At 62.6% G+C, this 55,990-nt stretch carries 56 protein-coding genes and 1 tRNA gene (1 of these 57 cut by a window edge); 26 read left to right on the forward strand and 31 right to left on the reverse strand.

What is annotated here, in order from left to right; translation table 11 throughout:
* The first annotated feature begins 201 nt into the window (after positions 1-201).
* From NKJ37_RS11245 to NKJ37_RS11260, 4 genes are all read left to right on the forward strand, one after another.
* Positions 202-1,089, forward strand: a complete 888-nt coding sequence (locus tag NKJ37_RS11245; RefSeq protein ID WP_352773835.1) for a D-alanyl-D-alanine carboxypeptidase family protein — start codon at positions 202-204, stop codon at positions 1,087-1,089.
* A gap of 675 nt (positions 1,090-1,764) precedes the next feature.
* Positions 1,765-2,676, forward strand: a complete 912-nt coding sequence (locus tag NKJ37_RS11250; protein ID WP_352773836.1) for a DUF1003 domain-containing protein — start codon at positions 1,765-1,767, stop codon at positions 2,674-2,676.
* Positions 2,677-2,906: 230 nt separating this feature from the next.
* A tRNA-Arg gene (locus NKJ37_RS11255) sits at positions 2,907-2,983 on the forward strand.
* A gap of 127 nt (positions 2,984-3,110) precedes the next feature.
* Positions 3,111-3,863 (forward strand): DUF5131 family protein, encoded by a 753-nt coding sequence (locus NKJ37_RS11260; RefSeq protein ID WP_352773837.1) that lies wholly within the window; start codon positions 3,111-3,113, stop codon positions 3,861-3,863.
* Here the strand turns inward: NKJ37_RS11260 and tcmP are convergent.
* From tcmP to NKJ37_RS11280, 4 genes are all read right to left on the reverse strand, one after another.
* Complete coding sequence (tcmP, locus tag NKJ37_RS11265; RefSeq protein ID WP_352773838.1) at positions 3,820-4,743, reverse strand: three-Cys-motif partner protein TcmP; 924 nt, start codon at positions 4,741-4,743, stop codon at positions 3,820-3,822. The two genes, NKJ37_RS11260 and tcmP, sit on opposite strands and share 44 nt — an antisense overlap.
* A 148-nt stretch (positions 4,744-4,891) precedes the next feature.
* Positions 4,892-5,497, reverse strand: a complete 606-nt coding sequence (locus NKJ37_RS11270; protein WP_352773839.1) for a BRCT domain-containing protein — start codon at positions 5,495-5,497, stop codon at positions 4,892-4,894.
* A gap of 481 nt (positions 5,498-5,978) precedes the next feature.
* Positions 5,979-6,215, reverse strand: coding sequence for a hypothetical protein (locus tag NKJ37_RS11275; RefSeq protein WP_352773840.1), 237 nt, complete (start codon positions 6,213-6,215; stop codon positions 5,979-5,981).
* Between the two features lie 341 nt (positions 6,216-6,556).
* Positions 6,557-7,675: a LacI family DNA-binding transcriptional regulator gene (locus NKJ37_RS11280; protein WP_352773841.1), complete on the reverse strand. Its 1,119-nt coding sequence runs from the start codon at positions 7,673-7,675 to the stop codon at positions 6,557-6,559.
* Positions 7,676-8,234: 559 nt separating this feature from the next.
* Between NKJ37_RS11280 and NKJ37_RS11285 the strand changes: the two genes are divergently transcribed.
* From NKJ37_RS11285 to NKJ37_RS11300, 4 genes are all read left to right on the forward strand, one after another.
* Positions 8,235-9,197: a sugar-binding protein gene (locus NKJ37_RS11285; protein ID WP_023810675.1), complete on the forward strand. Its 963-nt coding sequence runs from the start codon at positions 8,235-8,237 to the stop codon at positions 9,195-9,197.
* Between the two features lie 115 nt (positions 9,198-9,312).
* Complete coding sequence (locus NKJ37_RS11290; protein WP_352773893.1) at positions 9,313-10,851, forward strand: sugar ABC transporter ATP-binding protein; 1,539 nt, start codon at positions 9,313-9,315, stop codon at positions 10,849-10,851.
* A 59-nt stretch (positions 10,852-10,910) separates the two neighbouring features.
* Entirely contained in the window at positions 10,911-11,906 is a 996-nt protein-coding gene (locus NKJ37_RS11295) for an ABC transporter permease (protein WP_352773842.1), read from the forward strand.
* 136 nt (positions 11,907-12,042) lie between these two features.
* On the forward strand, positions 12,043-12,942 hold the full coding sequence (locus NKJ37_RS11300; protein ID WP_031213037.1) for an aldose 1-epimerase: 900 nt from the start codon (positions 12,043-12,045) through the stop codon (positions 12,940-12,942).
* A 1-nt stretch (position 12,943) separates the two neighbouring features.
* On the opposite strand, the gene phnN is transcribed toward NKJ37_RS11300, so the two are convergent.
* From phnN to NKJ37_RS11345, 9 genes are all read right to left on the reverse strand, one after another.
* The gene (gene phnN, locus NKJ37_RS11305) at positions 12,944-13,573 is read right to left on the reverse strand and encodes a phosphonate metabolism protein/1,5-bisphosphokinase (PRPP-forming) PhnN (RefSeq protein WP_352773843.1); all 630 of its coding nucleotides are present in this window, start codon (positions 13,571-13,573) and stop codon (positions 12,944-12,946) included.
* Positions 13,570-14,709 (reverse strand): alpha-D-ribose 1-methylphosphonate 5-triphosphate diphosphatase, encoded by a 1,140-nt coding sequence (locus NKJ37_RS11310; RefSeq protein WP_352585694.1) that lies wholly within the window; start codon positions 14,707-14,709, stop codon positions 13,570-13,572. The genes phnN and NKJ37_RS11310 overlap by 4 nt, the downstream gene beginning before the upstream one ends.
* Before the next feature lie 13 nt (positions 14,710-14,722).
* Positions 14,723-15,430: a DUF1045 domain-containing protein gene (locus NKJ37_RS11315; RefSeq protein WP_352773844.1), complete on the reverse strand. Its 708-nt coding sequence runs from the start codon at positions 15,428-15,430 to the stop codon at positions 14,723-14,725.
* A gap of 153 nt (positions 15,431-15,583) precedes the next feature.
* On the reverse strand, positions 15,584-16,396 hold the full coding sequence (iolB, locus tag NKJ37_RS11320) for a 5-deoxy-glucuronate isomerase (RefSeq protein WP_352440536.1): 813 nt from the start codon (positions 16,394-16,396) through the stop codon (positions 15,584-15,586).
* 210 nt (positions 16,397-16,606) lie between these two features.
* Complete coding sequence (locus tag NKJ37_RS11325; RefSeq protein ID WP_023810667.1) at positions 16,607-16,819, reverse strand: DUF3329 domain-containing protein; 213 nt, start codon at positions 16,817-16,819, stop codon at positions 16,607-16,609.
* 58 nt (positions 16,820-16,877) lie between these two features.
* Positions 16,878-17,795, reverse strand: a complete 918-nt coding sequence (iolE, locus tag NKJ37_RS11330; RefSeq protein ID WP_127330503.1) for a myo-inosose-2 dehydratase — start codon at positions 17,793-17,795, stop codon at positions 16,878-16,880.
* Positions 17,796-17,922: 127 nt separating this feature from the next.
* Complete coding sequence (iolD, locus tag NKJ37_RS11335) at positions 17,923-19,773, reverse strand: 3D-(3,5/4)-trihydroxycyclohexane-1,2-dione acylhydrolase (decyclizing) (protein WP_352611013.1); 1,851 nt, start codon at positions 19,771-19,773, stop codon at positions 17,923-17,925.
* Between the two features lie 33 nt (positions 19,774-19,806).
* Positions 19,807-21,741, reverse strand: a complete 1,935-nt coding sequence (locus NKJ37_RS11340) for a bifunctional 5-dehydro-2-deoxygluconokinase/5-dehydro-2-deoxyphosphogluconate aldolase (RefSeq protein ID WP_352773845.1) — start codon at positions 21,739-21,741, stop codon at positions 19,807-19,809.
* Positions 21,742-21,881: 140 nt separating this feature from the next.
* Complete coding sequence (locus NKJ37_RS11345; protein WP_032909097.1) at positions 21,882-22,727, reverse strand: MurR/RpiR family transcriptional regulator; 846 nt, start codon at positions 22,725-22,727, stop codon at positions 21,882-21,884.
* A 156-nt stretch (positions 22,728-22,883) separates the two neighbouring features.
* On the opposite strand from NKJ37_RS11345, the gene NKJ37_RS11350 reads away from it, so the two are divergent.
* Complete coding sequence (locus NKJ37_RS11350; RefSeq protein WP_352773846.1) at positions 22,884-23,993, forward strand: Gfo/Idh/MocA family protein; 1,110 nt, start codon at positions 22,884-22,886, stop codon at positions 23,991-23,993.
* Between the two features lie 214 nt (positions 23,994-24,207).
* Positions 24,208-24,951 carry a hypothetical protein gene (locus NKJ37_RS11355; RefSeq protein ID WP_352773847.1) on the forward strand — a complete coding sequence of 248 codons (744 nt, stop codon included), beginning with the start codon at positions 24,208-24,210 and terminating at the stop codon, positions 24,949-24,951.
* Between the two features lie 43 nt (positions 24,952-24,994).
* On the opposite strand, the gene NKJ37_RS11360 is transcribed toward NKJ37_RS11355, so the two are convergent.
* Positions 24,995-25,696, reverse strand: coding sequence for a helix-turn-helix transcriptional regulator (locus tag NKJ37_RS11360; RefSeq protein WP_352773848.1), 702 nt, complete (start codon positions 25,694-25,696; stop codon positions 24,995-24,997).
* Positions 25,697-25,825: 129 nt separating this feature from the next.
* Here NKJ37_RS11360 and NKJ37_RS11365 point away from each other — a divergent pair, with 129 nt between their 5' ends.
* Complete coding sequence (locus NKJ37_RS11365; protein ID WP_023810660.1) at positions 25,826-26,461, forward strand: LysE family translocator; 636 nt, start codon at positions 25,826-25,828, stop codon at positions 26,459-26,461.
* A gap of 264 nt (positions 26,462-26,725) precedes the next feature.
* On the opposite strand, the gene NKJ37_RS11370 is transcribed toward NKJ37_RS11365, so the two are convergent.
* From NKJ37_RS11370 to NKJ37_RS11400, 7 genes are all read right to left on the reverse strand, one after another.
* Complete coding sequence (locus NKJ37_RS11370; protein ID WP_352773849.1) at positions 26,726-27,817, reverse strand: 3-deoxy-7-phosphoheptulonate synthase; 1,092 nt, start codon at positions 27,815-27,817, stop codon at positions 26,726-26,728.
* A gap of 519 nt (positions 27,818-28,336) precedes the next feature.
* Entirely contained in the window at positions 28,337-29,131 is a 795-nt protein-coding gene (locus NKJ37_RS11375) for an SDR family oxidoreductase (RefSeq protein WP_352773850.1), read from the reverse strand.
* A gap of 32 nt (positions 29,132-29,163) precedes the next feature.
* Positions 29,164-30,159: an inositol 2-dehydrogenase gene (gene iolG, locus NKJ37_RS11380; RefSeq protein ID WP_352672875.1), complete on the reverse strand. Its 996-nt coding sequence runs from the start codon at positions 30,157-30,159 to the stop codon at positions 29,164-29,166.
* A gap of 112 nt (positions 30,160-30,271) precedes the next feature.
* Positions 30,272-31,039 carry an ATP-binding cassette domain-containing protein gene (locus tag NKJ37_RS11385; RefSeq protein WP_023810655.1) on the reverse strand — a complete coding sequence of 256 codons (768 nt, stop codon included), beginning with the start codon at positions 31,037-31,039 and terminating at the stop codon, positions 30,272-30,274.
* Positions 31,040-31,041: 2 nt separating this feature from the next.
* Positions 31,042-32,118 (reverse strand): ABC transporter permease, encoded by a 1,077-nt coding sequence (locus NKJ37_RS11390; RefSeq protein WP_352773851.1) that lies wholly within the window; start codon positions 32,116-32,118, stop codon positions 31,042-31,044.
* Between the two features lie 114 nt (positions 32,119-32,232).
* Positions 32,233-33,174 carry a sugar ABC transporter substrate-binding protein gene (locus NKJ37_RS11395; RefSeq protein ID WP_024502009.1) on the reverse strand — a complete coding sequence of 314 codons (942 nt, stop codon included), beginning with the start codon at positions 33,172-33,174 and terminating at the stop codon, positions 32,233-32,235.
* Between the two features lie 302 nt (positions 33,175-33,476).
* Positions 33,477-34,508 (reverse strand): LacI family DNA-binding transcriptional regulator, encoded by a 1,032-nt coding sequence (locus NKJ37_RS11400; protein ID WP_023810652.1) that lies wholly within the window; start codon positions 34,506-34,508, stop codon positions 33,477-33,479.
* Positions 34,509-34,677: 169 nt separating this feature from the next.
* Between NKJ37_RS11400 and NKJ37_RS11405 the strand changes: the two genes are divergently transcribed.
* From NKJ37_RS11405 to NKJ37_RS11415, 3 genes are all read left to right on the forward strand, one after another.
* Positions 34,678-35,769: a fatty acid desaturase family protein gene (locus NKJ37_RS11405; protein WP_352632011.1), complete on the forward strand. Its 1,092-nt coding sequence runs from the start codon at positions 34,678-34,680 to the stop codon at positions 35,767-35,769.
* Positions 35,770-35,865: 96 nt separating this feature from the next.
* Positions 35,866-36,180, forward strand: a complete 315-nt coding sequence (locus NKJ37_RS11410) for a Rieske (2Fe-2S) protein (protein ID WP_027161041.1) — start codon at positions 35,866-35,868, stop codon at positions 36,178-36,180.
* Complete coding sequence (locus NKJ37_RS11415; RefSeq protein WP_352773852.1) at positions 36,177-37,415, forward strand: NAD(P)/FAD-dependent oxidoreductase; 1,239 nt, start codon at positions 36,177-36,179, stop codon at positions 37,413-37,415. The genes NKJ37_RS11410 and NKJ37_RS11415 overlap by 4 nt, the downstream gene beginning before the upstream one ends.
* 285 nt (positions 37,416-37,700) lie before the next feature.
* Here the strand turns inward: NKJ37_RS11415 and NKJ37_RS11420 are convergent, their stop codons facing one another.
* The 6 genes from NKJ37_RS11420 to hslV all read right to left on the reverse strand — a co-directional run bounded on the left by NKJ37_RS11420 (position 37,701) and on the right by hslV (position 43,155).
* A complete protein-coding gene (locus NKJ37_RS11420) occupies positions 37,701-38,660 on the reverse strand; it encodes a DUF1402 family protein (RefSeq protein WP_352440525.1) in 960 nt (319 codons plus the stop codon).
* Positions 38,661-38,892: 232 nt separating this feature from the next.
* Positions 38,893-40,206 (reverse strand): ATP-dependent protease ATPase subunit HslU, encoded by a 1,314-nt coding sequence (gene hslU, locus NKJ37_RS11425; RefSeq protein ID WP_023810648.1) that lies wholly within the window; start codon positions 40,204-40,206, stop codon positions 38,893-38,895.
* 4 nt (positions 40,207-40,210) lie between these two features.
* Positions 40,211-40,810 carry a DUF2585 domain-containing protein gene (locus tag NKJ37_RS11430; RefSeq protein WP_352440524.1) on the reverse strand — a complete coding sequence of 200 codons (600 nt, stop codon included), beginning with the start codon at positions 40,808-40,810 and terminating at the stop codon, positions 40,211-40,213.
* A 52-nt stretch (positions 40,811-40,862) separates the two neighbouring features.
* Entirely contained in the window at positions 40,863-42,023 is a 1,161-nt protein-coding gene (locus NKJ37_RS11435; protein ID WP_352773853.1) for a hypothetical protein, read from the reverse strand.
* Positions 42,020-42,532, reverse strand: a complete 513-nt coding sequence (locus NKJ37_RS11440) for a GNAT family N-acetyltransferase (protein WP_023810645.1) — start codon at positions 42,530-42,532, stop codon at positions 42,020-42,022. The genes NKJ37_RS11435 and NKJ37_RS11440 overlap by 4 nt, the downstream gene beginning before the upstream one ends.
* A 71-nt stretch (positions 42,533-42,603) precedes the next feature.
* Positions 42,604-43,155 carry an ATP-dependent protease subunit HslV gene (hslV, locus tag NKJ37_RS11445; RefSeq protein WP_023810644.1) on the reverse strand — a complete coding sequence of 184 codons (552 nt, stop codon included), beginning with the start codon at positions 43,153-43,155 and terminating at the stop codon, positions 42,604-42,606.
* A gap of 242 nt (positions 43,156-43,397) precedes the next feature.
* Between hslV and hisB the strand changes: the two genes are divergently transcribed.
* The 9 genes from hisB (at position 43,398) to coaA (ending at position 49,241) form a co-directional block, all read left to right on the forward strand.
* A complete protein-coding gene (gene hisB / locus NKJ37_RS11450; RefSeq protein WP_128302722.1) occupies positions 43,398-43,997 on the forward strand; it encodes an imidazoleglycerol-phosphate dehydratase HisB in 600 nt (199 codons plus the stop codon).
* Positions 43,998-44,001: 4 nt separating this feature from the next.
* Complete coding sequence (locus tag NKJ37_RS11455) at positions 44,002-44,478, forward strand: DUF2628 domain-containing protein (RefSeq protein WP_352672849.1); 477 nt, start codon at positions 44,002-44,004, stop codon at positions 44,476-44,478.
* Between the two features lies 1 nt (position 44,479).
* Positions 44,480-45,130 carry an imidazole glycerol phosphate synthase subunit HisH gene (gene hisH, locus NKJ37_RS11460; protein ID WP_128302724.1) on the forward strand — a complete coding sequence of 217 codons (651 nt, stop codon included), beginning with the start codon at positions 44,480-44,482 and terminating at the stop codon, positions 45,128-45,130.
* Between the two features lie 65 nt (positions 45,131-45,195).
* Positions 45,196-45,486, forward strand: a complete 291-nt coding sequence (locus NKJ37_RS11465; protein WP_352773854.1) for a DUF1330 domain-containing protein — start codon at positions 45,196-45,198, stop codon at positions 45,484-45,486.
* Between the two features lie 4 nt (positions 45,487-45,490).
* Entirely contained in the window at positions 45,491-46,240 is a 750-nt protein-coding gene (gene hisA, locus NKJ37_RS11470; RefSeq protein WP_352773855.1) for a 1-(5-phosphoribosyl)-5-[(5-phosphoribosylamino)methylideneamino]imidazole-4-carboxamide isomerase, read from the forward strand.
* Complete coding sequence (locus NKJ37_RS11475; protein ID WP_352723394.1) at positions 46,237-47,073, forward strand: arginase family protein; 837 nt, start codon at positions 46,237-46,239, stop codon at positions 47,071-47,073. Before hisA ends, NKJ37_RS11475 begins: the two co-directional genes overlap by 4 nt.
* Positions 47,070-47,864 carry an imidazole glycerol phosphate synthase subunit HisF gene (hisF, locus tag NKJ37_RS11480; protein ID WP_352773894.1) on the forward strand — a complete coding sequence of 265 codons (795 nt, stop codon included), beginning with the start codon at positions 47,070-47,072 and terminating at the stop codon, positions 47,862-47,864. Before NKJ37_RS11475 ends, hisF begins: the two co-directional genes overlap by 4 nt.
* Before the next feature lie 70 nt (positions 47,865-47,934).
* A complete protein-coding gene (locus tag NKJ37_RS11485) occupies positions 47,935-48,258 on the forward strand; it encodes a phosphoribosyl-ATP diphosphatase (RefSeq protein ID WP_128302728.1) in 324 nt (107 codons plus the stop codon).
* A 23-nt stretch (positions 48,259-48,281) separates the two neighbouring features.
* Complete coding sequence (gene coaA / locus NKJ37_RS11490; RefSeq protein WP_027039969.1) at positions 48,282-49,241, forward strand: type I pantothenate kinase; 960 nt, start codon at positions 48,282-48,284, stop codon at positions 49,239-49,241.
* Here coaA and NKJ37_RS11495 read toward each other — a convergent pair.
* The 4 genes from NKJ37_RS11495 to NKJ37_RS11510 all read right to left on the reverse strand — a co-directional run bounded on the left by NKJ37_RS11495 (position 49,228) and on the right by NKJ37_RS11510 (position 52,750).
* Positions 49,228-49,857, reverse strand: coding sequence for an alpha-ketoglutarate-dependent dioxygenase AlkB family protein (locus tag NKJ37_RS11495; protein ID WP_023810636.1), 630 nt, complete (start codon positions 49,855-49,857; stop codon positions 49,228-49,230). The genes coaA and NKJ37_RS11495 overlap by 14 nt on opposite strands.
* Before the next feature lie 166 nt (positions 49,858-50,023).
* Positions 50,024-50,497 (reverse strand): peptidoglycan-binding protein LysM, encoded by a 474-nt coding sequence (lysM, locus tag NKJ37_RS11500; protein WP_128302729.1) that lies wholly within the window; start codon positions 50,495-50,497, stop codon positions 50,024-50,026.
* Positions 50,498-50,588: 91 nt separating this feature from the next.
* Positions 50,589-51,026 (reverse strand): alternative ribosome rescue aminoacyl-tRNA hydrolase ArfB, encoded by a 438-nt coding sequence (gene arfB / locus NKJ37_RS11505; RefSeq protein WP_352773856.1) that lies wholly within the window; start codon positions 51,024-51,026, stop codon positions 50,589-50,591.
* A 98-nt stretch (positions 51,027-51,124) separates the two neighbouring features.
* Positions 51,125-52,750, reverse strand: a complete 1,626-nt coding sequence (locus NKJ37_RS11510) for a phosphoenolpyruvate carboxykinase (protein WP_352773857.1) — start codon at positions 52,748-52,750, stop codon at positions 51,125-51,127.
* 343 nt (positions 52,751-53,093) lie between these two features.
* On the opposite strand from NKJ37_RS11510, the gene NKJ37_RS11515 reads away from it, so the two are divergent.
* The 3 genes in view from NKJ37_RS11515 to NKJ37_RS11525 are tightly spaced (at most 32 nt apart) and all read left to right on the forward strand, a layout consistent with a single transcriptional unit that may run on beyond the window.
* Positions 53,094-53,795: a response regulator transcription factor gene (locus NKJ37_RS11515; RefSeq protein ID WP_013528337.1), complete on the forward strand. Its 702-nt coding sequence runs from the start codon at positions 53,094-53,096 to the stop codon at positions 53,793-53,795.
* A 20-nt stretch (positions 53,796-53,815) separates the two neighbouring features.
* Positions 53,816-55,600, forward strand: coding sequence for a sensor histidine kinase (locus NKJ37_RS11520; protein WP_013528336.1), 1,785 nt, complete (start codon positions 53,816-53,818; stop codon positions 55,598-55,600).
* Positions 55,601-55,632: 32 nt separating this feature from the next.
* Positions 55,633-55,990 carry the 5' portion of an HPr kinase/phosphorylase gene (locus NKJ37_RS11525; protein WP_023810631.1) on the forward strand. The gene runs 89 nt beyond the window's last position, so 358 of the gene's 447 nt are visible here — the first part of the coding sequence; it begins with the start codon at positions 55,633-55,635; the stop codon falls past the right edge of the window.

A 55,990-nucleotide genomic window follows, 5' to 3' on the forward strand; every position in this document is an offset into this window, starting at 1 on the left:
GCACGCGATGCGCGCAACGAGTTCGTAATTGCAACTTGACACCCCAGATAGTCGCTCTCCCCCACTCCCGTGGGGGCGAGGAACCAGATCGATGCCCTCGACAATCCTGGGACTGTCGGCCATTAACCAAATGGACGCAACAGCCGCGTTACGCTAGCTTCGTCTCATCTCAGCAACAGCCGACCCAGAACAGTCCTGCCCTTGTCCAACCTGCGTCCCCTTCCGCTCATCCAGAGAGTTTTTGCGGCACTCGCCCTGCTGGTGCTGCTTGCCGGCTGCGCCACGACGCCGCCCGACAGCGTGCTGGCCGTGCCGGCGCCGGCGCAGAAATATGCCGCTATCGTCGTCGACGCCAGGACCGGCAAGCAGCTGTTCGAGGTCAGCTCGAGGGCGCAGCGCTACCCGGCCTCGCTGACCAAGATGATGACGCTGTATCTTTTGTTCGAGGCGCTGGAGTCCGGCCGCGTCAGCAAGCAGACGCAGATCCCGGTTTCGGACAACGCCGCCTCGCAGCCGTCGACCAAGATGCGCTTCCGGCGCGGCGAAAGCATCGACGTCGATTCGGCCATCCGCGCCATCGTCATCAAATCGGCCAACGACGTGGCGGTGGCGGTCGGCGAATATCTCGGCGGCTCGGAAGATCAGTTCGCCGCCATGATGACATCCAAAGCCCGCCAGCTCGGCATGACCAGCACCATTTTCCGCAACGCGTCGGGCCTGCCCGACGATGGCCAGATGACGACCGCGCGCGACATGGCGGTGCTCGGCATGGCGCTGCGTCAGCGCTTTCCCCAGCAGTTCCACTATTTCTCCGAAAGCGACTTCATGTTCCGCGGCCGGCTGGTGCGCGGCCACAACGACATGCTCGGCCGCGTGCGCGGCGTCGACGGCATCAAGACCGGCTACATCAGGGCCTCGGGCTTCAACATCGTCACCTCCTATAATGCCGACGGCCGCAATTTGATCGTCGTGGTGATGGGCGCCGACTCAGCCCGCCAGCGCAACGACCATGTCGAAGCGCTGATCCAGCGGAGCCTGTCGCCGACCATGGACGGCGCCAAGACCAGGCTGATGTTCGCCGAGCAGTAGTAGGCCGCGGCGCGATTCGCGTCTGGGCGCACGGTGACGGATAGGAATTTTTTCTTGACTCGGTGAGGGCAGCTACGCTACTATTTTGGGTATGGTGCTGAGTCGCGCCAATTGATCCACTGGAAACGTGACCCGCCCGCAAGGCGGGTTTTTTGTTGCCCGCCGCCGTGCAGAACCTTGTGCACGTTGGCGGGACAGCACCCCCCTCTGTCCTGCCGGGTGTTCGTCGCTCGGAAAGCCAAGCAATTGGCTTTCCGCCCGCTGCGCGGACCGCTCCTCAACCCCCGCAAGGGGGGAGATCAGCGGCTTCGGCGCTACGCTCACTCATGTGACGGTGGAAATTGGCGAAAGCCGGGATGACAGCCAATCTCCCTCCTTGCGGGGGAGATGTCCGGCAGGACAGAGGGGGGTGATTGGCGCTAACATCGGACAAGTTCTTCACCGCAAGCGACAGCTTATGGCATGGCCCTCCGGTCTTCGCTCCCGCTCCGCCCATGGATGACGAAGTTGGGCAATCTCGAACCTCGCCCTGAGCCTGCGAAGAGTGGACTGCCGGCAGCATCGAAGCCCATCGCCTCCTGCCCTCGATCAAAAACACTTGTAGTCCCACGAAATCCGTCGCGATGCTGGCGATGTTGCGGCATACGTCGCCCAGCACCACCAGGAGCCCGCACCATGAGCACCGTCCCCAAAACGCCCGAGCAACCGGCAGACAACCAGCACGACAGCGGCGGCGAATATTTCGAGGCGCCGATCATCGGTGAGCTTGAGGCCGATCCGGTGTCGGACGAGCACTTCGAGACGCCCGAAGTGCCGGACTCCGAACCCGCAGGCCCAGGCGCCCAACGCGGCAAACCGAAGAAAAAACCGTCGGCGATCTCAGGCCGCAAATTCCGCAAGCGCGATCTGGTGCGCATCGACACGCTGCGCCCGAGCCTCGCCGACCGCATCCGGTCGGACCATCCCGACCTGCCGGCCGGCGCCCGCATCAGCCGCGCCGAGCTCGGCCGCTACCGCATGCGCTACATGGAGGAGCTGCTGCAGCAGGAGCACGGCGAATTCTCCGAGCTCGACCGCCAGGTGGTCGAATCGATCGCCAGGCAGGACACGATTTCCGAAAACTCGGAAGAAGAGTTCGAGGAGCACCGCACCTTTGCCGACCGCGTCTCCGACAACATGGCGGCCTTCGGCGGCAGCTGGTGGTTCCTGATCTCGTTTGGCAGCGTGCTGCTGGTGTGGATCGGCATCAACCTGATCGCCGGCATGAGCAGCGCCTTCGATCCCTACCCCTTCATCCTGCTCAACCTGCTGCTCTCCTGCATCGCCGCCATCCAGGCGCCGATCATCATGATGAGCCAGAGGCGGCAGGAGTCCAAGGACCGCCTGCGCTCCTTCAACGACTACCGCGTCAACCTCAAGGCCGAGCTCGAAGTGCGCCATCTGCACGAAAAGCTCGACTACCTCATCTCGCGCCAATGGACACGCCTGGCCGAAATGCAGCAGATGCAGCTGGACGCGATGCACGAGCTGACCGGCGCGAAGAAGCCGAAACGTGCGGTGCGCCGGCGGCGGACGGTGCAGGGGTGAGGCGGGGTGAGTAGTGGTCCGCGCAGCGGACAAATAGCCAATTGCTTGGCTTTTCGAACTACGAACGCCCTGAGCCTGCGAAGAGCTGGATGGGTCGTAGCCCAGACGCACCGAGCCAAGTCGCCGCGCCAATCTCCAATTGCCCGTTGAAGCTCGCCCCGGCTTCCGCTAAGAAGCCGTGACTTGCCGGTTCACCGGCTGGTTCGTTTTCCGGATCGTCGATCCTGAGAGCACCCGTAGCTCAGCTGGATAGAGCGCTGCCCTCCGAAGGCAGAGGTCACAGGTTCGAATCCTGTCGGGTGCGCCAATAATCAAAGAGTTACCGGTTATTCGCGGCGCATTGGCAGGCGATCCCACATTCGCGTCCCACATAGAGCCCATAACGAAGTATTCAGGACCATTGATTAACCATTCTCATTGAGGAGAATCGCCCAATGGCAGAGACATCAATCGAATGGACTGATGCGACCTGGAACCCGGTTGCAGGCTGTACCATCCTGACCGCTGGCTGCACCAATTGCTACGCGATGCGCATGGCCGCTCGGCTCGAGGCGATGGGCTTGGAGAAATACCAAGGCCTGACGCGCAAGACCGGGGGCCGCGCCAAGTGGACGGGCAAGGTGACGACGGACCCGAAATCTCTTGCGACGCCGACGACTTGGAAGAAATCTCGCCGGGTCTTCGTCAACTCGATGTCCGACCTTTTTCATATAGACGTGCCTGCCGATTTTATCCGACAGGTCTGGACGGTAATGTCAGAAACGCCGAGGCATACCTATCAGATTCTCACGAAGCGACCGGAGCGAATGGCGGAAGTTCTGACGCGCGGAGATTTTCCGGTGCTGTCGAACGTCTGGCTTGGCACAAGCGTCGAGGACAAACGCGTTCTCGATCGATTGGACGAGTTGCGCAAGGTGCCGGCGGCCATCAGGTTTGTTTCGCTCGAACCTCTAATCGGGTCGGTGGCGGGCGCTGATCTGACCAATATTGATTGGGCGATCATCGGCGGCGAGTCTGGGCCGGGCTCGCGCTACATGGACCCCCTTTGGGTCGATGAAATCGAAACTATGTGTCGGCGTTCTGGCACGGCCTTTTTCTTCAAGCAGTGGGGCGGTCGCAACAAGAAGGCGACTGGCCGCACGCTCAACGGCCGGACCTATGACGAGATGCCGAGCCTGTCGATTTGAGAATGTCAGCCCCGAAAGACTTGGCGAGCTTGATCGCTCGTTCAGAGGGATTCGATATCGCGCAGAAGAGCGAGAAACGCTGAGGCTTTTCAAGAACCGGAAGGGGATAAGGGTCCAAGACCTCAGCAAAGATCGTCTTGAGCCGCAGCCTCACATACTGCTCCAGCCCGCCGACGTCAGCGCTGCGTTGGAGCGTTTCGGAGTCATCAAGATAGCCAAGCAGATCCACAGTCGGCGGCGCCTTCACCTTCGAATAGAGTTCGCCTTTCCATTCGTCAGTCCCCAGCATGCGAGTTATGGCCGCTTCTTTGATCGCGTCGATCTTCGACATGTCCCTGGCGGCCTGTCGATACAGGCCAGCCAAAGGAAAGAGATACCAGACATCGATCGCCTTGGTGGCAGCGATCTTCTTCAGCGTCTCCCACTCGACCTCCATGCCATAGGGATCGAGGAACATCACAGCTCTGGTTTTCTTCCAGCCGTCCCACTCGATTTCACCCTGTATCAGACTATTCGCATCACCCTGCAAAACTGAAATGTCGCGATGAGAGTTTGCGGCCTTTAGGCCCTCCAGCGCTGCCACGTGTTTACGGCGCGTGTCCATGAAAACCAGGCGGTCGAACGGTGGGGTGATATCGATCGCAATTTGCGCCGAACCTCGGCGCTGCTCGACTTGCTCTGGAGCGGGCTCTTCCAACAGGTCGCCTGCCCGAGCTTTCACCCGAACAGTACGTCTACCTGTGCCGGCAAATGCGTCGATGTACCAAACGTGGTCGCACCAATTGTGCAGAGCGGCCGAATAGCGTTTCAGGTACGCCTCAACGATGGCGAGTTTTATCTCAGTATGTTGTCCGCCGAATTCGTGGTCGTCCCCCGCCATTTCCAGCCCTCCCAAGGGATGTGACAATCTTCCGACCCGAACTCATATGCAACCATGGCGCGCCGGTTAGGTTCGTGCACTTTGCTTTTCTTGACGGCTAGCTACGATGCCGCCTCTTTCACACAGGCGCGGGCGAGCCCCGGACGCCTCAGAGAAAGCTGGCCCAGTGACTTTCGGCGACAATCGAGATTGGCCATCCTTGGTCGCGCCAGCCGGTAGCCTTGACGATTTTGTCGCCAAATGAGGAATGCTTCCACGATTCGGTGGCATAAGCGCCTATAACCAAGACCTCTGTTTTCTGGCTCAGACCTCCCGCGAAGCCCCCGCGATCCGCAATGGCCTGTTCGCAATGCTTCCGCTGGCCAAAATTGAATGTGCCTGTGAAGCAGTACAATCGGCCGACGAAAGTCAAAGTCGGAGCCGGATCGCAGAGTGGGAGCGTCGTCGGCTTTAGCACTTCTCCAAGTTCAAAATCACGACTCGAGAAGCTGTTTAGCGTCTCCAGAAGTACGCCGTGTTCCTCGGAATCGAGCACGCCGTCTTCGAGGATTTCATTGATACGCTGGTACAGCGTTTGGATTATTGGTTGATTGCTGATCTCCGCATTAGCTGCCAGCCATTTTTGAAGGAACTCGACCTCGATCTTGTTGATCGTTCCATCCGCGGCCAAGCCGCGAGCGAGCCCGATGAGTTCGTCGATCTGACGCGACGAGATGCGATCGCCACCAACGCGATTGTAAAATTTGTCGTCCACTGATGTGTCCTCCACCTTGCTAGTCGCAAACAACCGGATTCGTCCGCCCGTCCCAATCCGTGTGACAGTTCGAATCACGCATCGCCTCAACGCGCCATTTGACGCCGGGCATCTCGTCGATAACGCTCTCGAAAAACGCGTACACAGCGACTGCGCATAGCAACCCTACACACCACCCGAGCCAATTGCGGCCACTGCGCTCAGCCGCCCTCGTACCACTCCAAATGCCGGCTCCAGCCGCCGACACAAGCCCCGCATAGTACAGGACAATTGCCAGATAGGATTGGAAGAAGCCCGAGACGAAATTGCGCGCGGGCCATGCCATGCGCACTGAATCAAGAGCTACTAGCAGAGCCGCAGCAGACGCCAATCTCGCCCAAAGCGGCCACTCCAGCCATGCTGAGAATGTGCGGTCGATCATCAGTGATGGTACCCTTCGCGTTGCTCCAGGCCGTTTAGGGGGCCCATACCTGGCAAGTGCTCAGTACCAGCAGCGATAGTAGCCGCAGCGATAGTATGGACGAGAGTAGGGGCCGCTGCTGGCGGCCGCTGCCGCTACACCTACGACCGCGGCGCCCACGAATGCCGCCGCGATTGCCTGATTTTGAGAGACCCTGCGCTGCTCGCGCTGTCCTGATTGCTGCATCATGCAAGTGATGAAGAGTTGCGTGCCTGTTGCGACCATCGCCATGACGGTCGCGGCCGAAATCCACCGCATGGTTTTCCCCTCCATCGTGTAGATGGCGCCCCCGCTATCCCACACGTCTAAGCATAAAAGCACCTGCCGAACGGCACGGCAAGTTAATCGTTAATAAAAGGTTAATCGATATTTGTGATGGTGACGGGAGCTGGACTGGCGCCCCTCCGACGCTCTCCGAGCGTCCCCAAGACTACTTTCTGTATTGCAGATGAAGGCCGGCTGGGGGTTGTCTCCAAAAGCCAATCAAGGAACGCGGGAGGTCGTTGGTATATTTACAAGTATATCCGTACATTGTCAGTGCAACTTTCTGAATAAGATCGTCACCGTGGAGCACCATAGATATAATTGGCTAAGTATAGTTACCCAGCCACCCCCCTCACACTCTCCCGCTCCACCAGCGGGCACTCCAGCTTGGTAATCGGATACCGCCCCCGTCCAGGCGCTGCCGGCGCCTCCAGCTGTTCGATCGCCCATTGGCCCATTGCCATGTGCGGCAGGATCGAGGTCGTCAGCGGCGGGAACAGATGGCGGGCGATTTCCTCGTCGTCGTAGCCGACCACGGAAATATCCCCAGGGATGTGCAGACCGGCCTCCTTCAGCGCTTCGTAGCAGCCGATCGCGGTGCGGTCGTTCTGGCAGAAGATGGCGGTCGGCCGGTCTTTCAGCGCCAGCAGCTTGACGGTCGCGGCGTAGCCGGCGCTGGCCGACCAGTCGCCCTCGACCACCAATTCGCCGTCGAACGGGATGTCGGCGGTGGCGAGCGCGCGGCGGTAGCCTTTCAGCCGGTCTTGCGCCGCCTGCATCCACGGCTCGCCGGTGATGGTGGCGATGCGGCGGTGGCCGTGGCTGATCAGGTGGCGGGTCGAGCTCTGGCCGCCGGCGATCTCGCTCGGCACCACGGCCGGGAAGGCATAGTCCGCCGTGTAGCAGTTGAGCAGGATCACCGGGATGTCGAGGCCGTAGAGATAGTCGGGCGCGGTGATCTCGCGCGTGAAGATGGTCATGTAGATCAGCGCTGAAATGCCCCGCTTGGTGAGTGCGGCGATGGCGCGCGGCTCCATGACGGAATCGCCCAGCGTCTGCGCAACCAGCAGTACGTTGCCGGCGTTCCAAGAGGCCTGGCGCGCGCCCTCGATGGCGACCACGGCTTCCGGGCTGGTGGCGAGCTGGTCGACGGCAAAGCCGATCACCCCGTCGAGTCCTTCGAAGGCGGGCCCCTCGAAGGCAGGCAACGCCGGGTGAAGGGCCTCGAAGGCGGGCGCGGTGTAGCCAAGCGTCCGCGCGGCTTCGATCACCCGTTCGCGGGTCTGCTGCGACAGCTTGATCCCCGGCGAATTGTTGAGCACGAAGGAAACGGTCGCCTGCGAGCAGCCGGCCGCCCTGGCGATATCGATCATGGTCACGCGGCCCTTGGCGCCCTTGGCCGCCGCCTTGCGCCGCCTCGCCGTGTCGCTGGCCCGATCCGTCGTCTCGCTCATGGCAAATCCCAGTCTGGCAGGCCGGTCAGGCCGGCAAGATGGCGTGACGCCGTCGATTCATAGAGATATCGTCAAGGGCGTTTATAACTATTAGTATGCCGTAGGTCCATCCGCCATGCATCTCCATACAAGCCAAAACTCAAATGACAAAGGCTTGGGCGGTGGCCTTAGCGGTGAGGACGGCTCGCCGATGGATACGTCGCGAAACGCCGGCATTTGCCCCGCAACTAATACTGTTTACTAATACAAAAATGCGCTGTACCGTCAATCCGTCGCGTCCGGCCGGTCACGTCCGGGGCGGCGGGAGAGTACGAAAATGGCCCGGTGGCGAGCGGGTACTACCTTCGCGAGCCTCGTCTCGGATATGTGATATGTCAGACAAATCGGACTATTTACGAACGAAGGATGAGTCTCTAAGGTCCATGATCGTGGCTGGAACGACGCCATTCTTTCGGTGCCGGGAACCCCTTTGAGGAGGAGGGCGTCCACGCTGCAAACGGCAAATCAGGTCAGTGCAAGATCGGCCGGTCCAACGACTGAGCCAAACGGGAGGTTGAACATGAAATCCTTGATACGCAATGCATCCGTAGCCGCGGCCGCGCTGCTGCTTGGCCTGTCGGCCACGGCAATCGCGCGCGCCCAAGACAAGCCGACGCTGGCCTTCGTCGTCAACGGCGCTTCCGATTTCTGGAAGGCCGCCGAAGCCGGCGTCAAGAAGGCGCAGGGCGAACTGCCCGACTATACGCTCGAGCTCAAATATCCCGAGCAGTCCTCGGTCGCCATCCAGCAGCGGCTGATGGACGATCTGGTCACCGCCGGCGTCAAGGGCATCATGGTCTCGGCTGTCGATCCCAAGACCTCGACCGACGGCCTCAACAAGATCGCTTCGGAAACGGCGCTGTTCACCACCGACTCGGACGCCCCGCAGACCAAGCGCGTCGCCTATATCGGCTCGTCCAATGTCGATGCCGGCAAGCAGGCGGCCGAAATCGCCAAGAAGGCGATGCCCGATGGCGGAAAATGCCTCGGCTTCGTTGGCCTGCTCGGCGCCGACAATGCCAAGGAGCGCATCCAGGGCATGAAGGACGGCCTCGCCGGCACCAAGATCGAGCTGATCGACGTGCGCGGCGACGACATCGACCAGGCGCGCGCCAAGAAGAACGTCGAGGACGCGCTGGTTGCCAGCCCCGACGTCACCTGCATGGTCGGCTTCTACTCCTACAATACGCCGCGCATCTATGAAGCGCTGCGCGACGCCGGCAAGCTCGGCTCGATCACCGTCGTCGGCTTCGATGACGATCCGATCACGCTGGGCGGCGTCAAGGAAGGCACCATTGCCGCCACCGTCGTGCAGCAGCCCTTCGAATGGGCCTATCAGGGCATGAAGCTGATGGCTGCCTATCTCAAGGGCGACAAGTCGGGCATCCCGGAAGGCAACCTCATCATCATCCCGACCAAGATCATCGGCAAGGATGACGTCGACGCCTACGCCGCCAATCTGAAGGCGATGGCCGGAAAATAAGACTTGAAGCAGTTCAGCCGGCTCAACGTCGCTTGGGCCGGCTGCTCGCATTGACGAACCGCACGCGGATCGTCAGTCTGCCAAAAAGTCGGCCCGCCAATCGCTGTCAGGCATGATGAATTATTCCGACACATCCATCGCAGCAACGACGCCGTTCCTCAGCCTCGAGAACGTGCGCAAGACCTATCCGGGCGTCGTCGCGCTCGACGGCTTCTCCATGGAGGTCAGGCCGGGCGAGGTCATCGGCCTCGTCGGTGAAAACGGCGCCGGCAAATCGACCTTGATGAAGATTCTCGGCGGCGTCACCAAGCCGGACAGCGGCACGATCACCGTCGACGGCACCGCGCATGACAGGCTCTCCGTCGAAGGCAGCCTGGGTTCGGGCATCGCCTTCGTCCACCAGGAACTCAACCTGTTCGACAATCTCGATGTCGCCGCCAACATCTTTTTCGGCCGCGAGCCGTTGCGCGCCGGGCCGCTCAGGCTCGTCGACCGCGCCAAGCTGCGCACCATGGTGGCGCCGCTTTTGAAGCGCGTCGGCGCCAATTTTTCCGCCGACACGCCGGTCGCGACCCTGTCTCTGGCCCAGCAGCAGATGGTCGAGATCGCCAAGGCGCTGTCGATCGAGGCAAGGCTGGTCATCCTCGACGAGCCGACATCGAGCCTGCCGCTCGCCGAAACCGACAAATTGCTCGACGTCATCAAGGCGCTGAAGGCCGACGGCATCAGCGTCATCTTCATTTCGCACCGCCTGCACGAGGTCGAGCGCGTCGCCGACCGCGTCGTCGTGCTGCGCGACGGCATGCTGGCCGGCACCTTGCCGAAAAGCGACATCGGCCACGACCAGATGGTCAAGCTGATGATCGGCCGCATGCTGAAGGAGCGCGAGAAAGCCTCGGAGGCGGCGCGTGCGCCCGGCGCCGTAGCGCTTGCGGCCAAGGCCATTCGCACGCCTGCCTATCCCGGCCGCCCGGTCGATCTCGACGTCAGGCGCGGCGAAATCCTCGGTCTTGCCGGCCTTGTCGGCTCCGGCCGCACCGAACTGGCGCGGGTGTTCTTCGGCATTGACTCGAAGCTCGGCGGCGCGCTCGAGCTCGACGGCAAGCCGCTTGCGCTGGCTTCCGCGGCCGACGCTGTCGCGCATGGCATCTTCCTGGTGCCGGAAGACCGCAAGCTCACCGGCATCCTGCTCGACCTGTCGATCGCGCAGAACATTTCGCTGCCCAATCTGCCTGCGCATGCGCGCCGCTCCCTGGTGTCCTCAAGCGCCGAGACCGCCACCGCCGAGAAGCAAAAGAAAGATCTCGGCATCAAGGCGCCTTCGGTGCAGACGCGCACCGGCACGCTGTCGGGCGGCAACCAGCAGAAGGTCGTGCTCGGCAAATGGCTGGCCATGAACCCCAAGGTGATGATCCTCGACGAGCCGACGCGCGGCATCGACATCGGCGCCAAGGCGGAAATCTACGGGCTGATGCGCGCATTGGCCGACGCCGGCGTCGCCGTGCTGATGATCTCGTCGGACATGGAAGAGGTGATCGGCGTGTCCGATCGCATCGCCGTCATGCATGAGGGCCAGATCTCGGGCATTCTCGACAAGGACCGGTTCAGCCAGGAAAACGTCCTGCTGCTGGCGGTGGGCAAGCAGCCGAAATAGTTTTTGTTGCCACGGGTTCCGGTCCGGAACCTTCTAAGGCGGGCATTGGGGAGAAGACGATGAGCAAGAAAGATCTCGGCCTGCTGATCCTGATCCTGGTGGTCGGGGCGATCGTTGCGATCATCAATCCGCGCTTCCTGCTTCCGATCAACCTCGCCAACACCTCGAACCTGATCGGCCTGTTCGGCATCCTGTCGATCGGCCAGGCCTTCGTCATCATCACCGGCGGCATCGAATTGTCGGTCGGCTCGGTGGTCGCGCTGCTCGGAACGCTATTCATCGACTTTATCGCCGTGCGTGGCATGGGATGGCCGGTTGCCTTCGTGCTCATCCTGGTGCTTGGCGCCATCATCGGCCTGGCACATGGCTGGCTGATCACAAGGCTCAAGCTGCAGCCCTTCGTCGTCACCCTGTGCGGCCTTTTGATCTACCGCGGCGTCGCCCGCTTCTACACTGGCGACGGCACGGCGGGTTTTGCGTTCGGCCAGAATTTCCCCGACCTCGAATTCCTCACCGCCGGGCGCTCTTATGGCGTGCCGAACAGTTTCATCGCGCTGATCGTTATTTCGATCGTCATGTGGGTGGTGCTGCACCGCTCGGTGTTCGGCCGCTATCTCTACGCCATCGGCAAGAACGAGGAGGCGGCGAAATATTCCGGCATCCGCACCGGCCGCGTCGTCGTCGCCGCCTACGTCATCTGCGGCGTGCTGACGGCGCTGTCGGCGATCTATTTCGCCATGTACACGCGCTCGATCTCGCCGGCCAGCCACGGCCAGTTCTACGAACTCTACGCCATCGCCGCCGCCGTGCTCGGCGGCTTCTCGCTGCGCGGCGGCGAGGGCTCGCTGATCGGCGTCATCCTCGGCACGGTGCTGCTGCAGGAACTGCAGAACCTGGTCAATCTGCTCGGCATCCCGTCCTCGCTCAACTTCGCGGTGATGGGCGGCGTCATCCTCATCGGCGTGCTGGTCGACCAGCAATGGGGCGTGTTCCGGGAACGGCGGCTGATGGTCGACGCCACGCGCAAGAGCGCTTCCGGCGCGGCCGCGGAATAATCGCCCTGCCAAGACGCGCCGCGCGTTTGTCGGCGCCTGGCGGCATGAATGAAATGGTTGCGGCCTTGCCGCCCTTCTGCGATTGCGGGACGTCTCCACATCATGCCGGATGTCGGTGGCGGACGAGTGGCAAGCCATGAGAGCGAAACCTGAACTGTTGATGTTGAGGGCAGGGGCGCTTGAAGCCGAACTGGCGCCGCAAATCGGCGGCAGCGTGAGCGCGCTGCGCTGGCGCGGCATCGATCTCCTGCGCCGGCTTTCGGACGGGGATCGCGATACCGGCAATGTGCTTGGCGTGGCCATGTTTCCAATGACGCCCTACGCCAATCGCATCACTGGGAACGCTTTCGACTTCGGGGCGCAGCGCTGGCAGGTCCTGCCCAACAATCCGCCGGAGAAATTCAACGTGCACGGCAGCGGCTGGCAACACGCCTGGACTGTCACCGAGACAGCAGCCGCGAACGCGACGCTGACGCTGGACATTGCCGCCGGAGCCGAGCCCTATTCCTATCGAGCGACGCAGGCTTTCGCGGTCACCGAAGAGGGGCTGAGCGTCACCATTACGCTCACCAACACCGGACCGGTTACCTTGCCGTTCGGTTTTGGCCTGCATCCCTGGTTCGATCGCGATCCGGACGTGACATTGCAATTCGAGGCGAAGCGCTTCTACCTCGAAGAGCCGGATGGCATTTCCGGTGATCCGATCACACTTCCGCCCGAACTCGACTTTGCCGAGGACCGGCCTTTGCCAAACGGCTGGCGCAACAGTGATTACGGCGGCTGGAGGGGCGAGGCGATCATTCGTTTTCCAACCCGCGGTGCCGGCTTGCGGATCAAGGCCGACCCGGTCTTCAAGCATCTGATGCTCTACGCCGATCCGACAAAACCGTATTTCTGCGTCGAGCCGCAAACGAATGCCTCCGGTGCTTTCAACCGGGGCCGGTGGGACGATCCGGAGGAAGGCGTGATCGTGCTGGCCCCTGGCGAAAGTGCTGCCGGCACCGTCTTGTTCATGCCTTTTGCGCTTGAAGGCTAGCCTAGATCAGGCCCGATATGTCGGAAAAGGCCATCGCCTTGCGCAGCACCTCGGCAAAACGCTTGCCGGCGGCTTCGCGTGGGCCGCTGTTGTCGATCGAGGTGACGCCGGGCCCGGACAGAGTGACATTGGCGCTGCGCGCCAGTCGCGCCAGCACCTCGCCGCGTGACTCGCGGCCGCGCATCGCCAGACGCTCTGCCAGCACGTCGGGAGAGGCGGTGATCTCGACGATGGCCAGATTGGCATAGCGTTCGCGCAAGGAGGGGATGATCGCGCGCGACACATTGGCGACAGCGACACGGCCATTGGCAACGGACCAGTCGACATCGGCAGGGATGCCGTAGCGCAAGCCGTGCGCTTCCCAGGAGATGGCGAAGGCGCCATCGGCTTCGGCCTCGACGAAGGCGGCATCGGCCAGCGTGTCGTGGTCCTCGCTGGCGACATCGCTCAGCCTGGTGATGACGCGGCGGACGAACTCCAGCCTTGTCTCATCGGCAAAGCGGGCGCGGGCGTAGCCGATCACTGTGTCCTTGCCGGCGCCGCTTGGGCCGACGACGGCGACGAAAACGCCATCGCGGATCGGAAACGTCTCGGCCGACAATTCCCGCTCGATCGATGCCGACACCATCATGCGACCCGGCTTCCCTGCCGCCACACGGTGCGCACCACCGGGACATGGTCGTCGACGCGCACGCGCACCAGATCGGCGCGGCGGCCCTGTTCGATGACGCCGCGATCGGTCAGGCCAACCGCATCGGCCGGGTTCTTCGAGACCATGGCGACGGCCTGCGGCAGGGAAATGCCTTCGACGACATCGCCGAGGAAGAACGCCGACTGGATCAAGCTGAAGGGAATATAGTCGGATGACAAGATGTCGAGCAGGCCGTCGCCGGCCAGCGTACGGGCGGAGACATTGCCCGAATGCGAGGCGCCGCGCATGACGTTGGGCGCGCCCATCAGCACGCCCATCCCGGCCTCTTTCGAGGCCCTGGCGGCCTCTTCCGTGGTCGGGAATTCGGCGACGCGCACGCCCTGCTCGATCGCCTCGTCGACATGGCCTGATGTGGCGTCGTCGTGGCTGGCCAGCACGATGCCGCGCTCCTGGCAGGCGGCTGATATCACCGCCCGGTTCGGCGCCGAATTGCGCGCCGATTCGGCCATCCGCTTTTCGCAGAACAGCTTGAAGTCGCGATCGGTCAGCTTCAGCTTGCGCTGGTAATAGTAGGCATAGGTCTCGAGGTTGACGAACTGGCGCTGGCCTGGCGCATGGTCCATCAGCGACGCCAGTCTGACTCGCTCGTCGCCGTCGAAATTGGCGAAAGCCCTGAGGCAGTCCGGTGCCGAAACCTCGCAGCGCAGATGGATGAAATGATCGGCGCGCAGACGGTCCTGCTTCACACTGTCCTCGATTGCGTCGGCCAGCTTGCGGATGTCGGCCGATGTCAGGTCGGCGTCTTCGTCCATGCCGACGCGCAAGGCGTCGAGCACGGTGGTGATGCCGGCGGTCGCTACCTGCGCGTCATGGGCGAGCACGGCGGCGATCGGATTCCAGCGCACCTTGGGCCGCGGCGCGTAGTGGCCTTCGAGATGGTCGGTGTGCAATTCGACCAGCCCGGGAATGACATAGTCGCCGTCCATATCCTCGCCGATGCGGCTGATGCCGGATTCGATGCCGGCGATAAAGCCGTCGCGCAGCACCAGCGAACCCTCGACGATCTCGTCGGCAAGCACGATGCGGGCATTGTGGAGAACAGTCTCGGCGGTCATTTCAGGCAGTCCTTCAGGCGGTTTTTCTGGCCGGGCGGCGCCCGAGCGCGTGATGCGAGAGCACCATGAACGGTGCACCCGGTTCGGTTTCGACAAACAAGGTCAGCGCATCCACCAGCACCTTCTGTTGCAGCACTTCCGCGAACAGGCTGTCGATCGCTGCGCGCAAACGAGGGCTTTCCTGTGACCCCGCCCGGCCCGACAGCGTCATGTGGAAGCGAAAGGTTTCGAAGACATAGGGGTAACCCCATTGGCAGAGGTTGCGGAACTCGGCCGGCTTCAGCGAATCCGGGCTGCGCCGCTCGATTTCCGCTTCGCTTAGCGGTGCGCGAAACCGGTCGAAATCGCGCACCACGTCATCGGCGAACCGGTTGAGCGCAGGCACTGGCCCTTCCGGCACCAGTGCGAAGAAGCCGTCGATCTGGCTCACGACGAGACGCGGGATGGTCACCGCCGGCGTCGCCTCGGCGAATTGGTCGAGTGCGGCGCGCAGCGAGGCTTCGGTCTCGTTGGCAGCCAGGCGGAAAGGCGCTTTCAGCGTCGCGTGGAAACCATAGCGGCGCGCCGAGGCGCTGTGGAAAGCGACTTCCGCCGCCGACAGGTCGGCTACAGCCTCGACCGGCCTTGTCGCGGCGCCGAACGGGTCGCGGCCGAGCCAGTTGGCGGCGATCCGAGCCAACGGCTCGTCCTGCCGGGGGGTGAAATAGAGAGCATAACGCATGGAAAGTCCTTGTCAGCTTCGCTGCCATAGGTGATTTCCATGACGAATTGACGAAGCCTTGCTGGCTTTCAGGTAACAAAACGCTGCGGCGGGGTCATTAGCCGACGATTTTTTCGTGCTGGACCAGGGAGCGAGTGCTCACGCAGCGACCGGTCAGGCCTTCATCAGCCATTCATGCTCAGGCGCATTGTGGAATTTCCACGTCCGCTTCGGTCCGGCCATGACGTTGAGATAATAGAGGTCATAGCCGTGGCAGGCGGCGCAGGGGTGATAACCCCCGGGCACCAGCACGACATCGCCATCCTCGATCGCCATGGCTTCGTCGAGCGCGCGATGGCCGTTCTTGTCGGCATCGGTGTAGACGCGCTGGAAGGCAAAGCCCTGCGGCGGGTTGAGACGGTGATAGTAGGTTTCCTCAAGATAGGATTCAGCGGGCAGATTGTCCTGGTCGTGCTTGTGCGGCGGGTAGCTCGACGTGTGGCCGCCAGGCGTGATGACCTCGACCACCAGCAGCGAATCGGCCGGCTTGCCCTCCGGCAATATGTTGGTGACGTAGCGCGTGTTGGTGCCCTTGCCGCGCACCTCCTGGCCGAGATCGTCCGGTGCGATCACCCGCGCCGGCAGGCCGCCGCCAAGGCCCGGCGCCGAGCAGACGGCAAGTTCCAGCTCGGTATCCGCCGTCACCGACCAGTCGGAGCCTTGCGGAATGTAGACCGACCACGGCTTGCCCTCGAAGGGCGACATGCGCCCGCCGAGCAGACCGAGCTCCTTGCCGCCGGCCTTGGCCTTGCCCTTGCCGGTGACGAACACCAGGCAGACTTCGCGATCCTCCGTCTTGCCGGAGACGCTCTCGCCCGGCTTCAGCCGATGCAGGTCGAAACCGACATAGGTCCAGCCGGCGCTTTTCGGCGTCACATGGGCGACGCGGCCAAGGCCTTTGTCGGCTTTGACGAGCAGCTTCGACATTTCTTGTCTCCTATTCCAGTGGCCTGACGGTTGCAGGCCTGTAAAGCCAAGTCGTTTGTTTGAAAGGACCATCGCAAACGTTCGGAAATTGGCCGGCGCCCTTCCAACTTCGTCATCCTAGGGTCTGCGCCGCGTCGCTGCGCTCCTTGCTCCGCCCTAGGATGACGAAGTTAGAAGCACTGCAAGCCAATCGCCAACGCATGCGATCAGTCACTCCTTCGGTTCGGCCTCGGCCTTCGCCTCGTCGGCCGGCTTATAGAGATAAAAAAACTGCCAGACGGCGTAGCCGGCGAAGCCGAGCGCGATCATGCCCCAGAACGGCGTGCCGGTGGCGAACTCGATGATCGACCAGATGACGCAGACCGCGACGATGGCGACGCGCCGCCACAAAGGCCGGAAGAAGGGGTGTTCGGAATCTTTCATCGGGCCAATCTACAGCAATCGGCCTCGCCGGGAACCCGTCGCACCAGCCATTGGGAAACTAGACATTTGGAAAGCCTTGCGTCTCGACCGTATAGCCGGCGGCGGTCATGACGCGCATCAATTCCTTGTAGCCAACCTGCGCCATCCTGAGTGGCGGGTTCTTCTTCGGGTCCTGCTCCGCCTCGACCACGAACCAGCCCTCATAGCCATGGTCGGCGAAGCGCTGCACGATGGCGCCGAAATCCAGCGAACCATCGCCCGGCACGGTGAAGGCGCCCAGCGCCACCGCGTCGAGGAAGGATTGTTTGGTGCGATCGAGCTTTTCGATCACCCCCATGCGAACGTCCTTCACATGCACATGGCTGATCCGGGTATGATGGTTGTCGATAGCGCGCAGCACGTCGCCGCCGGCGAATGCCAGATGTCCAGCATCGAGCAGCAGGGGAATGCCGGCTCCGGAATAGCGCATGAAGGCATCGAGTTCCGGCTCGGTCTCGACCACTGCCGCCATATGGTGGTGGTAGGAGAGCGGCATGCCTTGCTCGGCGCACCATTCGCCAAACGCGGTCAGGCGTTTCGCGTAGGCCTTCATCTCGTCATCCGACAGCTTCGGCTTGGTGGCCAACGGCTTCGAGCGGTCGCCCTGGATCGAGCGGCCGACCTCGCCATAGACGATGCAAGGCGCGTTCACGGCCTTGAACAGGTCGATCATCGGCTGGATGCGATCCTTGTTGTCGGCCATCTCCCCATCGACCAGCGTGCCCGAGAACCAGCCGCCGCACAGCGTGACGTCGGCGGCCTTCAGGATCGGCAGCATGATTTCGGGATCATTGGGAAAACGCCGGCCCATCTCCATGCCGGTGAAGCCGGCCGAGCGCGACTGGCGCAGACATTCTTCCAGCGACACATCATCGCTGAGTTCCGCAAGATCGTCGTTCCACCACGCAATGGGGGACATGCCCAGTTTGGCTTTCAAGTCGTCACTCCAGTTCAGTTCGTATTCACCCCCTTGTGGGGGTCCGAAGGACGGGCGAGACCGTTGCTCGCCCCGGCAAGTCGCTGCGAAGCAGCGGGGTGGGGGAGGTAGGGGTGGCAGCGCCTTATCAATCGCCGACGGTCTGCATCTTGCGCTTCTCGTCATACGCCTTGCGCGCCGCGTTGACCTGCGGCCGTACAGACACTTCCGGCACCGCCACGTCCCACCAATGGCCCCCGGCATCGGTGGAAACCAGCGGGTCGGTGTCGATGACCAGCACGGTGGTGCGGTTGTTCTTCTTTGCCTTCTCCAGCGCGTTTTCCAGCCCGGCGATCGACGGCACCTTCTCGGCGATCGCCCCCATGCTCGCCGCATGCGCGGCAAAGTCGATGTCGGGCAGCACCTCGTGGCGCGAGTCCTTGAGGAGGTTGTTGAAGTTGGCGCCGCCGGTCGCCATCTGCAGCCGGTTGATGCAGCCATAGCCGCGGTTGTCGAGCAGCACGATGGTGAGCTTGAGGCCGAGCATCACCGAGGTGGCGATTTCGGAGTTCATCATCAGGTAGGAGCCGTCGCCGATCATGACGACGATCTCCTCGCCGGGCTTCGCCATCTTGGCTCCGAGCCCGCCGGCAATCTCGTAGCCCATGGTCGAGAAGCCATATTCGCCATGATACGATCCGGGCGCGCCCGCCTGCCAGAGTTTGTGCAGTTCGCCCGGCAACCCGCCGGAGGCATTCAGCAGTGTCACATTGGTGCCCATGGCGCGCTGCACGGCGCCGATCACCTGCGCGTCGGACGGGTAGGCCGCATTGGTCGACGCCGTCACCTTGGCCGCCTCGGCCTGCCAGGCCTTCTTGCCGGTGGCCGCATTGTCGGTCCAGGTGGAAGGTGCCTTCCAGCCGTTCAGCGCAGCACCGAGTTCAGCCAGGCCCTCGGCCGCATCGGCCACCAATGGTAGGGCGCGGTGCTTGCCGGCGTCGAAGGGCTGCACGTTGAGCCCGATGATGGTCTTGCCCGAATTCTTGAACAGCGCCCACGAACCAGTGGTGAAATCCTGCAGGCGCGTGCCGATGGCCAGCACGACATCGGCGTCCTCAGCCAGCCGGTTGGCGGCAGAAGTGCCGGTGACGCCGACCGCCGCCATGTTGAGCGGATGGTCGTCCGGCAGCGAGGATTTGCCGCCTTGCGTCTCGCAGACCGGGATGCCGGCGCTCTCGGCGAATTTCGCCAGTTCGTCCGACGCCTGCGAATAGAGGACACCGCCGCCGGCGATCACCAGCGGCTTTTTTGCGCCCTCTAGCGCCGCGACCGCGGCGGCAAGCTCATGGCGATCCGGGCGCGGCCGGCGCTGGTGCCAGACCCGCTCGGCAAAGAAACTCTCGGGGTAGTCGTAGGCCTCGGCCTGCACGTCCTGGCACAGAGACAGCGTCACCGGGCCGCATTCGGCCGGATCGGTCAGCACTTGCATGGCGCGGCTGAGCGCAGGAATGATCTGCTCCGGCCGGGTGATGCGGTCGAAATAGCGCGAAACCGGACGGAAGCAGTCATTGACCGTCGCCGTGCCGTCAGAAAAGTCCTCGGCCTGCTGCAGCACCGGGTCGGGAATGCGGTTCGCGAAGACGTCGCCCGGCAAAAACAGGACGGGCAACCTGTTTACATGGGCGAGCGCCGCCGCCGTCACCATGTTGAGCGCGCCGGGGCCGATCGAAGAGGTCGCGGCCATGAAGCGGCGGCGGAAATTGGCCTTGCCATAGGCGATCGCCGCATGCGCCATCGCCTGTTCATTGTGGGCGCGGAAGGTCGGCAATTCGTCGCGCAGCTGATAGAGCGCCTCGCCGATGCCGGCGACATTGCCGTGGCCGAAGATCGCCCATACGCCGCCGAAGATGGGGACTTTGCTACCGTCGATCTCGGTCATCTGGCGCGACAGGAAGCGGGTCAGCGCCTGCGCCATTGTCAGGCGGATTGTCTTGCTCATGGTGTTTTCCTCCGCAGTCCTATTCGCGCCTTCTTATGCCGCCTTGCGGCCGCGCGCGGCAAGCCACGCATCCGTCAACTGTCCGAAGCGAGACGCCATGTCGGCGATTGCCTCGTCATCAGACATTCTGCCGGCCAGCCATTGTTCGGCCGCATGGACGAAGATGGTGCGGCCGACGGCAAAGCCCTTGACGATGGGTGCCTTGGCGGTGGCGGCGAACGCCGCTTCCAGCTCGTCCTGCGGCGCCTCCAGGCCAAGCAGCACGACGCCGCGGCACCACGGGTCGTGCTTCAGGATGACGGCCTCGATCTTCGCCCAGGCGCCGCTCGACGCCTGCGGCTCGAGCTTCCACCAGTCCGGCTTGATGCCGAGCGCATAGAGTTCCTCCAACGCGCGCGGGATCGTCGTCTCGTCGAGCTTGCCATGCTTGCCGGCAATGATCTCGACGAGAAGTTCCCTGCCGACCTTCCGCGCGCCTTCGAACAGGGCGCGCAGTTTCTGCTGCTGTTCGTCCTTCAGCGCCGCCGGATCGTCGGGGTGATAGAAGCACAGGCATTTGATGCAATGGTCGACCGGCCACTCGGTGAGCTGCGAGCCGATGTCCTGCGAGAATTCGAAGCGCAGCGGCCGCGAACCCGGCAACTCCACCGGCCGCCCGAGCCAGGCGAAGGAATGCCTAGCGAATTCGAACATCGCCTTGCGGCCGTGTTTCTCGTCGATCAGCATACCGTAGCCGTCGCGGCCGGCGGCGACCTTCGCCGCGGCCTTGACCGCTAGCACCTTGAATTCTTCGATCCGCGCCGGATCGGCACCGGCCTTCGCCGCCACATCCTCTAGCTGGATGCGATGGTCGCAGGCGAGCGCCATCAGCGAGGCGACGTCACGCCGGCGCGTCGTCGCCCAATGGATGTGGTTGATCGCCTCGTCCTTGCGCAACGCCAGATGCTTGCTGCCGTGTTTGAGGAAGAACCGCAGTTCTTCGAAGGTCGGATATTCCGGCGCGCAGAGCAGCCGCGACACGGCGAAGGCGCCGCAGGCGTTGGCCCAGGTCGCCGCTGTCGCATGATCTTCGCCACCCAGCCAGCCGCGCAGGAAACCGGACATGAAGGCGTCGCCGGCGCCCAGCACATTGTAGATCTCGATCGGGAAGCCCTTGCCGACGACACCGTCCTCGAGATCGTCGCTGATCGGTCCGTCATAGACGATGCAGCCCATGGCGCCGCGCTTCAGGACGATGGTGGCGGCCGACAGCGAGCGGATCGTCTTCAAGGCGCTCAGGCAATCATCGGCGCCCGACGCGATCATGATCTCTTCTTCGGTGCCGACGATGAGGTCGCAGTCGGGCAGCACCGTCTTCAGCTGCGCCGAGACCCGGTCCGATTTCACATAGCGCTCGAACCCTTCGGCATGGCCGGCGAGGCCCCACAGGTTCGGCCGGTAGTCGATGTCGAACACCACCTTGCCGCCCTTGGCCTTCATGATGCGGATCGCCTTGCGCTGCGCGGCGTCGCTGTTGGGCCTGGAAAAATGCGTGCCGGTGACGACGATCGAGCGCGCCGAGGCGATGAAAACCTCATCGATGTCTTCCGGCGCCAGCGCCATGTCGGCGCAGTCCGAGCGGTAGAAGATCATCGGCGAAACGCCTTCGTCCTCGACCGACAGCAGCACCAAAGCGGTCAGCCGCTCCTTGTCGGTCTTCAGCCCGTCGACATTGACGCCTTCACGCGTCAGCTGCTCGCGGATGAAGCGGCCCATCTGCTCGTCGCCGACGCGGGTCAGCAGCGCCGAGCGCAGGCCGAGCCGGGCGGTGCCGACCGAAATATTGGCCGGGCAGCCACCGACCGACTTGGCGAAGGAGGTGATGTCCTCCAGCCGCGAGCCGATCTGCTGCCCATAAAGGTCTACGGAAGCGCGACCGATGGTGATGACGTCGAGCGGCGCGTATTCAGCGTCCACGGCTTCGCTCATTGGAACCTCCCGTCGGCCTTGTTGTGTTGGGGTACACGCGCGAGCGGCAGCGTGGCGCCGGGAATATGAAATAATAATTCCAATCCATAGTCAATATGGAATGAGCGTTCCTTCGGGGAAAAGTACCTTTCGGCGGTGGATCAGGCCTTGCGCTTCCGACCCGTGTCGCGTCGCTTCTCGCCGACGCCGACGGTCAGCGCCATGGCCAGCGCCATTGTCGCCGACAGCGAGCGGAAGCCGGCGAAATCGGCCTCGGCAACCTCGAACCAGACCTTGGCGAACTGGGCGAGCGGGGAAAACGAGCTGTCGGTGATGGCGACGATCGGCACGCCCTGTTCCGAAATACTGCGCGCCTCCTCGATGGTGGCCGGCGCATAGGGCGAGAAGGAGATGGCGATGACGGCATCCGCCGGCGTTGCGAAGCCGATCATCTCGGCATTCAGCCCGGCCGCCGATTCGATCAACTGGTTGCGGATCTTCAGCTTGCCCAGCGCATAGGCGATGTAGGACGCCACCGGATAGGAGCGGCGCTTGGCCAGCACGTAGATGGTTTCCGCCTTTGCCAGCAGGGAAATAGCATCTTCCAGATGCGCTTCGTCCAGCGTGCGCGAAATGTCGTTGAGCGAGGTGCTGGCCGCGGCGACGAAGCCGTCGAAGATCGCCCGATGGCCGGCGCCGCCCTCTGCCTTGGCGCGCAACGCCTGCAGCCTTTCGTCATAGGATGAGTTGCGCTCGCGCAGCCGTTCGCGAAACACCTGCTGCAGGCTGGTGAAACCATCGAAGCCAAGCTGCTGGGCAAATCGGATCAGGGTTGAAGGCTGCACGCCGGCCGAAGCGGCGATGCTGGCGGCCGTGCCGAAGGCGATATCGTCGGGATTGTCGAGCGCATGGGCAGCGATCTGGGCGATGCGCTTCGGCAGGCTTTCGCGCCTCTCCAGGATGGTGGTGCGCAGCGTCTCGAAATCGCGAGGTACCCGTTCGTCCATCGTCGCTCTGTCCAGGCTCATGCGTGAAGCGTCTTCTGTGCATCATCATAGCGAGCCTGCGCAAGAACACCATAAAAAATGAGGCAGACATTCCATTCCAAGAGAAAATGGACTAATTCATCCACGCAGCGCTTCAAGCAGTGGAGAAACGGAAAAATGGTCGGCGTCGGTCTCATCGGTACGGGTTTCATGGGCAAGTGTCACGCCATCGCATGGAGTGCCGTCAGCGCCGTCTTTCCCGACGTTGCCAAGCCACGGCTGGTCCATCTCGGCGAGGTCAATGAAGAGCTCGCCCGGCGCAAGGCGGGCGAGTTCGGTTTCGCCAAGGCGTCCGGCGACTGGCGTGCCGTAGTCAACGATCCCGAAGTCGATATCGTCTCGCTGACCACGCCCAACCAGTTCCATCCGGAAATGGCCATCGCCATCCTCGAAGCAGGCAAGCATCTGTGGTGCGAAAAGCCGATGGCGCCGAGCTTTGCCGAGGCCGAGGCGATGGCTGCGGCGGCGAGCAAGTCCGGCAAGGTCGCGGCGCTCGGCTACAACTACATCCAGAGCCCGGCCATCCGCCACATCGGCGCTTTGCTGGAAGAGAAGATCATCGGCGAGGTCAACCATCTGCGCATCGAGATGGACGAGGACTTCATGGCCGATCCCGAGGCGCTGTTCTTCTGGAAGCACGAGGCGGCCTCCGGTTATGGCGCGCTCGACGATTTCGCCGTGCATCCGCTGTCGCTGGTCTCAGCCCTGTTCGGCCGCGTCGCCAGCGTCATCTGCGACATGGCCAAACCCTATGCCGATCGCAAGCTGGCCAGCGGCGGCCGTCGCGCGGTCGAAACCTACGACATCGCCAGCGTGCTGATGCATCTGGAAAATGGCATTGCCGGCACGCTGCTGGTCAACCGCTCGGCCTGGGGCCGCAAGGGCCGCATCGCCGTCCAGATATTCGGCTCGAAAGGGTCGATCCTGTTCGACCAGGAACGATCGAACGAATTCCAACTTTACCTCACCGCCGACCGGCCGACCGAGCAGGGCTACCGCACCATCCTGGTGGCGCCGCACCACAAGCCCTATGACCTCTTCGTGCCGGCGCCAGGCCATGGCCTCGGCTTCAACGACCTCAAGATCATCGAGTGCCACGAATTGCTGACGCGGCTTGAAGGCAGGCCGGCGCGGCTCATCGAATTCGCCGAAGGGCTGGAGATCGAGCGCACCGTGCACGCCATGGCGCGCTCGTTCGAGGAAAAGCGCTGGGTGGATGTGAGGTGATCATTCTTGGGGAGCACGACTGGTGATGGGCGCTTCAGCTGCGGAAATTGCGATCGGCTGGCGGAACTCACCAAGCGACGATGTTGGTGGTTTCGGCATAGCGGATAGGCGCAATTCGGGCAGATGAGGCTCCTTGGCGCAGCCGATTTCGTCGTGATGGGAAAAGTGATATCCCATGCAAGGCAAAATTTAGGAATTTCACCGGGCTAAATAAATGATCAAATTCGGAGCGAGAAACTTCTGGTTCTTACTTGCAGTTGCAAGTTACCTTTCCTTGAGTATGATCGCAACAGGTGCTTCTGCCGAAGGTATAGGTCAAAGCGTTAAAGGCGCTTCATTGAGGTATTTGTCACATTTGGATCAAGGGGCGAAAATTTTAGTATGGCCATCTTACACCAGAACGTATGAGATTATCAACGCTGGCCCTGAGATAGATGGTTCCGTAAGTGAATATAGAACTAATCGAGATGGCATTTTCGACCTAGTTCGGACGAGTGGAACAACTCAGATTTCCATTATATCAGTTTCCCCAGGCGTCTTTGCAAATGACATAGAGAAATTATTGGGGAATTCGAAATTACTGCAGGGTTATAAATCATTTGCCTATACGGCGCGCCTCAGTGGTGATGGCTGCACAGCATATAAATTTACCAGCAGAAAGACGTGGATCTCGGTTGGCTTGGTTTTTGTTGATAAGACTAAATTTGGGATAGGCAACAAGGTGGAAACTAACGCGTGCGTCTTTGGAGCTCTTGATTACGTGAACGGCTTTCCGACCAAGGACACGTATTTCGAGTATATGTCACTCCCGCAAGAGCCTGTCAGAAAGCTTATCTTAGAGGCGATTCATCGCTGCGCTGCCGATGGCGACAACAGGTCCCGGCAGGACGAGATAACAAAGGATGGTATCACTCCGCTGCCCTCGTTGGGGTGCGTAGCGGCGAAGATAGGGCAATAGAACTATCTAGCTTGGGTCGGTGGCAGAACCAAAGCGCTGGAACTCAACTCGCGGCGGTCGAGGCGTTCGTCTCCCAGCCGTTGACCCAGACCTGTCGCAAGCGGTCGCCTTCGCCCTTAAACCGCAGCCCCGTCGCCTGGCAATCCTCGATCCGGTCGCTGCGGAAATTGCGGATCGCCTGGCGCAGCTCGCACCAGGCGACGATGTTGGCGGTTTCGGCGTAATAGATCAGGGCGATCGGGCGGACGAGTCGCTCGGAGGCGCGGCCCATTTCGTCGCGATAGGAGAGGTCGAGCTTCTCCTCATCGCGGATGGCGCGACGCACCAGCGCCAGATCGATCGCACCGGTCGAAGGCGCGGCGAACCCCCACGCATGCAGCGCATTGGCATCGAATGCCTGGCGCAGGGGCGGCGGTACCGCGCCGGCGATCTTGGCGCTGACGCGCTTGGCCGCCTGTTTGAGCTCGCTGTCCCCGGTGCGCTCCAGCAGCGCCAGTGACAACACGATCGCCTCCATCTCCTCGATCGAAAACATCAGCGGCGGCAGGTCGAAGCCGGGGCGCAGGATATAGCCGATGCCACGCCCGCCCTCGATCGGCACGCGCATCGCCTGCAGTGCTGCGATGTCACGGTAGATCGAGCGCACCGTCACTTCCAGCCGCTCGGCAATCGTCGCCGCCGTCACCGGCTGCCGCGCCAGCCGCACGATCTGGATGATCTCGAACAGGCGTGACGCCTTGCGCATTTTTTCCCCCGGGTTGCGAGCCCAACTGACACAGCATTGTCAGTTGGGCTGATCTATAGGAGCGCCTATCGAATTGAAAATCAACAGGTTCCGCTGCGGTTTGGCGGAGCGAGGCGGCAGGCAACTGACATGGATTATGCGGAAAATCTCTGGCTTTTCTTTATCCTGCTGTTCGGCATCATCGCCGTTCCAGGCATGGACATGCTCTTCGTGCTCGCCAATGCACTGACCGGCGGACGCGACAGGGGTCTCGCCGCGACTGGCGGCATCATGGTCGGCGGCATGGTGCACACGCTGAACGGCGCCATCGGCGTCGGCCTGCTGATGCATTTCGTGCCGATCCTGTTCAAGCCGCTTCTGCTTGCCGGCGCCGCCTACATGGCCTTTATCGGCATCACGCTGATGCGCAGTTCCATCACTGTCGGTCAGGAGGGGCCTGCCGGCAGCCGTTCCGCATGGAAGGCCTTTCGCCAGGGTTTTGTGACCTGCCTGATCAACCCGAAGGCATACCTGTTCGTGCTTGCCGTCTACCCGCAGTTCCTGAAACCGGACTACGGTCCGATCTGGATGCAGGCGACGATCATGGGACTGCTGACCGTGGCGACGCAGGCTGCGATCTATGGCGGACTGGCGATCACGGCCGGCCGCAGCCGCAATCTTCTGATCGCCAATCCGAGGGCGACGATTTTTGCCGGCCGGGCGGCCGGACTGCTGCTCTTTGCCGTGTCGGTGTTCACGGCATGGGAGGGGTTAAGGGCGGCGTAGGGATTTCCTGCGAAGAGGACCCCCACCCCTAACCCCTCCCCACAAAGGGGGAGGGGGACTCCAGTCGGCGCTGACAACGGCAAACTGCCGACGTTTTTCAGGCGTCAAAGGTTCGAGTAGGAGTGCGCGGCAGCGTTCCCTCCCCCTTGTGGGGAGGGTTAGGGTGGGGGTCCTTCTTCGCAAGAATCCATATGCGATTGCCCTCCCTCTTGTGGGCAGGGGTTAGGGTGGGGGTCGTGCCGGGCAAAGGCCGGCATCAGTGGCTCAAGCGGCTCCCTGCCGGTTGTCGATCATGGCGCGGCGTGTCGAGCGGCGCCATTCGACAGCACCCGCAAGGCCGTGCAGCACCGTCTCGGTGGTCGCCCAGTCGATGCAGCCATCGGTGATGCTCTGGCCATAGACCAGCGGCTTGCCCGACACCACGTCCTGCCGGCCGGCGATGAGATTGCTCTCGATCATCAGGCCGATAATGCGCTCGTCGCCCGCCGCGACCTGGCCGGCGACATCGGCCGCGACCTTGGGCTGGTTCTCGGGCTTCTTGGCCGAATTGGCGTGGCTGACATCGATCATCAGCCTGGGCGCAACGCCGATACGAGCGAGTTCCACAGCGGCGGCTTCGACGCTCGCCGTATCATAGTTGGGCTGAACGCCGCCGCGCAGGATGACGTGGCAGTCCTCATTGCCCGTGGTCGTGGCGATGCCGCTGCGCCCGCCCTTGGTCACCGCCATGAAATGATGCGGCTGGGCGGCGGATTTCACCGCCTCGGCGGCTATGCGAAGATTGCCGTCGGTGCCGTTCTTGAAGCCGACCGGGCAGGAGAGGCCCGAGGCGAGTTCGCGGTGGATCTGGCTCTCGGTCGTGCGCGCGCCGATCGCGCCCCAGGCGACGAGGTCGGCAATGTATTGCGGGGTCGTCATGTCGAGGAACTCGGTCGCTGCCGGCAGGCCGAGATTGTTGACGGCCGACAGCACGTTGCGTGCCATTCGCAGCCCCTTGTCGATGTTGAAGCTGCCGTCGAGGTCGGGATCGTTGATCAGGCCTTTCCAGCCGACCGTCGTGCGCGGTTTCTCGAAATAGACCCGCATCACGATCTCCAGCCGGTCCGACAGACTCTCGCGCAGCGCTGCCAGGCGACTGGCATAATCGACGGCCGCGACCGGATCGTGGATCGAACACGGGCCGACAATGACGAGCAGCCGGTCGTCGGTGCCGTTCAAGATGGCATGGGTTGCGTTGCGCGATGCGCTGACGGTGCGCGTCGCGGTCAAAGTGCGCGGGATCTCCCGCATCACCTCGTCCGGCGTACTCAGTTCTCGGATTTCCTTGACCCGAAGGTCGTCTGTGGTGGTCAACACGGCTTTCTGCTCCTGTCGAGAGCATGATGCCGAAAAGTGTGAAGCGGTTTTCGGACGACATCATGCTCCTCTTTGATTTAGAGGGAACCTGCCGGCTGAAAACAAAAAAGCCGCCAGGTATGGCGGCTGTTCGGATCTTGTTGCTGCAATCTTCAGATCGAGCGCAATCCTCCCGCCGCCAGCGAGCTCCTAAAGTACCAATACGTGGCGGTCAGGTTGATCATGAGGCTCATATAGTCGATGCGGAGGCGCTTGTCACGTGGGTGGTGGCAGCCAAATTCAGGATGGCCGAACCTTCGCGATTTCGTCATCCCAGGGCAAAGCAGGAGCGAAGCTCCGTCGCGGAGACCCTGGGATCCATGCCGGGACGTCAACCAAGAGTGCAGCGGAACAGAATTCTGCACCGTCGCGGCGCATTGGAGTCGCGGCATGGATCCTCGGGTCTGCGCCGCGTCGCTACGCTCCTTGCTCCGCCCGTGGATGACGAAGTGATGGGCGTTTCCGCGGGACTCGCCGGCGCTACTCGGGCGACGACCCCGCGATGCTCTGGTCATAGTCGACCAGCGATCCGGTCATGACACCGGAGTGCGGGCTGACCATGTAGCTGATCAGCCGCGCCAGCTGGTCCGGCTTGACCAACTGGCCCATCGGCTGCGCCGCTTCGGCCCTTGCCAGCCAGTCGTCGGGCGCGTCGTGCCATTTCTTCTGGACGATGTCCTCACCCTCGGTGTCCATCCAGCCGGGCAGCACCGCGTTGCAGCGGATGCGGTTGTGGCGATAGGCATTGGCGACGTTCTTGGTCAGCGTCATCAGCGCGCCCTTGCTGGTCGAATAGGGCGTCAGGAACGACTGGCCGGTATGCGCCGACATCGACAGCACGTTGACGATCGAGCCTGGTGCCTTCTTTTCCAGGAGATGCGCCACCACGCCTTGCATCAGGAAAAACGGGCCGCGCACATTGGTATCGAAGATGGTGTCGAACAGCTCCTCGGAGGTTTCGACCAGCGAGCCGCGCGCCGATGTCGCGGCGGCGTTGACCAGCGCGTTGATGGTGCCGAAATGCGAGATCGCGTTGGCAACGGCGCGCTTGCAGTCGGCCACTTTAGAGACGTCGGCGCTGATGAAGATCGCGTCGACGCCCGCTTTCTTGAAATGGGCGACGGCCTTGTCGCCCTTCTCCTGCGAGCGGCCGATGAGCGCCAGTGCCCGGCAGCCCTCGTCGGCCAGCGCTTCGGCAACGGCAAAGCCGATCCCCTGGGCGCCACCGGTGACGATGGCGCGTGTCTGTGAATTGCGACCGGCTGTTCCGCTCATCGCTCTGCTCCTGTGGTTCTTTCCAAGGGTTCTTACTTGTCGAGACGGACGGTCTTGCCGGTCGTTGCTGATTTCAGCGCCGCATCGGCCAGCTTCAGCGCCACCAGCCCATCCGCGCCGCTCGGCGACGCTTTCTTGCCCGAGGTCGCGGCTGTGATGAACGCGGCGATCTCAATGGCGTAGGCGTCGAGGTAGCGGGTCATGAAGAAGTCGTGCAGCGGCGGGCGCGTATAGCCCTTCTCGTTGGCCAGTTCGATCGACACCGGGCGCTGGTTCTCGGCCGCGATCATACCCTTCGAACCATGCACCTCGATGCGCTGGTCGTAGCCATAGGTGGCGCGGCGCGAGTTGGAGATGACGGCCTGCTTGCCGGAAGCGGTTTCCAGGATGACGCTGACGCTATCGAAATCGCCGGCAGCACCGATCTTCTTGTCGACCAGCACCGAGGCATGGGCGCTGACCGCCACGACCTCTTCGCCGAGCAGGAAGCGCGCCATGTCGAAATCATGGATGGTCATGTCGCGAAAAATGCCGCCCGAGCGCTTGATGTAGTCGATCGGCGGCGCGCCGGGATCGCGCGAGGTGATGGTGACCATCTCGACGGTGCCGATGGCGCCGTCGTCGATCGCCTTGCGCACGGCGGCGAAATGCGGATCGAAGCGCCTGTTGAAGCCGACCATCAGCGTCGCCTTGGTTTTTTCGACCACGGCCAGGCACTTCTCGACGCGCTTGACGTTGAGGTCGATCGGCTTCTCGCAGAAGATCGCCTTGCCGGCCTTGGCGAAGCGCTCGATCAGATCGGCATGGGTGTCGGTCGGCGTGCAGATGACGACGGCGTCGATATCCCCGGCTTTTTCGATATCCTCGATGCTGCGCACCTCGGCGCCATAGGCGCTCGCCAGCTCTTTGGCGGCCTTCTCGAACGCATCGGCAACGGCAACCAGTTTGGCCTGCGGATTGGAGCCGACGGCGCGGGCGTGGACCTTGCCGATGCGGCCGGCACCGAGGAGAGCGAAGCGAACGGTCATGATATTTCCTCTGGGGGGATGGGTTAGAGAGAGTTGTGTCCACACCTTCCTTTTGGGGGAAGGTGGCAAGGCTATTTTTCGAGCGCGCCAGAAAACAGGATGACCATCCTGTTTAGGCCGCGAGTTCCGCCTCCCCGGTCTTGGCGCCGGTGATGTAGGAGACGATGTCGTTTCCGTCGGTGTTCTCCTTGCGCAGATTGGCGACGATGCGGCCGCGCCGGAACACGACGATGCGGTCGCAGAGATCGAACACCTGGCGCATATTGTGGCTGATCAGGATCAGCGGCTCGCCATTGTCCTTGAGCGTGCGGACGATGTTTTCGACCTGCGCGGTCTCCTGTACGCCAAGGGCGGCCGTTGGCTCGTCCATGATGATCAGCTTGGAGGCGAAGGTCGCCGTCCGGGCGATCGCCACGCACTGGCGCTGGCCGCCCGACATGTGGCGGATGGTGTTGGACAGATTGGGGATCTTCACCGCCGTGCGGACGAGCGCCGCCTCGGTCGCCTTGCGCATGTATTTGCGGTCGAGGATCGAGAACGGGCCGAGGTTGAACAGCACCTTCTCGCGGCCGAGGAACAGGTTCGACGGCACGTCGAGATCGTCGGCCAGCGCCAGGTTCTGGAACACGGTCTCGATGCCCGCCGTGCGAGCCTCGATCGGTCCGGCAAAATTCACTTCCTTGCCGTCGAACCAGATCTGGCCGCTGGTGCGCTGCTCGACGCCGGTGATCTGGCGCACGAAGGTCGACTTGCCGGCGCCGTTGTCGCCCATGATGGCGACATGCTCGCCCTTGCGCAGCTCGAAATTCGCGCCTTCCAGCGCATGCACGCCGCCATAGCGCTTGGTGAGGTTTTCAGTCTTCAGGACGATGTCTGACATGGTCATGCCCTCATTGCCCGCAGGCGTTGGCGCCACTGGTCGAGAACCACCGCACCGACGATGATCACGCCCTTGACCATCTCCTGGTAGTAGGCGTCGAGGCGCAGGAAGGTGAAGCCGGAGATGATGACGCCGAAGATCAGCGAGCCGATAACCGTGCCGATGATCGAGCCGCGCCCGCCCGACAGGGAGACGCCGCCGATGACCGCCATGGCGATGGCGTCGAGCTCGTACATCACGCCCATGCCGGACTGCGCGGTCAGGTTCTTGGAGCTCAGCACCACGGCGGCGAGCGCTGCGAGAATGCCGGCGATGACGTAGACCAGGATCTTGTGGTTGGCGATCTTGATGCCGGACATGCGCGCGGCATCTTCGTTGGAGCCGATCGCGTAACAGTGCTTGCCGTACCTGGTGTAGGTCATGATCAGCTGGAACAGGACGGCCAGCGACAGGAAGATGACGACGGGCATCAGGCCTTTGCCGATGCCGGCGAAACTCTCGGTGGGAAACGAGATCGGCTGGCCCTTGGACCACCATTTGGCGATGCCGCGCGCGGTCACCATCATGCCGAGCGTGGCGATGAACGGCGGAATGCGCGTGTAGGCGATCAGCGCGCCATTGACCAGGCCGGCAAACAGGCCGCAGGCGATCGCCACCAGCAGCGGCACGATGACAGGCAGGTCCGTCCAGCCTTGCGCCAAAAACATCGCCTTGGGATTGGGGTTGCCGTTGACCGTCGCCACCTGGGCGAAGCTCATGGCGATCATGGCGGTCGCGCCGACGATCGAGCCCGAGGACAGGTCGATGCCGCCGGTGATGATCACTTGCGTCACGCCGATGGCGATGATGCCGACGATCGACACCTGCAGGATGATGATCTGCAGGCGCGCTTCGTTGAAGATGCCGCCGACGTCGCTGCGGGTGTTGAACAGGAAGCTGTCGCCGAGAAAGACGCGGCCGATCAGTTCGAAGATGACGACGAGAATGACCAATGCCAGGAAAACATTGAACTCGGCCGGCCATGTGCGCTTCCTCGCATCATAGCCGACGCCGCCGACGCCATGAGATGTCTGTGCCACGTATCCTGTCCTCCATCAGCCGCGGTCGCCCTCGCGCCGTGCCGGCGCCGAGGGAGAGAGGGGAGCGGCGCTGTCGCGATCGAGAGCGCCGCTCCGTATCGAACCGTTGGCGGCTCAGTTCTTCTTCAGGAACTTGTCGATGTTGGCCGGCGTCACCAGCTGGAAGGGCACGTAGACCTTGTGCTCGACCTTCTCGCCCTTCGAGAGCTTGAGCGCCGCATCGAGAGCGCCGGCGCCCTGACCGGCCGCGTCCTGGAACACGGTTACGTCGAGGTCGCCCGCCTGCATGGCCGCCAGCGCGTCCTGGGTGGCATCGACGCCGCCGACGACAACCGCCTTCATGTCGATGTTGCCGGCCTTCATCGCCTGGATGGCGCCGATGGCGCTTTCGTCATTGTTGGCGATGACGCCGTCGAACGGCTTGCCGGTCGACAGCCAGTTGGTCATCAGGTTCTGCGCCTCGTCGCGGTTCCAGTTCGACGTCTGCTTGTCGATGATCTTGATGAAGCTGCAATCCGGCGTCGCGATCACATCGTCGATGTCCTTGGTGCGCTGCACGGCGGCCTGGTTGGAAAGCTCGCCCATGATCACATAGACATTGGCTTCCTTCTTGCCGGCTTCCTTGAACAGGCGGCAGACTTCCTTGGTCTCGAGCGTGCCGGAATCGGCTTCGTTCGAGGCGACGAAGGCCTGGTTGTCGGGCAGCGTGTCGACATTGACGGGCTCGCGGTTGACATAGACCAGCGGGATCTTGGCGGCCGCCGCGGCATCCGACATCGCCTGCGTGGCCGAAGTGTCGACCGGGTTGACGATGATGGCATCGACGCCCGAGGCGGCGAAGTTCTTGATCTGGTCGAGCTGCTTGGCAACGTCGTTCTGCGCGTCCTCGACCTGCAGCTCCACGCCGCTCATGCCCTTGGCCTGCTCGATCATGCCGTTGCGCAGCACGGTCAGGAAGTTGTCGTCGAACTTGGCCATCGACACGCCAACCTTGGCGGCCAAGGCGGATGAGCTCATCAGCGCCGCGAAGGCGACGCCCAAAATCAATTTCTTCATTGTGTTTCTCCTCCACATATTGGTGTCCGGTTTCACCGATTTATCCGGAATCCCCGATCTCCCCGGGGAATCTCTCCCTGATATCTTTTCTATTCCGGATGACGCTTGCCTCCTGGCTGGAACGTCAAGCCCTCTGTTTGAAACAGATGTTCCGGAACGAAAGAACCAAAATACACAGATGATGAAATATTTATTCCATTTCACATCGGGGCGTCAAGGGCGATTCCGCGGCCTGCGGGCCGATTTACGCATCGCTCTGATGGATTCTATCATTTGCCTCGGCGGCCTTGCGCGGCGGCGGGCTAGATGTTTTCCGGCAGGTAGATGTCAAAGGGCAGGAAGGTCTGGCCCGGAGCGTTGGCGGCGCCGGTTTCGATGGCATGCGCCATCAGGTCGACAAGCTCACGGCACAAAGCGGCGAGCGGGGTCGAGATCACCATAGTGAGGATGTTGTCGGCGAGTGCCGCGCGCGATTCGGCGTTGATCTCGTTGCAGACGACCACCGGCATGGTCGCGGGTTTCGCTGCCCGCAGTGCCGAGACCGCGCCTTCCATGCCGCCGCCGGCGACGTAGCAGCCGGCAAGATCCGGATAACGCGCCAGAAGATCGATCATCGCGTCATGGGTCACCTGGTTGGCTTCCAGATTGACCAGCGTTTCAAGCACGCTGAACTCCGGCGCATGCTCGCGGAAGAAGGAGCGAAAGCCGATCTCACGCAGCTCATGGCCGTGGAAGCGGTGGCTGCCGACGAAGAGGGCGACCTTGCCGGGCCGCTTGGCTGCTTTGGAGATCATCCATGCGGCGGTGCGCCCGACCTTGCGGTTGTCGAGGCCGATATAGCCCTCCCGGATGCCGGCGGCAAAGTCGGACAGCACCGAAAAGACCGGCTGCCCTCTCGCCTTCAAGGTTTCCACGACCGCTGTCAGGGTCGGATGGTCCGGACCGACAACGGCGATTGCCCTCGATTTCGCCGCCAGCCTGCGCATCTGGGAGGCGATTTCGTCGGGAGCCAGGGAACTGGCGAAATCGATGGTCGCAACGCCGCGGAAGCGTTGCGATTGCGAGATGGCCAGTTCAAGTTCCCGCGCGAAGTCGCCGTAGAAGGCATCATTGCCCCGCAGCAGCAGGAAGCCCAGCCGGTACTCCGGCAATTCCTGGCGCATGCGCTGCTTGATGAGGCCGGCGGCGTGGTAGCCGATATCGGTAGCGGTCTCGTAGACGCGGCGCGCTGTCTCTTCGCGCACCGGCAGCCGGTTGTTCAGCACGCGGTCGACGGTGGCGACACTGACGCCCGAGATGCGCGCCAGATCTGATATTGTCGGCCGCTTCACCATGCTTGCCTCGTCGGATTTGCTTGAGCCTTCGTACATCATCCTGATGGGAAATGATAGAAACTATCTTTGTGATGTTGAGTCTATCATCGGTCGGCGTTACTTTGATGCTCGAAACCAAGGGATTTCACGGCATCGCTCTGGCGGATGCCTTTGCCGAGGGAGGCAAATCATGTCCACTGCGCCGTCCCGGCGTGACTACAGCCTGATCGGCCGCGACGCCAGGCTCGCCGTCGAGACCGGCCTGTCGGCCGCCGAGTGGTATCACACCGACGTACCGCGCAAGCAGATGAAGGAGCTGATGCAGCGCTCCGACGGGCCGGCGATCCGCGATACGGCAATCTGGTTCGCCGCGCTGATCGTCAGCGGCGCCGGCGGCGCCTGGTTCTGGGGCACATGGTGGTGCGTGCCGTTCTTCTTCGTCTATGGCGTCCTCTACGGTTCGTCGACGGATTCACGCTGGCACGAATGTGGGCACGGCACCGCCTTCCGGACGCAGTGGATGAATGATGTGGTCTATCAGATCGCCTGCTTCATGATCATGCGCAATCCGGTGACCTGGCGCTGGAGCCACACGCGCCACCACACCGACACCGTCATCGTCGGCCGCGACCCGGAAATCTCGGTCATGCGGCCGCCGGACCTGGTTCGCGCCGTCCTGGGCTTCGTCGGCGTGCTCGACGCCTGGCATGCGATGAGCGATATGCTGCGCAACGCCGCCGGCAACATCAGCGCGGCGGAAAAGACCTTCATTCCCGAGCAGGAACAGCCCAAGGCGATCCGGATCGCCCGCATCTGGACGGCGATCTATGCCGCCACCATCGCGCTGGCGTTCTACACCGGTTCGTTTCTGCCGCTGATGCTGGTTGGCCTGCCCAGGCTCTATGGCGCCTGGCATCACGTCATGGTCGGGCTGCTGCAGCATGGCGGCCTGGCCGATAACGTCACCGACCACAGGCTGAACAGCCGCACCGTCTACATGAACCCGATCAGCCGCTTCATCTACTGGAACATGAACTACCATGTCGAGCATCACATGTTCCCGATGGTGCCCTATCATGCGCTGCCGAGGCTGCACGAACTGATCAAGCACGATCTGCCGGAACCGACACCGTCGATCCTGGCCGGCTATCGCGAGATGATCCCGGTCTTCCTGCGCCAGCTGCGCAACGAGGACTATTTCCTCAAACGCGAGCTGCCGCCGACCGCACGGCCATATCGCGAAGAATTCCACAACGACACTATCGTCGCCGCGGCGGAATGATCGTGCTTCCATCCGATCTGGACTGTTTATTTTAACGCAATTCCGGGCGGAAAACCGCTGCGCACTTTTTCTGGATTGCTTTTAGGGAGGACTTGAATGAGCGACTGGGTCGAGGCCTGCGCCACCGGCGACATAGACGAGGAGGATGTGATGCGCTTCGACCATGGCGGCCGCACCTTCGCCATCTATCGCAGCCCCGACGACGAGTTCTTCGCCACCGACGGCCTTTGTACGCATGAAAAGGTGCACCTGGCCGACGGGCTGGTGATGGATGACATCATCGAATGCCCCAAGCACAATGGCCGCTTCAACTACAAGACGGGTGACGCCCGCGGCGCCCCGGTCTGCGTCAATCTCAAGACCTATCCGGTCAAGGTCGATGCCGGCAAAGTCCTGATCCAGATCGGATGACTGACATGGCGGGGGGGATGCTCATCATCGGCGCCGGCGAATGCGGCGGGCGGGCGGCATTGGCGCTGCGCGACCTCGATTATCGGGGGCCGGTGACGCTGGTCGGCGACGAGCCGCATCTGCCCTACGAGCGCCCGCCTCTGTCCAAGGAGGCGATGGCCAGCGATGCGCCCGAGATCAAGGCGATCGCCAGCGACGCCATTCTGGCCGAGAAATCGATCCGGCATATCCATTCCGTCCAGGCCGTGGCGATCGATCGCGCGGCGCATGCGGTGCGCCTGTCGGACGGATCGGTCCTGCCTTACGACAAGCTCCTGCTGGCAACCGGTTCGACCCCGCGCAAGCTGCCGATGCCGGGGCTGGGTCCGCGCTGCGTCTATCTCAGAACCTTCACTGACGCGCTCGCCATTCGCGCGCATCTCAACCGTGGTAACCGTATCGCCATCATCGGCGGCGGTTTCATCGGTCTCGAACTCGCGGCCGCGGCCCGCAAGCTAGGCGCTGCGGTCACCGTTATCGAGGCGCAGCCGCGCATCCTGATGCGCGGCGTGCCGGCCGAGATCGCCGAAATTATCCACGATGCACACATCGCCGAGGGCGTTGATATTCTGTGCGGGGACGGCATCGCGTCCATCGCAAACGACGGCAACAAGGTGCGCATAGCGCTTGCCGGCGGCCGGGAAATCGTCGCCGACCTCGCGATCATCGGCATCGGCGCCGTGCCGGTGACCGGGCTTGCGGCCGAAGCTGGGCTGGCGATCGACAACGGCATTGCCGTCGATGCCGAGCTGCGCAGCAGCGATCCCGACATCTTTGCCGCCGGCGATTGCTGCTCGTTTCCGCTCGCCGTCTATGGCGGCCGCCGCGTACGGCTGGAAGCCTGGCGCAACGCCCAGGAGCAGGGCGCGCTGGCGGCGAGGAATATGCTGGGTGCCGGCGAGGCGCATGCGGCGGTGCCATGGTTCTGGTCGGATCAATATGGTCTGTCCCTGCAGATTGCCGGGCTGTCCGACGAAGGCAGCAGCACCGTGCGCCGCGACCTCGGCGACGGCGCTTTCATCCTCTTCCATCTGGCCCAGGACGGCAGGCTGGTGGCGGCCAGCGGCATCGGCCCCGGCAACGCGGTCGCCCGCGACATCAGGCTGGCTGAAATGCTGATCGGCAAGCGCGCGAAGCCGGCGCCGGAAGCACTGGGATCGCAGGACGTCAAGCTGAAGTCGCTGCTGGCGGCTTGAGCCTGCTCTGCCCCTTGTGGGAAGGGTAATCGCATATGGAATTCCTGAGATGTCTGCCCGGCACCGACCCCCACCCCTAACCCCTCCCCACAAGGGGAAGGGAGACTTCCGTCGGCGCCGACCTAGGCTAGTCGCCTGACTTTTCGGCGCCAAAGAAGAATAAAAGGCACGCGACAGCGTTCCCTCCCCCTTGTGGGGAGGGTTAGGGTGGGGGTCCTTCTTCGCAAGAGTCCATATGCGATACCCTCCCCACAAGCGGGAGGTAGAGGCCTGAGCTCAAACCCGCTAAAACAGCGCCTTCAGCTCCGCCAATTTGTCATTCACCAGCCAGCCATAGTAATTCTCTTCCGGCAGCTTTTCCGGCTCGCCGGCGGCGCGGCGCCTGTCGTTCTCAGCTTTCAAGGCATCGGCGCGCTGCTCCGGATTGCCGACATTGTAGAGCGTGGCGGTCAGCCCGGGATTGCCCGAAATGTCGAAGCCGGCAATGCTTTTGTAGGCATCGATCGATTTCCGGATCGTCGCGGCGACGTAGGGCAGCGTCAGGTCGGGATCCATGATGGTCTTGTAGACCGAATTGGGATCGCCGACGTCGAGCCTGGGCAGGCCGGAAACCTTGTGCACCAGATCGCTCATCTGTAGGGCGGTCAGCGGATTGAGCTGACCCAGGCCGAAGGTCTGGCCGGCATAATAGGGCTGGAAGAAGGTGGCGCCGAAACGGTCGTCGGGAAAGTTCGTCCCGCCGACGCTCTTGCCGCGAAACGAACGGTTCCACACCTGTTCGCGGCATTCCCACAGATCGTAGCTGTCGGACATCCCTGCGCATTTCTTGAATTCCGGCCGCTGCACGAAATCGGTGATGTCCTCGCCGTCATAGGCGAAGGACAGCTTGCTGGAGAGATAGGAGATCGCCTTGACGTAGTAGGTCTGCAGCCGGTCATAGGCATCGACATTGTAGGTGTGCTCGCCGACGATGGCGCCGACGATGTGCAAGGGATCGATGCCGTAGGTGGCGGCTGCCTTCTTGATCTTGCCGCGCAGATCGGCGTCGTTCTGCAGCAGGGCGTAGACCTTGCGGTACTTCGCCTGGAAGCTGGTGTTGGTCGCTTGCGTGCGCCGGCTGGACGCGCCCGGAATATCGGGCTGCACGGCATTGCGATTTCCCGGCGGCACCAATGTCGCTGCCTCGGCGGCGAACAGCGTCGCCGCCAGCGTCAAGCCGAGAATAACCAGGATCAGTTTTTTCATGCACCCGCCGCCCAAGCAATTCCAGGAAAAGTGTGAAACGGTTTTCCGGAATTGCGTCAAACCAAGAGATCGAGAATTGCCGCGCAAACTAGGTAAAGCTCTTGGTCGAGTCGAGAGCGCCCCTTCACCCGGCACTACGAAAGCTGGCCAGATGATACCATCTGGCCACACATGATTTTGCTGGCCGGAAAATGTTGCCTGGACCGGCGCCGGAACGTTCCGGCGCCGTCGTTCAAAGGATGAACCGCGACAGGTCGGTATTCCTGGACAGGTCGCCGACATGCTTTTCCACATAGGCGGCGTCGATGGTGACGCTGGTTCCGTTGCGGTCGGGCGCGTCGTAGGAGATTTCGTCCAGCACCCGTTCCATCACTGTCTGCAGTCGTCTTGCGCCGATGTTCTCGACGCTGGCGTTGAGGTCGACGGCAATGCCGGCCAGCGAATCGATCGCGTCGTCGGTGAAGGTCAGGTCGACGCCCTCGGTCTTCATCAGAGCGATATACTGCTTGATCAGGCTGGCCTCTGTCTCGGTCAGGATACGGACGAAATCGTCCTTCTCCAGCGCCCGCAGCTCGACCCGGATCGGCAGGCGGCCCTGCAATTCCGGCAACAGGTCTGACGGCTTGGACACGTGGAACGCACCCGAGGCGATGAACAGGATGTGGTCGGTCTTCAGAGGTCCGTATTTGGTCGCCACCGTGGTGCCTTCGATCAGCGGCAGCAGGTCGCGCTGCACGCCTTCGCGGGAAACGCCGGCGCCCATGCCGCCTTCACGCGAGGCGATCTTGTCGATCTCGTCGAGGAAGACGATGCCGTCATTCTCCGTCGCATCGAGCGCCCGGCGCACCACCTCGTCCTGGTCGAGCAGCTTGTCGGACTCGTCGTTGACCAGCAGGTCGTAGGATTCCTTCACCGTCGTCTTGCGCATCTTGGTCTTCTTGCCGCCCATCGCCTTCGACAGCATGTCGTTGATGTTCAGCACGCCGATATTGGCGCCCGGCATGCCGGGGATCTCGAAACCCGGCATGCCGCCAGCGCCGGTATCGGCGACCTCGACCTCGATCTCCTTGTCATCGAGTTCGCCGTCGCGCAGCTTCTTGCGGAACGAGTCGCGGGTGGCCGGGCTCGCCGTCTTGCCGACCAATGCTTCCAGTACGCGTTCCTCGGCGTTGACGTGGGCGCGCGCCTTGACGTCCTCGCGCATCTTCTCGCGCACCAGGCCGATGGCGATCTCGACCAGATCACGGATGATCTGTTCGACATCGCGGCCGACATAGCCGACCTCGGTGAACTTGGTCGCCTCGACCTTGACGAAAGGCGCACCGGCGAGCCGCGCCAGGCGGCGCGAGATTTCCGTCTTGCCGACGCCGGTCGGCCCGATCATCAGGATGTTCTTCGGCATCACCTCTTCGCGCATCTGGCCTTCCAGCTGCTGGCGGCGCCAGCGGTTGCGCAAGGCGATAGCCACGGCGCGCTTGGCGTCCTTCTGGCCGATGATGAAACGGTCGAGTTCCGAAACGATTTCGCGGGGAGAAAATGTGCTCATATCACTAGATTCCACTTTGCCACTGCTTGATGGCCTCGAACGGATGCAGCAGCATGATCACGTTGAGTGTCAGATTGTCCCGGATGAGATAGCCGGTACCGAGTTCGAAGATGATGGCAAGGCTGACGATCACCCATATAGGTAGCCTTCGCGCCATCACAAATCCCAGCACCATGGCCAGTGTGTCGGACACCGAATTGATGATGCTGTCGCCGTAATAGTCGAGCGAGATGGTGCCGGCGCGGTAGCGCTCGATGATGAACGGGCTGTTTTCGAGCAGCTCCCAGCCGCCTTCGATGAAGACGGCGAACGCCAGCCTCAAGCCGATCGGCGAACGCGGGAACAGGAATCTTGCCAGCGCATAGAACAGGAAGCCGTGGATGATGTGCGAGAACGTATACCAGTCCGAAATGTGCTGGGAATTCTCCGAACTCTGCACGACGCCATGCCAGAGCTTGACGTAGCCGCAGGTGCAGATCGGCGTTCGCCCCATGCCGTAGAGCGCCCCGGCCTGGAAGATGATCAGGGCGAGGACGAGCAGAAGCCCCATCCGCCAGCTGTCTTCATAGGCCGAATAGCTGCTCTCCGTGGCCGGTGTCGTCATCGGTTCATTCCCCCTCGTTTCGCGTCGCCGTGTCGATCATCACAAAGCCTTGTCACGCCTTCAGCGGCGGTAGCCGGCGGATCACGGCAGCCGGCAAGGTGGGTTTGACCACAATCCGCCGGATACGCTGCCAGCCAGCCCCGAACAGAATGATCAGCGCGCCAACAACGACCAGGATCAAGGCAAAAGGCGGGATGCCCGTCGAATCGGAGGCGGAATTCACCAGATAATAGATGCCCAGCGAACCGAAGTAAGCCAATGTAGGAACCAGAAGCGAACGGCGGTCTATGGCCAGCGCGACATAGAGGAAGCCAAGGATCAGGACCGTCAGCATGATGGTTGCATTGGCGTCCGGCGCGATATGTCCGAATATGACGTTCTGGCCGGTCGCCATGATAAACAGCGGATGCACCAGCATGGGCGCCGAGACGACATGCAGCCAGAAAGCGCAATCGGACCAGATCTTGCGTCGATCCCTATCGTAAATGTCAAAAGCTACACCCGTTGCGAACACGATCAGGCCGCAGATCAGCGGCATGTAAAGTGCCGCTCGGAGCAATTCGGGAACATCCTCAATACGCGGCGGCGCAATCGCACCCGCTGTCACGCTGTCATACAGGATTATCGCCGTTTGCAGGAAGGCAAGCAGTGTAAAGGCGATGGCGATAGCCCCGGCAATGATGGGGACGCGAAAGCGCCAGAAATAGATCGCCGCCGCAATTATTCCTCCGCCCAGGAACAGATATCCGGCCTGGGACGCCGTCTGGCGCAACGCCAATAGCTGCCAGATGGTCTCCGGCTTGCGTATGCCGAAGCTGGCCTCCACTTGTAGCGCCAGAGCGGCCAGAATGGCGGCCATGAAAATCAGGGCAAGCACGGACGACGATAATTTCATCCGGTGCTGACGCGTGACAATTTCGGCGAGCCCCCAGGCGAAAACCGCGAGGATGCCGGCGATCCAGAATGTCTGGCCTGGAAGCAAGGTGGTGAGGACAAAGAAGAAGCCGGCGCTGAGCAGAACGGTTCCAACGGTGACGAACAGATCGTTGCCGCCGCCGACCAGCCGCAGGTTTTCCTCGTCACCCTCGTCATCGGCGCGCCTGACCTCGGGGGCGAGAGCGACCGCGCGTTCCATGGCCTCCAACTGATCGCGCAGGGTCTGCGAGATCAAACCTTTCGCGACTGCCTTGTCGAGTGTTTCGGCGCTGATCAATTGGGCTCCTGCGTCGCGTCGCGCGCCATCATCAAGGCAGGCCCGTACTCCGATGTTCTGGTGTCAAAGGCAACAAAGCCAGCCTTTTCATAGGCGCGGATGGCCCTGACATTGGCGGGATCAGGATCGATGATGACGCGCGGCACGCCTTCGTCGAAAAGCTGTTCGACGAACTGGCGCACGATTGCCGAGCCATGGCCGAGCCCGACCAGCTCCGGCCGGCCGATCGACAGGTCGATGCCGAGCGTGCCGAACGGCTGGTCGGCATAGGGATGGCCGTCCTCCAGATGCGGATCATAGGTCTGCAGATAACCGATCGGCTTGCCGTCGAGTTCGATAATCAGCGGCTCGACGGAAATCGAGTCGATGTGCTCGCGGATCTGCGCGATCTCGATCTCGGGATCGTCCCACCACTCGGCGACATGCGGTTCGGCGAGCCAGCCGGCGATCATCGGCAGGTCTTTCTCGGTCACCGGCCGAAAATCATAGCTATCTTCTTGTTGGACCATGATCTCTGGACGAACGGAACCGTTCGTCCGAGAAAACCGGTTTCCACGTTTCGGGATCATGGTCGGCCCGCTCAGCCGACATCGAGCGTTTCGACGACGAAGCTGTTGTTGGTGTAGACGCAGATGTCGGATGCGATCTGCATCGCCTTGCGGGCGATCTCCTCGGCATCCTTGTCGCTGTCCATCAGCGCGCGTGCCGCCGCCAGCGCGTAATTGCCGCCCGAACCGATGGCCATGACACCAAATTCGGGTTCGAGCACGTCGCCGGTGCCGGTCAGCGCCAGCGACACCGACTTGTCGGCCACCAACATCATCGCTTCCAGCCGGCGCAGATAGCGGTCGGTTCGCCAGTCCTTGGCGAGCTCGACGCAGGCGCGCGTCAGCTGGTCTGGATATTGTTCGAGCTTGGCCTCGAGCCGTTCCAGCAGCGTGAAGGCGTCGGCGGTGGCGCCGGCGAAGCCGGCGATCACATTGCCGCCCTTGCCGATGCGGCGCACCTTTTTGGCGTTGCCCTTCATGATGGTCTGGCCAAGGCTGACCTGGCCGTCGCCGGCGATCACCACCTTGTTGCCCTTGCGCACCGTCACGATGGTCGTGGCGTGCATGGTCAGTTCATTGGACATTTACTGGCTCCGAGCAGCGCCATCCCGATAAGGCGATTGGCGCGGTACGAGTAATTTTGATTGGCCATATGTATGCATGGGGCCGGTGATTGCAAATCGCTCTCTGGCAAGGCCGATACCGCTGTCAGAGGCAACTGGCAATCGCCGGATCATGCTGCTAGAAGGCTTTCGTTTTCAAGCCTGCGAGCGCTTGAAGCCTCTGAGCCGGTCACGATGTGAACCTCTGGGACAAGGATAGAGTGATGCCGCCCCGTTCCGCCGAAGCAAGCCGCAAGACCAAGGAAACCGACATCTCCGTGGCGGTCCATGTCGACGGCTCCGGCAAGTCGGATATCGCCACGGGCGTCGGCTTCTTCGACCATATGCTGGACCAGCTGTCGCGCCACTCCCTGATCGACATGACGGTCAGGGCGAAGGGCGATCTGCACATCGACGACCACCACACGGTCGAGGACACCGGCATCGCGCTCGGCCAGGCGCTGGCCAAGGCACTGGGCGAGCGGCGCGGCATCATGCGTTATGCCTCGATCGACCTTGCCATGGACGAGACGCTGACGCGCGCCGCGATCGACGTGTCCGGCCGTCCCTTCCTGGTCTGGAACGTTTCCTTCTCATCGCCGAAGATCGGCACCTTCGACACCGAGCTGGTGCGCGAATTCTTCCAGGCGCTGGCGCAGAATGCCGGCATCACGCTGCATGTCACCAATCACTATGGCGCCAACAACCATCACATCGCCGAGACCTGCTTCAAGGCGGTGGCGCGCGCGCTGCGCGTTGCCCTCGAACGCGATCCGCGCCAGCCGGATGCGGTTCCCTCCACCAAGGGATCGTTGAAGGGATAAGGCCATGGCCACCTATGTCGTGATGGAACCGCCAGGCCGCAGCGAGAAGGCCGATGCAACGGCCTTTGTCCGCGATGGCTTCACCTGGCTGGGCCTCCTGGTGCCGCCGCTATGGTTCGCCTGGCATCGGTTGTGGATCGAGGCAGCGCTTGCCTTCGTCGTCATGGGCCTGCTTTCGATGCTGGGCCAGAAGCTCGGCCTTGGTCTGGCCGGCTCGCTGCTGTCACTGTTGGTTTCGCTCTATGTCGGACTGGAAGGGCAAGGCCTGCGCATCGCGGCACTTCGCCGGCGCGGTTGGCACGAATGGGGCGCGGTCGAAGCCGGTTGGCTCGACGATGCCGACACACGCTATGCGCTGGAAGCGGAAGCGCTTGCCGATGAGGTTGTGCCGGCGCCGCGCATGGTCCCGGACGCTGCCCTGGCGCGGCCGTCGCAGCCGGGCATGGCGCTGGGGCTGACCCACATTCCGGGAAGAAGCTGACATGCGGGTTGCGATCATCGACTACGGCTCGGGCAATTTGCGCTCGGCCACCAAGGCTTTCGAGCGCGCCGCGCGGGAAGCCGGCATATCGGCTGCTATCGACCTGACATCGGATGCCGAACGGGTGCGCACGGCCGACCGCATCGTCCTGCCCGGCGTCGGCGCCTATGCCGACTGCGCGGCCGGCTTGCATGCCCTCGAAGGCATGTGGGAAGCGGTCGAGGAGGTGGCTATCGACAAGGGCCGGCCGTTCCTCGGCATCTGCGTCGGCATGCAGCTGATGTCCGAGCGCGGCCTGGAAAAGACAATCACCAACGGCTTCGGCTGGGTATCAGGTGACGTCAAGGAGATCACGCCGGCCGATCCGACGCTGAAGATCCCGCAGATCGGCTGGAACACGATCGAGCTCAAGCGCCAGCATCCGCTGTTTGCCGGCATACCGACTGGCGCAAGCGGGCTGCATGCCTATTTCGTGCATTCCTACCATCTCGATGCGGGCAAGGCGGAAGAGGTTCTGGCGGTCGCCGACTATGGCGGCCCGGTGACGGCGGCCGTCGCCCGCGACAATCTCGTCGGCACGCAGTTTCACCCGGAAAAGAGCCAGGCGCTGGGCTTGGCGCTGATCACCAATTTCCTGCGCTGGAGGCCCTAGAGCATGATCCCGAAAAGTGGACCCCGGTTTTCGGAAAAGATCATGCTCAAGCAAAGGGAAAACCGATGAGCAAGAAGGGCTACTGGATGGCGATGGTCGAGGTGACCGATCCGGAAAATTATCCGCTATACATTGCCGCCAACAAAGCGGCTTTCGACAAATATAGCGCAAAATTCCTGACCCGCGGCGGTCGGTCGTCGAGCCCGGAAGGGCCATCGGGCAATCGCCATGTCATCATCGAGTTCGAGAGCTACGCGGTCGCACTCGCCTGCTTCCATTCGCCCGAATACCAGGCGGCGCTGAAGTTCCGACGCCTCTATTCGACGTCGCATTTCGCCATTGTGGAAGGCGCCTGAACGGATGATCCTTTTCCCCGCCATCGACCTCAAGGACGGCCAGTGCGTGCGCCTCAGGCACGGTGACATGGCCACCGCGACCATCTACAACGATGATCCTGCCGCTCAGGCGCGAGCCTTCGAGCAACAGGGCTTCGAACGGCTGCATGTCGTCGACCTCAACGGCGCCTTCCAGGGCCAGAGCGTCAACAGTGCGGCGGTCGGCGCCATCCTCAAGGCAACGAAGAACCCGGTGCAGCTCGGCGGGGGCATCCGCACGCTGGCGCAGATCGAGGATTGGCTCGATCGCGGGCTGGCCCGCGTCATCCTCGGCACGGTGGCGGTGCGCGATCCCGACCTGGTCAAGCAGGCCTGCAAGGCGTTTCCGGGCAAGGTCGCGGTCGGCATCGACGCCAAGGGCGGCAAGGTCGCCGTCGAGGGCTGGGCCGAGGCGTCGAGCCTCGGCGTCGTCGAACTGGCCAGGAAATTCGAGGGCGCCGGCGTCGCCGCCATCATCTACACCGACATCGACCGCGACGGCGTTTTGACCGGCATCAATTGGGACGCCACCATCGACCTCGCAGAGGCCGTGTCGATCCCGGTCATCGCGTCGGGCGGCCTCGCATCGATCGCCGACATCGTGCGCATGACCATGCCCGATGCGCAAAAGCTCGAAGGCGCGATCTCCGGGCGCGCGCTCTATGACGGTCGCATTGATCCGGCCGAGGCGCTGGCGATCCTGCAGGGCCGGCCAGCGGCGGAGCCGCGGACGTGAAAATTTCCATCATCCTGGCCTCCTATGACAGCGGCCATTACCATGGCGGCATGGGCCAAGGTCCGGACGCGCTGGTCTCGGGCGGGCTCGTCGAAGCCTTGACGATGGCCGGTCACGACGTCGCGGTCGGGGACATCGGCAAGGTCGGAGACGATCAGGAGCGCGAGATCGCCACTGGCTTTGCCGTCTGCAACGCGGTTGCGACCGAGGTTCGCCTTGCCCGTGACGCCGGTCGGTTTCCCATCGTCCTTGCGGGAAACTGCCTGACCAGCGCCGGCGCGGTCGCCGGCGAAGACGCCGATGCGATCATCTGGGCCGACCAGCATGGCGACCTGAACACGCCCGAGACATCCACATATGGCTTTCTCGACGGCATGGCGCTGGCGACGGTGCTTGGCCTGTGCTGGCGCCCGATGGCGTCGGCCATTCCCGGCTTCAGGCCGATCGATCCGTCGCGTTGCGTGCTCGTCAACGCGCGCGATCTCGATCCGGCGGAAAGACAGCTTCTCGAGACCTTGCCGATCGTGCGGACGGAATGCTCCGGGGTGGCCCAGGCGGCCGAAAGACTGAAGATCGCCGGCGCCAGACGCGTGCACATGCATCTCGATATGGACGTGCATGATCCCCGGGAGCTGCAGGCCAACCGCTATATCACTTCGGGCGGCCCGAGCCCGGAACAGCTGCGCGACGCCACTTGCGCCATGGCGCTGGCGGTGCCGGTCGTCGGCATCACCGTCTCCGCCTACGACCCGGCCTTCGACGCCCAGGCCGATGTTCCGCCGCTGGTTGGCCAGTTGCTGAACGATCTCATCGCCACGATAGAGGGCCGCTGATGCTGAAAGCCCGTGTCATCCCCTGTCTCGACGTCAAGTACGGCCGTGTCGTCAAGGGCGTCAACTTCGTCGATCTCGTCGACGCCGGCGATCCGGTCGAGGCGGCCAAGGCCTATGACGCGGCCGGCGCCGACGAACTCTGCTTCCTCGACATCACCGCTTCGTCGGACAATCGCGAAACCATCTTCGACGTCATCGCACGCACCGCCGAACAATGTTTCATGCCGCTGACCGTCGGGGGCGGCGTGCGCCAGGTCGCCGATATCAGGAAGCTGCTCTTGGCCGGCGCCGACAAGGTGTCGATCAACACGGCCGCGGTGAAGAACCCGGATTTTGTTGCCGAGGCCGCCGACAAGTTCGGCAACCAGTGCATCGTCGTCGCCATCGACGCCAAGAAGGTGTCGAGCACCAGTGAGACCGACCGCTGGGAGATCTTCACCCATGGCGGCCGCGAAAAGACCGGCATCGATGCGGTCGAGTTCGCCCGGCAAATGGTCGATCGCGGCGCCGGCGAGATCCTGCTGACCTCGATGGATCGGGACGGCACCAAGGCCGGCTACGACATCGCGCTGACCCGCGCGATATCAGACGCCGTGCGCGCGCCGGTGATCGCTTCCGGCGGTGTCGGCACGCTCGACCACATGGTCGAAGGCATTCGCGACGGCCATGCCGGCGCGGTTCTGGCGGCGTCGATCTTCCATTTCGGCACCTACACGATAGCGCAGGCCAAGGCACATATGGCCGCCGCGGGGCTGCCGATGCGGCTGGACTCTGTGAATAATCGGCCCTAAAGCATGATCCCGAAAAGTGGGAACCGGTTTTCGGAAAAGATCACGCTTAAACAAGCAGATAGATGACGCCATGGCTGAGTTTTCGCTTTCCGATCTGGAAAAAATCGTTGGGGAACGCGCCCATTCCGGCGACCCGGACTCGTGGACGGCAAAACTGTTCGCGCGCGGCATCGACAAGGCGGCGCAGAAGCTCGGCGAGGAGGCGGTCGAGACGGTGATTGCCGCCGTCAAGGGCGACAAACCGGCCATCGTTTCGGAAAGTGCCGATCTTATATATCATTGGCTCGTCGTTCTCGGCCTCTCCGGGGTTCCGCTGAGCGACGTGCTTAGGGAACTCGAAGGCCGCACCCGGCGTTCGGGCATCGCCGAGAAGGCGTCACGGCCCAAGGGCTGACCGCGAGGAGGGCAGGTATCTCGATGGATCAGCTCGCGCCAACCGAGAAATATTCCCCCTTTCGTTTCTTCTCCGCCGATCAATGGTCGCAATTCCGTGCCGACACGCCGCTGACGCTGAGCGCGGACGAATTCCGCCGCCTGCGCTCGCTCAACGATCCGGTCGATCTCGAAGAGGTCACGCGCATCTATCTGTCGCTGTCGCGGCTTTTGTCCGCGCATGTCGAAGCGAGCCAGCTGCTGTTTCGGCAACGCCAGGCCTTCTTCAACGCGGTCGACGTGGTCAAGACGCCCTTCATCATCGGCATCGCCGGTTCGGTCGCCGTCGGCAAATCGACCACCGCACGCGTGCTGAAGGAGCTTTTGGCGCGCTGGCCGTCGAGCCCCAAGGTCGATCTCATCACCACCGACGGCTTCCTGCTGCCCAACGAGGTCCTGCGCCGCGAGAACCTGATGGAGCGCAAGGGTTTCCCCGACAGCTACGATGTGGGCGCGCTGCTGCGGTTCCTGTCGGGCATCAAGTCGGCGCTGCCCGATGTCCGCGCGCCTGTCTATTCGCACCTGACCTATGACGTCATTCCCGGCGAGTTCGTCACCATCGACAGGCCGGACATATTGATCTTCGAAGGCATCAATGTCCTGCAGCCCGGCAAGCTGCCGCAGGACGGCAAGATCGTGCCTTTCCTGTCGGACTTCTTCGACTTCGCCATCTACATCGATGCCGACGAGAAGCTGATCCACAACTGGTACATTTCCCGCTTCATGCGGCTGCGTGAGACCGCCTTCCGCAATCCGGACTCCTTCTTTCACCGCTATTCGCAGCTGTCGGAGGGGTCGGCGCGCGCCATCGCCGAAGGCCTGTGGACCAACATCAATTTGAAGAATCTGCGCGAGAACATCCTGCCGACGCGGGCCCGCGCCGACTTGATCCTGCGCAAGGGCGCCGACCACCTGATCGAGGAAGTGGCGCTCAGGAAGCTGTGACGGCCGGCTTCGTCACCCGTCGCAATGTCAGATTGATCCGCCCGCCGTTTTTCAGCAGCGCCGAGGTCGAGGGATAGATCCGATCGACGCCGTGAAAGCACAGCCGCCCCTCGCCGCCGAGCACCACGACGTCACCGCTTTGCAGCCTGAACGACTTGGTGGCGCCATCACGCGTAGTCTGGCCGACTCGGAACAGGCAGTCGTCGCCGAGCGAGACGGAGACGACCGGCGCCGAAAAATCGGCCTCGTCGCGGTCCTGATGCAGCCCCATTTTTGCATCCGGCGTGTAGAAATTGATCAGGCATGCTTCCGGCGGGTGCGGATAGCCCGAGACCTCGCGCCACAGCTCGAGCAGCGCATCCGGAATTGGCGGCCAAGGCGCCCCGGTTACCGGATGCGCCGGCTGGTAACGATAGCCGTGCTCCTTGTCGGTGACCCAGCCGAGCGGCCCGCAATTGGTCATGCGCACGCTCATCTCCTTGCCGGTGCGCGGCATGGCCGGCACGAACAGCGGCGCCTGCTGCACGATCCGTCTCACCTCATCGACCAGCGCTTCCTGCACGGTGCGTGACAGATAGGCCGGCATGTGGCGGACACCTTTGGGCAGAACGAGCACGGATTCGGTCACCTCCCGGATGGTTCGGAACCGTAAAATGTCACGATCAAATGAAAACGGCGACCCGAAAGCCGCCGTTCTAACTCTTTGTTTGGCACAATTCCGAACGGAAAACCGTTTCACACTTTTCCTGGAATTGCTTTTCGCAAATTGGCAATCGCCTCGATCAGGCGAGATCTGGGATGCGCAGCACCTGGCCCGGATAGATCTTGTCGGGATGGGTCAGCATCGGCTTGTTGGCCTCGAATATGACCGTGTTCTTGACGCCTTGGCCCTTGCCGTAGCTTTTCTCGGCGATCTTCCAGAGATTGTCGCCCTTCTTCACCGTGTAAAAGGTGGGCTCCTTGGCCGGGGCGGCGGCCGTGCCAGACGCTGGCGCGACCTGCAATTCGTCCGCCTGCACCTTGGAGACGCCGAGCGTGTTGCCGACGGCGATGACTGCCTTTTCGAAGATCGATTGATCCTTGACCACGCCCTTCAGCACCGCCGTGTCACCCTTGACGACGACCTCGACGCCATCGGTGCCGAGTTTGTGCGAATCGAGCTCCTTCTTGAGCGTGTCGGCCGTGGGTGCGGCTTCTTCGTCGCCGCCGATGCCCAGTTTCTTGCCGACGCTCTTGACGAAATCGAACATGCCCATCCTTGGGTCTCCCTTGCTAATGGCAATGGTTGAACCTTGCATCTGCGGCCCAAAATGGGAAGTCGTTTTGTGCGCGTGATTGGTGTGGTGCTTAATCGTTCTCCACCCGGCCGCGCAGCTTCTTGATCGTGCCGCGCCCGGCCTTGCTCTTCAGCCGCCGCTCCACGGCGCCCTTCGATGGCCGTGTCTTCTTGCGCGGCGGCGGTGGCGGTTCGGCGGCCTTGGCGACCAATGCCGTCAGCCGTGCCCGCGCATCCGCCCGGTTCTGTTCCTGGGTGCGGAAGCGGCCTGCCTCGATGACGATGACACCGTCCTTGGTGGCACGCTGGCCGGCAAGTTTGATCGTCCGCTCGCGCACGCGGTCCGACAGACCCGTTGCGTTGGCCGCGTCGAAGCGCAGTTGCACCGCCGTCGCCACCTTGTTGACGTTCTGACCGCCGGGACCGGACGAGCGGATGAAATCCTCGTGCAGGTCGCCCGGATGGATAACCGCATCGCCTGATATGATGATGTTGTCGTCGCTCGCCATGCCGCAGTCATGGCGCGGCGGATCGAAAAAGAAAAGGCCCGATCGAACCGCCCGATCGAACCGGGCCTTTTCAACGAAAGCTGAACCCTGTGGCGCGATTACTCCGCCGCTTCCTGCATGCGCGGCGCGGCGCCCAGCACCACGGCGTCGACATGGCTTTCGAATTTCTCGAAATTGACGGCGAACATGCCGACCAGCCTTGCCGCCTGCCGGTCATAGCCGGCCTTGTCGGCCCAGGTCGCCCGGGGGTCCAGAATCATCGGGTCGAGAATGCCGCTGTCGACGCCCGGGACAGCCACCGGCACCTCGAAACCGAAATGAGGGTCGGTGCGGAACTCGGCCGTCTTCAGCGAGCCGTCAAGTGCGGCGGCAAGCAAGGCGCGCGTCGCCTTGATCGGCATGCGCTTGCCGGTGCCGTAGGCGCCGCCGGTCCAGCCGGTATTGACCAGCCAGCAATCGGCGCCGTGGCCTGCAATCAGCTCGCGCAGCAGATTGCCGTATTCAGAGGGATGGCGCGGCATGAACGGCGCACCGAAACAGGTCGAAAACGTCGCTTCGGGCTCGGTTACCCCCTTTTCGGTTCCGGCCACCTTGGCGGTGTAGCCGGACAGGAAATGATACATCGCCTGCGCCGGGGTCAGCCGCGCGATCGGCGGCATCACGCCGAAGGCGTCGGCGGTCAGCATGATGATGTTGTTGGGATGGTTGGCGCGGCCGGTCTTGCTGGCATTGGGGATGAAGTCCAGCGGGTACGCGCAGCGTGTGTTTTCGGTCAGCCTTCCGTCGTTGAAATCCGGCACGCCATCGGCGTCGAGCACGACATTTTCCAGCACCGTGCCGAAGCGCTGCGTGGTGGCGAAGATTTCCGGCTCGGCTTCCGCCGACAGCTTGATCGTCTTGGCGTAGCAGCCGCCTTCGAAATTGAAGATGCCGTGCGGTCCCCAGCCATGCTCGTCGTCGCCGATCAACGTGCGCGAGGGATCGGCCGAGAGCGTCGTCTTGCCGGTGCCCGACAGGCCGAAGAAGATGGCGGCGTCGCCGGCCGCACCCTCATTGGCCGAGCAATGCATCGGCATCACGCCTTTCGCCGGCAGGAGATAGTTGAGCGTGGTGAACACCGACTTCTTCATCTCGCCGGCATAGGAGGTGCCGCCGATCAGCACGATCTTGCGCGAAAGATCGACGGCGATTACCGTTTCGGTGCGGCTGCCGTGACGGAGGGGATCGGCGCGGAAGGACGGCAGGTCGATGATCGTCATCTCGGGCACGAACTGCTCGAGTTCGGTGGCACCGGGACGAATGAGCAGATTGCGGATGAACAGCGAGTGCCAGGCAAATTCGGTGATCACCCTGGTCGGCAGCCTCGACTCCGCATCGGCGCCGCCGACCAGATCCTGGACGTATAGATCCTTGTCCGCGGCATGCGCCTGGAAATCGGCGAGCAGCGTGTCGAACTGGGCCGGCGAGATCGCCTTGTTGTTCTCCCACCAGACATGTGGTTCGGTGTCACCGTTGCGGACGACGAACTTGTCCTTGGGCGAGCGGCCGGTGTGCTGGCCGGTCTCGGCGACCAGCGCGCCATGGGCGGTCAAGCGGGCCTCGCCGCGCCGGATCGATTCCTCATAAAGGGTAGCCGCACCGAAATTATAGCGCACCACGCCGGTGGTTTTCAGGCCGATATGATCGATCGCGCAGGCGGAATTGCGTTTGCCGACTTCCGACATCGAGTGTCCCTCTTGGATTTGCCGCATCTTTGCCGGCACGTTTCCAGCACGCCCACTACGCGGGCTGAGATGGTCAGAACCAGAAAAGGCAAATGATATCAAATCATTAATCGATTTAAATATTTTGAAAGTTGTTTAAATCGTTTATATGTGCAAAAAGTTTCGCGGTTGCCCAAAGGATTGGCGATGTACGTTCGTCCAACCCATGTCGAGGTAGGATTGTGGCCGCCGGCATGCCGCGCGTGACAGCGGACAAGGCCTATGCCACATTTTGTACCTAATTTGTCCTGCAAAAGCCCCTTCTCTACGACAGAAGGGACAGCTCATGAGGGAGCCGCTTGAAATGGCAACAATCGCGCTTGTCGATGACGACCGCAACATTCTGACATCGGTGTCGATCGCCTTGGAATCCGAGGGGTATCGCGTCGAGACCTACACGGATGGTGCGTCGGCGCTGGAAGGCCTGGCGGCACGCCCGCCGAACCTTGCCATCCTCGACATCAAGATGCCGCGCATGGACGGCATGGAACTGCTGCGCCGGATGCGCCAGAAGTCCGACCTGCCGGTGATCTTCCTGACCTCCAAGGACGATGAGATCGACGAGTTGTTCGGTCTCAAGATGGGCGCCGACGACTTCATCCGCAAACCCTTCTCGCAGCGCCTGCTGGTCGAGCGCGTGCGCGCCGTGCTGCGCCGCGCCAGTGCCCGCGAGGCTGCCGCCAAGACGCCAAGCCAGCAGGCCCGCTCGCTCGAGCGCGGCCAGCTCGTCATGGACCAGGAGCGCCACACTTGCACCTGGAAAGGCGAGCCGGTGACGCTCACCGTCACCGAGTTCCTGATCCTGCATTCGCTGGCGCAGCGTCCAGGCGTCGTAAAAAGCCGTGATGCGCTGATGGATTCGGCCTATGATGAACAGGTCTATGTCGACGACCGCACCATCGACAGCCACATCAAGCGGCTGCGCAAGAAGTTCAAGGCCGTCGACGACGACTTCGAGATGATCGAAACCCTTTACGGAGTCGGATACCGGTTCCGCGAAGCGTAAGTAGCAGGGCCTGCTATTCGATGGCAGTGGAAGCACAGCGAACAAGACCGGCGGGCGCCTCCAGGCGGCCGTCGCGGATCATGCCGTCCTTCGTCTCGAAGATCACGGTGCCGATGCGCCGCTTCCTTGGTCATCATATCTTTTCCAGCCTGACGCGGCGTATCCTGTTCCTCAACCTTGCCGGCCTCGCCGTCCTGGTGACCGGCATCCTCTATCTCAACACCTTCCGCGACGGACTGATCGACGCCCGCGTCGAAAGCCTGATGACCCAGGGCGAGATCATCGCCGGCGCCATTGCCGCGTCGGCGACCGTCGAGACGGATTCGATCAGCATCGACCCGGAAAAGCTGCTTGAGCTGCAGGCCGGCGAAAGCCTGGGACCCGGCTCCGACCAGCTCGACAATCTCGACTTCCCGATCAACCCGGAGCGGGTCGCGCCGGTGCTGAGAAGGCTGATCTCGCCGACCAGGACCCGCGCACGCATCTATGACCGCGACGCCAATCTGCTGCTCGATTCGCGCCACCTCTATTCGCGCGGCCAGATCCTGCGCTACGATCTGCCGCCGGTTGAAGAGGAAGAGCCCGATCTTGTCGAGCGCATCCAGAAATTCGTCTTCGACTTCTTCCGCAACACCGAGCTGCCGGTCTATCACGAGCAGCCGGGCGGCAATGGCGCCGCTTTCCCGGAAGTGGTCAAGGCTCTCACCGGCAGCCCGTCGACCATCGTGCGCGTCAGCGAGCAGGGCGAGCAGATCGTTTCGGTGGCGGTGCCGATTCAGCGCTTTCGTGCCGTCCTCGGCGTGCTGATGCTGTCGACCGAAGGCGGCGACATCGACAAGATCGTCGCCGCCGAGCGCAAGGCGATCCTGCGCGTCTTCGGTATCGCGGCCCTTGTCACCGCCATCCTGTCGATGCTGCTTGCCTCCACCATCGCCAATCCGCTGCGCCGGCTGTCGGCGGCGGCGGTGCGGGTGCGGCGCGGCGTCAAGAGCCGTGAAGAGATCCCCGATTTTTCCGACCGTCAGGACGAGATCGGCAATCTGTCGATCGCCATACGCGACATGACCAACGCGCTCTACGCCCGCATCGAGGCGATCGAAAGCTTCGCGGCCGATGTCTCGCACGAGTTGAAGAACCCGCTGACGTCGCTGCGCAGCGCGGTGGAAACCTTGCCGCTGGCCAAGAACGACGATTCGCGCGGCCGGCTGATGGATATCATCCAGCACGATGTCAGGCGGCTGGACCGGCTCATCACCGATATTTCCGACGCATCGCGCCTGGACGCGGAGCTCGCGCGTGAAGATGCCGGGACGGTCGACCTGAAGAAATTCATCACCGATCTCGTCGCCGTTTCGCGCGAGGCGACGCGTAACAAGAAGGCGGTCGAGATCGAGTTCAAGGCCGCCAAACTGCCGCAGGGCGTCAAAGGCTACGTCGTCGTCGGGCATGATCTGCGCATCGGCCAGGTCATCACCAATTTGATAGAGAACGCCCGCTCCTTCGTCCCCGAGGATCATGGCCACATCAGCCTGTCGCTGGCGCGTGCCGGCAAGTTCAACATCGTCACCGTCGACGACAATGGCCCCGGCATCCGCGCCGACAACATCGACCGCATCTTCGAGCGCTTCTACACGGATCGGCCGGCCGGCGAGGCATTCGGCCAGAATTCGGGCCTTGGCCTGTCGATATCCAGGCAAATCGTCGAGGCCCATGGCGGCACGCTGACCGCCGAGAACATCCCCGGCACCAAACCCGGCGAGATCAAGGGCGCACGCTTTGTGGTGACATTGCCGGCCGAAGGCTGAGAGCATGAATTCCAACCACGCTTGGTCCAGCCGTGCAGCCTGAAAACATTCACGCGACAATGGTTTTGATCGGCGAGCGCGGCATTCTCGTCACCGGAGCATCCGGCTCGGGCAAGACGACGCTGGCACTGGCGCTCATCGACCATTGTCGCCATCGCGGCCTGTTCTCGCGGCTCGTTGGCGACGATCAGCTCTTCGTCGAGGCGCATGCCGGGCGGCTGCTGTGCCGCGCTCCCGCCGCCATAGAAGGCCTCGCCGAGGTGCCGGGGCTCGGCCCCCGACCTCTGCCATTCGAGCCGGCAGGCCTCGTCGACCTCCATGTCCGCCTGGTGCCGGCCGGCGAAGCGGTGCGCTTCCAGGAGGATACCGCAAGCAGCATTGCGGGCTGTC

The organism is Mesorhizobium sp. M0140, from assembly GCF_040322475.1.
Taxonomy (GTDB): Bacteria; Pseudomonadota; Alphaproteobacteria; order Rhizobiales; family Rhizobiaceae; genus Mesorhizobium.

Bases quoted from the DNA above. Each gene is read 5' to 3' on its own strand.
- NKJ37_RS11250 (WP_352773836.1), top strand. From the start codon at position 1,765: ATGAGCACCGTCCCCAAAACGCCCGAGCAACCGGCAGACAACCAGCAC.
- NKJ37_RS11260 (WP_352773837.1), top strand. From the start codon at position 3,111: ATGGCAGAGACATCAATCGAATGGACTGATGCGACCTGGAACCCGGTT.
- tcmP (WP_352773838.1), bottom strand. From the start codon at position 4,743: ATGGCGGGGGACGACCACGAATTCGGCGGACAACATACTGAGATAAAA.
- NKJ37_RS11275 (WP_352773840.1), bottom strand. From the start codon at position 6,215: ATGCGGTGGATTTCGGCCGCGACCGTCATGGCGATGGTCGCAACAGGC.
- NKJ37_RS11280 (WP_352773841.1), bottom strand. From the start codon at position 7,675: ATGAGCGAGACGACGGATCGGGCCAGCGACACGGCGAGGCGGCGCAAG.
- NKJ37_RS11285 (WP_023810675.1), top strand. From the start codon at position 8,235: ATGAAATCCTTGATACGCAATGCATCCGTAGCCGCGGCCGCGCTGCTG.
- NKJ37_RS11290 (WP_352773893.1), top strand. From the start codon at position 9,313: ATGAATTATTCCGACACATCCATCGCAGCAACGACGCCGTTCCTCAGC.
- NKJ37_RS11295 (WP_352773842.1), top strand. From the start codon at position 10,911: ATGAGCAAGAAAGATCTCGGCCTGCTGATCCTGATCCTGGTGGTCGGG.
- NKJ37_RS11300 (WP_031213037.1), top strand. From the start codon at position 12,043: ATGAGAGCGAAACCTGAACTGTTGATGTTGAGGGCAGGGGCGCTTGAA.
- phnN (WP_352773843.1), bottom strand. From the start codon at position 13,573: ATGATGGTGTCGGCATCGATCGAGCGGGAATTGTCGGCCGAGACGTTT.
- NKJ37_RS11310 (WP_352585694.1), bottom strand. From the start codon at position 14,709: ATGACCGCCGAGACTGTTCTCCACAATGCCCGCATCGTGCTTGCCGAC.
- NKJ37_RS11315 (WP_352773844.1), bottom strand. From the start codon at position 15,430: ATGCGTTATGCTCTCTATTTCACCCCCCGGCAGGACGAGCCGTTGGCT.
- iolB (WP_352440536.1), bottom strand. From the start codon at position 16,396: ATGTCGAAGCTGCTCGTCAAAGCCGACAAAGGCCTTGGCCGCGTCGCC.
- NKJ37_RS11325 (WP_023810667.1), bottom strand. From the start codon at position 16,819: ATGAAAGATTCCGAACACCCCTTCTTCCGGCCTTTGTGGCGGCGCGTC.
- iolD (WP_352611013.1), bottom strand. From the start codon at position 19,773: ATGAGCAAGACAATCCGCCTGACAATGGCGCAGGCGCTGACCCGCTTC.
- NKJ37_RS11340 (WP_352773845.1), bottom strand. From the start codon at position 21,741: ATGAGCGAAGCCGTGGACGCTGAATACGCGCCGCTCGACGTCATCACC.
- NKJ37_RS11345 (WP_032909097.1), bottom strand. From the start codon at position 22,727: ATGGACGAACGGGTACCTCGCGATTTCGAGACGCTGCGCACCACCATC.
- NKJ37_RS11350 (WP_352773846.1), top strand. From the start codon at position 22,884: ATGGTCGGCGTCGGTCTCATCGGTACGGGTTTCATGGGCAAGTGTCAC.
- NKJ37_RS11355 (WP_352773847.1), top strand. From the start codon at position 24,208: ATGATCAAATTCGGAGCGAGAAACTTCTGGTTCTTACTTGCAGTTGCA.
- NKJ37_RS11360 (WP_352773848.1), bottom strand. From the start codon at position 25,696: ATGCGCAAGGCGTCACGCCTGTTCGAGATCATCCAGATCGTGCGGCTG.
- NKJ37_RS11365 (WP_023810660.1), top strand. From the start codon at position 25,826: ATGGATTATGCGGAAAATCTCTGGCTTTTCTTTATCCTGCTGTTCGGC.
- NKJ37_RS11375 (WP_352773850.1), bottom strand. From the start codon at position 29,131: ATGAGCGGAACAGCCGGTCGCAATTCACAGACACGCGCCATCGTCACC.
- iolG (WP_352672875.1), bottom strand. From the start codon at position 30,159: ATGACCGTTCGCTTCGCTCTCCTCGGTGCCGGCCGCATCGGCAAGGTC.
- NKJ37_RS11385 (WP_023810655.1), bottom strand. From the start codon at position 31,039: ATGTCAGACATCGTCCTGAAGACTGAAAACCTCACCAAGCGCTATGGC.
- NKJ37_RS11395 (WP_024502009.1), bottom strand. From the start codon at position 33,174: ATGAAGAAATTGATTTTGGGCGTCGCCTTCGCGGCGCTGATGAGCTCA.
- NKJ37_RS11400 (WP_023810652.1), bottom strand. From the start codon at position 34,508: ATGGTGAAGCGGCCGACAATATCAGATCTGGCGCGCATCTCGGGCGTC.
- NKJ37_RS11405 (WP_352632011.1), top strand. From the start codon at position 34,678: ATGTCCACTGCGCCGTCCCGGCGTGACTACAGCCTGATCGGCCGCGAC.
- NKJ37_RS11410 (WP_027161041.1), top strand. From the start codon at position 35,866: ATGAGCGACTGGGTCGAGGCCTGCGCCACCGGCGACATAGACGAGGAG.
- NKJ37_RS11415 (WP_352773852.1), top strand. From the start codon at position 36,177: ATGACTGACATGGCGGGGGGGATGCTCATCATCGGCGCCGGCGAATGC.
- NKJ37_RS11420 (WP_352440525.1), bottom strand. From the start codon at position 38,660: ATGAAAAAACTGATCCTGGTTATTCTCGGCTTGACGCTGGCGGCGACG.
- hslU (WP_023810648.1), bottom strand. From the start codon at position 40,206: ATGAGCACATTTTCTCCCCGCGAAATCGTTTCGGAACTCGACCGTTTC.
- NKJ37_RS11430 (WP_352440524.1), bottom strand. From the start codon at position 40,810: ATGACGACACCGGCCACGGAGAGCAGCTATTCGGCCTATGAAGACAGC.
- NKJ37_RS11440 (WP_023810645.1), bottom strand. From the start codon at position 42,532: ATGGTCCAACAAGAAGATAGCTATGATTTTCGGCCGGTGACCGAGAAA.
- hslV (WP_023810644.1), bottom strand. From the start codon at position 43,155: ATGTCCAATGAACTGACCATGCACGCCACGACCATCGTGACGGTGCGC.
- hisB (WP_128302722.1), top strand. From the start codon at position 43,398: ATGCCGCCCCGTTCCGCCGAAGCAAGCCGCAAGACCAAGGAAACCGAC.
- NKJ37_RS11455 (WP_352672849.1), top strand. From the start codon at position 44,002: ATGGCCACCTATGTCGTGATGGAACCGCCAGGCCGCAGCGAGAAGGCC.
- hisH (WP_128302724.1), top strand. From the start codon at position 44,480: ATGCGGGTTGCGATCATCGACTACGGCTCGGGCAATTTGCGCTCGGCC.
- NKJ37_RS11465 (WP_352773854.1), top strand. From the start codon at position 45,196: ATGAGCAAGAAGGGCTACTGGATGGCGATGGTCGAGGTGACCGATCCG.
- hisA (WP_352773855.1), top strand. From the start codon at position 45,491: ATGATCCTTTTCCCCGCCATCGACCTCAAGGACGGCCAGTGCGTGCGC.
- NKJ37_RS11485 (WP_128302728.1), top strand. From the start codon at position 47,935: ATGGCTGAGTTTTCGCTTTCCGATCTGGAAAAAATCGTTGGGGAACGC.
- coaA (WP_027039969.1), top strand. From the start codon at position 48,282: ATGGATCAGCTCGCGCCAACCGAGAAATATTCCCCCTTTCGTTTCTTC.
- lysM (WP_128302729.1), bottom strand. From the start codon at position 50,497: ATGGGCATGTTCGATTTCGTCAAGAGCGTCGGCAAGAAACTGGGCATC.
- arfB (WP_352773856.1), bottom strand. From the start codon at position 51,026: ATGGCGAGCGACGACAACATCATCATATCAGGCGATGCGGTTATCCAT.
- NKJ37_RS11510 (WP_352773857.1), bottom strand. From the start codon at position 52,750: ATGTCGGAAGTCGGCAAACGCAATTCCGCCTGCGCGATCGATCATATC.
- NKJ37_RS11515 (WP_013528337.1), top strand. From the start codon at position 53,094: ATGGCAACAATCGCGCTTGTCGATGACGACCGCAACATTCTGACATCG.
- NKJ37_RS11520 (WP_013528336.1), top strand. From the start codon at position 53,816: ATGGCAGTGGAAGCACAGCGAACAAGACCGGCGGGCGCCTCCAGGCGG.